49 protein-coding genes (1 of these 49 running past the window's edge) are annotated in these 56765 nt (G+C 74.1%); 12 read left to right on the top strand and 37 right to left on the bottom strand.

Annotated elements, in window-relative coordinates:
* From ACTWQH_RS14435 to ACTWQH_RS14425, 3 genes are all read right to left on the bottom strand, one after another.
* Positions 1-2907 carry the 5' portion of a BTAD domain-containing putative transcriptional regulator gene (locus tag ACTWQH_RS14435; RefSeq protein ID WP_443286910.1) on the bottom strand. The gene continues 399 nt to the left of window position 1, outside the view, so the window shows 2907 of its 3306 coding nt (coding positions 1-2907); its start codon is at positions 2905-2907; its stop codon lies off the left edge, out of view.
* A 131-nt stretch (positions 2908-3038) separates the two neighbouring features.
* Entirely contained in the window at positions 3039-4397 is a 1359-nt protein-coding gene (locus ACTWQH_RS14430) for a class I SAM-dependent RNA methyltransferase (RefSeq protein WP_443286909.1), read from the bottom strand.
* 55 nt (positions 4398-4452) lie between these two features.
* A complete protein-coding gene (locus tag ACTWQH_RS14425) occupies positions 4453-6552 on the bottom strand; it encodes an APC family permease (RefSeq protein WP_443286908.1) in 2100 nt (699 codons plus the stop codon).
* 77 nt (positions 6553-6629) lie between these two features.
* On the opposite strand from ACTWQH_RS14425, the gene ACTWQH_RS14420 reads away from it, so the two are divergent.
* Entirely contained in the window at positions 6630-7316 is a 687-nt protein-coding gene (locus tag ACTWQH_RS14420) for a potassium channel family protein (RefSeq protein ID WP_443286907.1), read from the top strand.
* Positions 7313-7993, top strand: coding sequence for a potassium channel family protein (locus tag ACTWQH_RS14415; protein ID WP_443286906.1), 681 nt, complete (start codon positions 7313-7315; stop codon positions 7991-7993). The genes ACTWQH_RS14420 and ACTWQH_RS14415 overlap by 4 nt, the downstream gene beginning before the upstream one ends.
* Before the next feature lie 19 nt (positions 7994-8012).
* Here ACTWQH_RS14415 and ACTWQH_RS14410 read toward each other — a convergent pair whose 3' ends face one another.
* Genes ACTWQH_RS14410 through kdpF form a run of 8 tightly spaced genes read right to left on the bottom strand, consistent with a single transcriptional unit; the run spans position 8013 to position 17133 of the window.
* Positions 8013-8735 (bottom strand): DUF3159 domain-containing protein, encoded by a 723-nt coding sequence (locus tag ACTWQH_RS14410; RefSeq protein WP_443286905.1) that lies wholly within the window; start codon positions 8733-8735, stop codon positions 8013-8015.
* 8 nt (positions 8736-8743) lie between these two features.
* On the bottom strand, positions 8744-9217 hold the full coding sequence (locus tag ACTWQH_RS14405; protein ID WP_443286904.1) for an OB-fold nucleic acid binding domain-containing protein: 474 nt from the start codon (positions 9215-9217) through the stop codon (positions 8744-8746).
* A gap of 49 nt (positions 9218-9266) precedes the next feature.
* The gene (locus ACTWQH_RS14400; RefSeq protein ID WP_443286903.1) at positions 9267-9947 is read right to left on the bottom strand and encodes a response regulator; all 681 of its coding nucleotides are present in this window, start codon (positions 9945-9947) and stop codon (positions 9267-9269) included.
* On the bottom strand, positions 9925-12507 hold the full coding sequence (locus ACTWQH_RS14395; protein WP_443286902.1) for an ATP-binding protein: 2583 nt from the start codon (positions 12505-12507) through the stop codon (positions 9925-9927). The genes ACTWQH_RS14400 and ACTWQH_RS14395 overlap by 23 nt, the downstream gene beginning before the upstream one ends.
* A 29-nt stretch (positions 12508-12536) precedes the next feature.
* Complete coding sequence (gene kdpC / locus ACTWQH_RS14390) at positions 12537-13163, bottom strand: potassium-transporting ATPase subunit KdpC (protein WP_443286901.1); 627 nt, start codon at positions 13161-13163, stop codon at positions 12537-12539.
* A gap of 5 nt (positions 13164-13168) precedes the next feature.
* Positions 13169-15364 (bottom strand): potassium-transporting ATPase subunit KdpB, encoded by a 2196-nt coding sequence (gene kdpB / locus ACTWQH_RS14385; RefSeq protein WP_443286900.1) that lies wholly within the window; start codon positions 15362-15364, stop codon positions 13169-13171.
* A complete protein-coding gene (gene kdpA, locus ACTWQH_RS14380) occupies positions 15361-17025 on the bottom strand; it encodes a potassium-transporting ATPase subunit KdpA (protein ID WP_443286899.1) in 1665 nt (554 codons plus the stop codon). Before kdpA ends, kdpB begins: the two co-directional genes overlap by 4 nt.
* 9 nt (positions 17026-17034) lie before the next feature.
* A complete protein-coding gene (gene kdpF, locus ACTWQH_RS14375) occupies positions 17035-17133 on the bottom strand; it encodes a K(+)-transporting ATPase subunit F (RefSeq protein WP_443286898.1) in 99 nt (32 codons plus the stop codon).
* Between the two features lie 250 nt (positions 17134-17383).
* On the opposite strand from kdpF, the gene ACTWQH_RS14370 reads away from it, so the two are divergent.
* Positions 17384-17830: an NUDIX hydrolase gene (locus ACTWQH_RS14370; protein WP_443286897.1), complete on the top strand. Its 447-nt coding sequence runs from the start codon at positions 17384-17386 to the stop codon at positions 17828-17830.
* A 64-nt stretch (positions 17831-17894) separates the two neighbouring features.
* Here the strand turns inward: ACTWQH_RS14370 and ACTWQH_RS14365 are convergent, their stop codons facing one another.
* From ACTWQH_RS14365 to dut, 3 genes are read right to left on the bottom strand one after another with little or no spacing between them, the layout of a single operon-like run.
* On the bottom strand, positions 17895-18185 hold the full coding sequence (locus ACTWQH_RS14365; RefSeq protein WP_443286896.1) for a DUF6343 family protein: 291 nt from the start codon (positions 18183-18185) through the stop codon (positions 17895-17897).
* A gap of 56 nt (positions 18186-18241) precedes the next feature.
* A complete protein-coding gene (locus ACTWQH_RS14360) occupies positions 18242-19015 on the bottom strand; it encodes a DUF3710 domain-containing protein (RefSeq protein WP_443286895.1) in 774 nt (257 codons plus the stop codon).
* Position 19016: 1 nt separating this feature from the next.
* Entirely contained in the window at positions 19017-19547 is a 531-nt protein-coding gene (dut, locus tag ACTWQH_RS14355) for a dUTP diphosphatase (protein ID WP_443286960.1), read from the bottom strand.
* Between the two features lie 108 nt (positions 19548-19655).
* On the opposite strand from dut, the gene ACTWQH_RS14350 reads away from it, so the two are divergent.
* Positions 19656-20156 carry a DUF3093 domain-containing protein gene (locus ACTWQH_RS14350; protein WP_443286894.1) on the top strand — a complete coding sequence of 167 codons (501 nt, stop codon included), beginning with the start codon at positions 19656-19658 and terminating at the stop codon, positions 20154-20156.
* A gap of 26 nt (positions 20157-20182) precedes the next feature.
* On the opposite strand, the gene ACTWQH_RS14345 is transcribed toward ACTWQH_RS14350, so the two are convergent.
* From ACTWQH_RS14345 to ACTWQH_RS14335, 3 genes are all read right to left on the bottom strand, one after another.
* Complete coding sequence (locus tag ACTWQH_RS14345; RefSeq protein ID WP_443286893.1) at positions 20183-20482, bottom strand: DUF4193 domain-containing protein; 300 nt, start codon at positions 20480-20482, stop codon at positions 20183-20185.
* 293 nt (positions 20483-20775) lie between these two features.
* On the bottom strand, positions 20776-22074 hold the full coding sequence (locus ACTWQH_RS14340; RefSeq protein ID WP_443286892.1) for a sensor histidine kinase: 1299 nt from the start codon (positions 22072-22074) through the stop codon (positions 20776-20778).
* A 4-nt stretch (positions 22075-22078) separates the two neighbouring features.
* Positions 22079-22732 carry a response regulator transcription factor gene (locus tag ACTWQH_RS14335; protein ID WP_443286891.1) on the bottom strand — a complete coding sequence of 218 codons (654 nt, stop codon included), beginning with the start codon at positions 22730-22732 and terminating at the stop codon, positions 22079-22081.
* Positions 22733-23070: 338 nt separating this feature from the next.
* Here ACTWQH_RS14335 and ACTWQH_RS14330 point away from each other — a divergent pair, with 338 nt between their 5' ends.
* Positions 23071-23253: a hypothetical protein gene (locus ACTWQH_RS14330; protein WP_443286890.1), complete on the top strand. Its 183-nt coding sequence runs from the start codon at positions 23071-23073 to the stop codon at positions 23251-23253.
* A gap of 106 nt (positions 23254-23359) precedes the next feature.
* On the opposite strand, the gene ACTWQH_RS14325 is transcribed toward ACTWQH_RS14330, so the two are convergent.
* Positions 23360-24190 (bottom strand): inositol monophosphatase family protein, encoded by an 831-nt coding sequence (locus tag ACTWQH_RS14325; protein ID WP_443286889.1) that lies wholly within the window; start codon positions 24188-24190, stop codon positions 23360-23362.
* A gap of 42 nt (positions 24191-24232) precedes the next feature.
* Positions 24233-25375, bottom strand: coding sequence for a ferrochelatase (locus ACTWQH_RS14320; protein WP_443286888.1), 1143 nt, complete (start codon positions 25373-25375; stop codon positions 24233-24235).
* 521 nt (positions 25376-25896) lie between these two features.
* On the opposite strand from ACTWQH_RS14320, the gene sepH reads away from it, so the two are divergent.
* Positions 25897-26973 (top strand): septation protein SepH, encoded by a 1077-nt coding sequence (gene sepH, locus ACTWQH_RS14315; RefSeq protein ID WP_443286887.1) that lies wholly within the window; start codon positions 25897-25899, stop codon positions 26971-26973.
* Between the two features lie 57 nt (positions 26974-27030).
* On the opposite strand, the gene ACTWQH_RS14310 is transcribed toward sepH, so the two are convergent.
* The gene (locus ACTWQH_RS14310; RefSeq protein ID WP_443286886.1) at positions 27031-27882 is read right to left on the bottom strand and encodes a sulfurtransferase; all 852 of its coding nucleotides are present in this window, start codon (positions 27880-27882) and stop codon (positions 27031-27033) included.
* A gap of 134 nt (positions 27883-28016) precedes the next feature.
* On the opposite strand from ACTWQH_RS14310, the gene ACTWQH_RS14305 reads away from it, so the two are divergent.
* Positions 28017-28745, top strand: coding sequence for a VOC family protein (locus tag ACTWQH_RS14305; RefSeq protein WP_443286959.1), 729 nt, complete (start codon positions 28017-28019; stop codon positions 28743-28745).
* 10 nt (positions 28746-28755) lie between these two features.
* Here the strand turns inward: ACTWQH_RS14305 and ACTWQH_RS14300 are convergent, their stop codons facing one another.
* The 4 genes from ACTWQH_RS14300 to ACTWQH_RS14285 all read right to left on the bottom strand — a co-directional run bounded on the left by ACTWQH_RS14300 (position 28756) and on the right by ACTWQH_RS14285 (position 34010).
* Entirely contained in the window at positions 28756-29460 is a 705-nt protein-coding gene (locus ACTWQH_RS14300; protein ID WP_443286885.1) for a thymidine kinase, read from the bottom strand.
* Between the two features lie 25 nt (positions 29461-29485).
* A complete protein-coding gene (locus ACTWQH_RS14295; RefSeq protein WP_443286884.1) occupies positions 29486-30763 on the bottom strand; it encodes an alkaline phosphatase family protein in 1278 nt (425 codons plus the stop codon).
* A complete protein-coding gene (locus ACTWQH_RS14290) occupies positions 30760-31359 on the bottom strand; it encodes a DUF5998 family protein (protein WP_443286883.1) in 600 nt (199 codons plus the stop codon). Before ACTWQH_RS14290 ends, ACTWQH_RS14295 begins: the two co-directional genes overlap by 4 nt.
* A gap of 182 nt (positions 31360-31541) precedes the next feature.
* Positions 31542-34010, bottom strand: a complete 2469-nt coding sequence (locus ACTWQH_RS14285; RefSeq protein WP_443286882.1) for a GNAT family N-acetyltransferase — start codon at positions 34008-34010, stop codon at positions 31542-31544.
* Between the two features lie 99 nt (positions 34011-34109).
* Between ACTWQH_RS14285 and ACTWQH_RS14280 the strand changes: the two genes are divergently transcribed.
* Positions 34110-34391 (top strand): HPr family phosphocarrier protein, encoded by a 282-nt coding sequence (locus ACTWQH_RS14280; RefSeq protein ID WP_443286881.1) that lies wholly within the window; start codon positions 34110-34112, stop codon positions 34389-34391.
* A 101-nt stretch (positions 34392-34492) separates the two neighbouring features.
* Here ACTWQH_RS14280 and ACTWQH_RS14275 read toward each other — a convergent pair whose 3' ends face one another.
* From ACTWQH_RS14275 to ACTWQH_RS14265, 3 genes are all read right to left on the bottom strand, one after another.
* Entirely contained in the window at positions 34493-35170 is a 678-nt protein-coding gene (locus ACTWQH_RS14275) for a GntR family transcriptional regulator (RefSeq protein WP_443286880.1), read from the bottom strand.
* A 218-nt stretch (positions 35171-35388) separates the two neighbouring features.
* The gene (locus tag ACTWQH_RS14270) at positions 35389-36756 is read right to left on the bottom strand and encodes a M16 family metallopeptidase (RefSeq protein WP_443286958.1); all 1368 of its coding nucleotides are present in this window, start codon (positions 36754-36756) and stop codon (positions 35389-35391) included.
* Positions 36757-36839: 83 nt separating this feature from the next.
* Complete coding sequence (locus tag ACTWQH_RS14265) at positions 36840-38225, bottom strand: M16 family metallopeptidase (RefSeq protein WP_443286879.1); 1386 nt, start codon at positions 38223-38225, stop codon at positions 36840-36842.
* A gap of 250 nt (positions 38226-38475) precedes the next feature.
* Between ACTWQH_RS14265 and ACTWQH_RS14260 the strand changes: the two genes are divergently transcribed.
* Both ACTWQH_RS14260 and ACTWQH_RS14255 read left to right on the top strand, forming a co-directional pair.
* A complete protein-coding gene (locus tag ACTWQH_RS14260) occupies positions 38476-40923 on the top strand; it encodes a DNA gyrase/topoisomerase IV subunit A (RefSeq protein WP_443286878.1) in 2448 nt (815 codons plus the stop codon).
* A 93-nt stretch (positions 40924-41016) separates the two neighbouring features.
* Positions 41017-41964, top strand: a complete 948-nt coding sequence (locus ACTWQH_RS14255) for a sucrase ferredoxin (RefSeq protein ID WP_443286877.1) — start codon at positions 41017-41019, stop codon at positions 41962-41964.
* A gap of 13 nt (positions 41965-41977) precedes the next feature.
* On the opposite strand, the gene ACTWQH_RS14250 is transcribed toward ACTWQH_RS14255, so the two are convergent.
* Positions 41978-44104, bottom strand: coding sequence for a DNA gyrase/topoisomerase IV subunit B (locus ACTWQH_RS14250; RefSeq protein ID WP_443286876.1), 2127 nt, complete (start codon positions 44102-44104; stop codon positions 41978-41980).
* A gap of 405 nt (positions 44105-44509) precedes the next feature.
* Between ACTWQH_RS14250 and ACTWQH_RS14245 the strand changes: the two genes are divergently transcribed.
* Complete coding sequence (locus tag ACTWQH_RS14245; RefSeq protein WP_443286875.1) at positions 44510-44740, top strand: DUF7455 domain-containing protein; 231 nt, start codon at positions 44510-44512, stop codon at positions 44738-44740.
* 203 nt (positions 44741-44943) lie between these two features.
* Here ACTWQH_RS14245 and ACTWQH_RS14240 read toward each other — a convergent pair whose 3' ends face one another.
* From ACTWQH_RS14240 to ACTWQH_RS14220, 5 genes are all read right to left on the bottom strand, one after another.
* Positions 44944-46554, bottom strand: a complete 1611-nt coding sequence (locus tag ACTWQH_RS14240; RefSeq protein WP_443286874.1) for an RNA polymerase sigma factor — start codon at positions 46552-46554, stop codon at positions 44944-44946.
* A gap of 282 nt (positions 46555-46836) precedes the next feature.
* Entirely contained in the window at positions 46837-47811 is a 975-nt protein-coding gene (locus ACTWQH_RS14235) for a FadR/GntR family transcriptional regulator (RefSeq protein WP_443286873.1), read from the bottom strand.
* Between the two features lie 123 nt (positions 47812-47934).
* Positions 47935-49722: an ATP-binding cassette domain-containing protein gene (locus ACTWQH_RS14230; RefSeq protein ID WP_443286872.1), complete on the bottom strand. Its 1788-nt coding sequence runs from the start codon at positions 49720-49722 to the stop codon at positions 47935-47937.
* An 81-nt stretch (positions 49723-49803) separates the two neighbouring features.
* Positions 49804-50541, bottom strand: coding sequence for an NUDIX hydrolase (locus tag ACTWQH_RS14225; protein ID WP_443286871.1), 738 nt, complete (start codon positions 50539-50541; stop codon positions 49804-49806).
* 30 nt (positions 50542-50571) lie between these two features.
* Positions 50572-51723: a DUF4192 domain-containing protein gene (locus tag ACTWQH_RS14220; RefSeq protein WP_443286870.1), complete on the bottom strand. Its 1152-nt coding sequence runs from the start codon at positions 51721-51723 to the stop codon at positions 50572-50574.
* 141 nt (positions 51724-51864) lie between these two features.
* Here ACTWQH_RS14220 and ACTWQH_RS14215 point away from each other — a divergent pair, with 141 nt between their 5' ends.
* Positions 51865-54063, top strand: a complete 2199-nt coding sequence (locus ACTWQH_RS14215) for a RecQ family ATP-dependent DNA helicase (RefSeq protein ID WP_443286869.1) — start codon at positions 51865-51867, stop codon at positions 54061-54063.
* A 5-nt stretch (positions 54064-54068) separates the two neighbouring features.
* On the opposite strand, the gene ACTWQH_RS14210 is transcribed toward ACTWQH_RS14215, so the two are convergent.
* The 4 genes from ACTWQH_RS14210 to ACTWQH_RS14195 all read right to left on the bottom strand — a co-directional run.
* Entirely contained in the window at positions 54069-54773 is a 705-nt protein-coding gene (locus ACTWQH_RS14210) for a ribonuclease HII (RefSeq protein ID WP_443286868.1), read from the bottom strand.
* Between the two features lie 36 nt (positions 54774-54809).
* Positions 54810-55508 carry a histidine phosphatase family protein gene (locus ACTWQH_RS14205; RefSeq protein WP_443286867.1) on the bottom strand — a complete coding sequence of 233 codons (699 nt, stop codon included), beginning with the start codon at positions 55506-55508 and terminating at the stop codon, positions 54810-54812.
* A gap of 41 nt (positions 55509-55549) precedes the next feature.
* Positions 55550-56158, bottom strand: coding sequence for a YdbC family protein (locus tag ACTWQH_RS14200; protein WP_443286866.1), 609 nt, complete (start codon positions 56156-56158; stop codon positions 55550-55552).
* 48 nt (positions 56159-56206) lie between these two features.
* Positions 56207-56765 (bottom strand): SDR family oxidoreductase (locus ACTWQH_RS14195; protein ID WP_443286865.1); only part of this gene is annotated, 559 nt, incomplete at its 5' end.

The raw sequence follows: 56765 nt of genomic DNA, 5'->3' as shown, positions 1-56765 counted from the left end.
CAGATCGGCCATGCCCGCCTCGCGCGCCTCCTCGAGCGCCGCCTCGGAGACCTCGACCGCCTCGGTCAGCCGCCCGGCCGAACCCAGGCACGGCACCAGCGTCATCGTCAGCGACACCGCCTCCTCCCGCTCTCCGAGGGAGCGGAAGAGCGCGATGCCGCGCCGCAGCATCTCCGCGCCGGCCAGGCCCTCGCCGCGCTGCCCGGCGGCCTTTCCGAGCTGGCCGAGGGCGACGGCCTGGGCGAAGGCGTCGCCGGTGCGCCGGCCGGTCTCCAGCACGATCTCGCACAGGCGGCACTGGGCCGTCCAGCTCAGCCGCATGCCGAAGTAGCTCTCCAGCGCGCGGACGCTCTCCAGGGCGAACGCCGACAGCGGGCGGCCGCACAGCTCGGCGCCGTGGTCGTACTCCGGCGTGGACAGCTGGTGGGCGAGGGAGAGGACGTCGTCGAGCGCCTCGTCGGCCCAGGGCAGCGACTCGGCCACGGAGGTGAACGGCCGCCCCTGCGGGTAGCTGTCGGCGCCCTGCTGGTAGCGCTTGCGGAACCGCTCGGCGAGCGCGAGGGGGGCGTTGACGCGGTAGAGGGAGCCGAGGTACCAGCGGGCCAGCTCGGCGAGCCGCTCCGTGACCCGCTCGCGGGGCAGCCGCGCGGCCTGCCAGGCGGCGGCGGAGCGCACCAGGTCGTGCAGGGTGTAGGCGCCGGGGCGTGGGCTGGAGGTGATGCGGGCGTCGGTCAGGCGGTCCAGGGCGGCTCCGGCCTGCCGCGGGGTGCAGCGGGCGAGGGCGGCGACGGGGCCGGGGCCGTAGGTGACGACGGAGGCCGCGCCGAGGAGCGGGAAGATCCCGGCGGCCAGGCGGTCGGCCGGGTCCGGGCCGGCGGCGAGCTGGTCGATGCTGACGAGGAGGCTGGCGCGGAGGTCGAGGTCGTCGGCGCTGAGCTGGTCCATCCGGCCGTGCTCGTCGCGGAGGAGGGCGTTCCAGTCGGCGATGCGCCAGTCGGGCCGGGCGGCCATGCGGGTGGCGATGATGCGCAGCGCGAGGGGCAGGTGGCCGCAGAGCGCGACGAGCTGCTCCCATTCCTTCGGGCTCCCGCGGTCGGCGGCGGCGCCGACGACGGCCCGCACGAACGCCGTGGCCTCGGCGGTGGTGAGCGTGGCCAGGTGCAGGTAGTGGCCGCCCCGCACACTGGTGAGGGCCGACCGGCTGGTCACGATCGCGGCGGAGCTGGGGTCGGCGGGGAGTAACGGCTCGACGTGGTCGGCGGCGAGGGCGTTGTCGAGCAGCAGCAGGACGCGCCGCCCGCGGAGGCGGTCGCGGTAGAACGCCGCGGCGGCCGCGGGCTCCTGCGGGATCTCCTTGCCGGGCGTGCCGAGCGAGGCGAGCAGCAGCCGCCGCGCCTCCCCCACGTCCAGCGGCGGATTGCGCGGATCGGCGCCGCGCAGGTCGACGTACAGCAGCCCGTCGGGGTACCGGTCGGCGACCTCCCGGGCGGCGCGCACCGCGAGGGTGGACTTGCCGACGCCGCCGGGACCGTCGATCAGGCAGATGGGCGGCGCGGCAGGAGCGCCGAGCGCGCCCGTCAGCCAGCCGCGCAGCCGGGCCAGTTCGGTGGCGCGCGCCACGAAGGTCGCTATGGCGGGCGGGAACGCGGCGCTCGCCGGGGCCCCGTAGGCCCCGGCGGCGAGAGGGGCGGCGGCGCACGGCGCGTCGGGCGCAGCCCCGCCCCCGGGGAGGGGGGCGTCAACGCCGCCGGCTGGCGGGGCACCCGTCGCGGCGGGCGCGGCGCCGCGCGAGGCCGCGGAGACACCCGACGCGGGCAGGGCGCTGCTCGCGCCCGGGGGGGAGGGCGCGGGGGCGCCGCCGGAGGCGCCATCAGCGCCCGGCATGGCGGACGCCTCCGGCGGGGCCGCAGCCTCGGGTGCGGCCCCGGCGGCGGACGCCGCACGGGAACCGGCCGGAGCCTCACCACGGTCGGCAACGGGGGCACCGGACGCGGCGGAAGCCTCAGGTGGGAGGGCCGCGTCGCGCGAAACCGGAGCACCAGGGTCGGCCCGCGTCGCCCCAGCCTTCTGGAGAGACGACGGGGCAACGCGCCCGGCGCCCGTAGCGCCAGGCGCGGGGGCAACGCCGGACGCGCCGTCGGCGCCCGGCGCGGCGGCAGCCTCGGGCGCGGTCCCGGCCGCGGACGCCGCGCGGGAACCGGCCGGAGCGGCCGGGTCGCCGGAGGCAGCGGAGCCGACGCGCGGGCCGGCTGGCGCGCCAGGGGCGCCCGGTGCGCCCGGCGCATCCACCGCGGCGGCAGCCTGGCCCGCGCCGTCCCGCGCGGCAAGGGCGAGGCGGACCAGGCGGTCGCGGTGCGGGTGGGCGCGGGCCGCGTCGGCCAGTTCCCCGGCGAGGGTGGCGTGCTCGCCGAGGGCGAGTCGCAGCTCGAACCAGTCCTCCAGGACGGCCAGGCGCAGCTCGCCCAGCCGCGCCCGCGCCTCCGTACGCAGGGGGGAGTCGCGCTCGCCGTCGAGCGGGGTGCCGCGCCACAGGGACAGGGCGTCCGTCAGGAGGGCCGCGGCGTCGGCGGGCGGGAGGCGGCGGGCGCGCAGCACGGCGGCGTTGAACCGGCCCAGGTCGGTCTCCTCGGGGGCGAGGGCGAGCCGGTAGCCGCCGGGGCGCTCGGTGTGGATGCGGCCGGGGGGCAGGATCCGGCGCAGCCGTGCCACGTGGCCGCGCAGTGCGGCGCGGGCGGCGGCGGGCGGGTGGGCGCCCCACAGCTGGCGGGTCAGCTCCGCCACGCGGACGGCGCGGCCCTCGGCGAGGGCGAGGGCGGTGAGCGTCGCGCGCAGCATGGGCGCGCCCACGGGCAGCGGCGCGCCGTCGTCGGCCAGCGCCTCCAGCGGGCCAAGCAGGCGGATGTCCAAGCGATAACCCCCAACGATGGAGCTCGGCCCACTCTACTTCCTGACGCTCCGTCCCCAAGTTGCACCGGTGCTTCACATCGGTGACCGGCGCGTTGACCGGCGTTTGAACGGGGCGGGGAAGCCGCCGGCCGTCACCGCGGCGCCGGGTGCAGGATCGCCACGCACTCCAGGTGGTGCGTCATGGGGAACAGGTCGAACGCCCGCAGGAAGTGCGGGACGTAGCCGCCCTCGCGGAAGTGCGCCAGGTCGCGGGCGAGGGCGGCGGGGTCGCAGGCGACGTACGCGATGCGGCGCGCGCCGAGCGGCGTCAGCAGCCGCACGACGCGCTCGCCCGCGCCGGAGCGGGGCGGGTCGAGCACGACCAGATCCGCCTCGCCGATGCCGGTGCGCGGCAGCACCCGCTCCACCGTGCCCTGTTCGACGCGGACGCGCGGGAAGGCGGCCAGGTTGTGCCGCGCGTCACGGACCGCCCGCGCGGAGGACTCGACGCCCAGGACCGCGCCGCGCTCCCCGACGCGGTCGGCGAGCGCGCCCGCGAACAGCCCGGCGCCGCAGTACAGGTCGAGCGCGGTGTCACCCTGGCGGGGCGTCAGGCCGCGCATCACGGCGTCGACCAGCAGCTCGGCCGCGCCGGTGTGGACCTGCCAGAAGCCGCCGCCGCTCACCCGCCAGGTGCGGTCGTCGGCGCGCTCGCGCACGTAGGGGCGGCCGTGCACCCGGTGCACCGGAACCTCCCCGTGCCCCGGCTCCGCCCGCATCACCGACACCGGGCGGTCGAGCTCGACGAGCGGCAGCCGCTCGCCGGGCCGGGGGGTGACCACGACCATGCGGTCGCTGGAGCCGGTGGCGGCAACGGCCTCCACGCCCTGGACGCCGGGCCACCGGCGGCGTTCGATGCCCAGCTCGGTGACGCCCTCGGCGGCGATCAGGCAGCGGTCGATCGGCTCCACCTCGTGGGAGCGGTGACGCCGCAGGCCGGGGCGCCCGGCCTCGTCGACGGCGTACTGCACGCGGGTGCGCCACGCCGGCACCTCCCCCGGCGGCACCTTGTCGCCGGGCACGGGCTCGACCGTGCCGTCCCACCCGGCGGCCTCGGGGGTGAGCCCGGCCAGGGTGCGCAGCTGCTCGGCCAGCACCTCGCCCTTCAGCCGCCGCTGGACGCCGGGCTTGACGTGCTGCCAGTCGCAGCCGCCGCAGCGGCCGGGCCCGGAGAACGGGCAGGGCGCGTCGATCCGGTCCCGGGACGCCGACAGGACGGCGACGGCGTCGGCGCGCAGGTAGCGGGAGTCCTCGCGGCCCTCGGTGACGCGGGCGACGACGCGCTCCCCGGGGAGGGTGTGCCGCACGAAGAGGACGCGGCCCTCGGGGGTGCGGGCCACGCAGTGCCCGCCGTGCGCGACGGGGCCGACCTCGACCTCGTACTCCTGGCCCACGAGGGAGGCCGCCTTGGGCGCGCCGGGCGCCTGGGAGGAGTGGTCTGCGGTGGCCATGGCGGCGGGCTCCAGTGAGGGCGTGAGGGAAGAGGGGGACGAGCAGCGGTCCAGTCTACGGCCGCGGCGGGCGCTCCCCCGGCTCCCGCGGCTCCCCCGGCTCACCGGGCTCCCCCGGCCTCCCGGGCCCCGCGGGACGCCGGACCGCGCCGGGCGCCCGCAGCTCGGGCTGGCGGCGCGCCCGCTCCCGCGCGGCCTGGGCCGAGCGCAGCTGCCAGGGCACCGAGGTGACGGTCACGCCGGGCGTCAGCAGCAGCCGGGCCTTCAGGCGCAGCGCGCTCTGGTTGTGCAGCAGCGCCTCGTACCAGCGGCCGACCACGTACTCGGGGAGGATGACGCTCACCACGTCCTGCGGGTGGGCGCGGCGCAGCTCCCTCACGTACGCCACGAAGGGCTGGGTGATCTCCCGGTAGGGCGCGTCGAGGATCTTCAGCGGCACGTCGAGGCGCTGCCTGCGCCACTGCGCCTTCAGGCTGCGCGCCTCGTCGGGGTCGACGGCGATGGTGACGGCGACGAGGCTCTCGGCGCGGAGCAGCTTGGCGTAGGACAGGGCGCGCAGCGTCGGCTTGTGGATCTGGGAGACCAGCACCACGGCGTGGACCTGCGAGGGCCGCACGCCCAGCTCCTCCTCGGGCACGTCGAGCCGCAGCTCCCTGGCCACGGCGTCGTAGTGGCGGCGGATGCCGGTCATCACGGCGTAGAACCCGGCCATGCCGACGACCGAGACCCACGCGCCGTGGGTGAACTTGGTGACCAGCACGATCGCCAGCACCAGCACGCACAGCGCCGCGCCGAAGCCGTTGAGCGCGCGGGCGCGGTGGATGCGGCGGCGGGTGGCCGGGTCGAGCTCCCTGACCAGGCGGCGGTTCCAGTGCCGGACCATGCCGGACTGGCTGAAGGCGAAGGAGACGAAGACGCCGACGATGTAGAGCTGGATGAGCTGGTTGACGTTGGCGTCGAAGACGACGACGAGCAGCCCGGCGAGGAGGGTGAGCAGCACGATGCCGTTGCTGAACGCCAGCCGGTCGCCTCGCGTGTGGAGCTGCCGGGGCAGGAAGCGGTCCTGGGCGAGGATCGAGCCGAGCACCGGGAAGCCGTTGTAGGCGGTGTTGGCGGCGAGGAAGAGGACGAGCGCGGTGGCGGTGGCGAGGTAGACGAACGCCGCCGAGCCGGAGCCGAAGACGGCCGCGCCGACCTGAGCGATGACCGGGTCCTGGTGGTAGCCGGACCCGACGGGCTCGCCGCCCGCCAGCAGGTCGCGCGCCGGGTTCTCCGCCACCCGCACGTCACTGGTGAGCGCCAGGGCCATGATGCCGAGGAACATGGTGACGGCGAGGGCCCCCATGATGGCGAGGGTGGCGGCGGCGTTCCGGCTCTTGGGCTCGCGGAAGGCGGGCACGCCGTTGCTGATGGCCTCCACGCCGGTGAGCGCGGCGCAGCCGGAGGAGAAGGCCCGCAGCAGCAGGAACGCCATGGCGGCGGCGGAGAGGTCGGACTGCTCGGCCACGATGTCGAACTCGGCGGTGGGGGCGCGCGGCTCATCGCCGAGCGCCAGCCCCCGGAAGGCGCCCCAGGCCACGGTGCCGAGCACGCCGACGACGAAGGCGTAGGTGGGGATGGCGAAGAAGGTGCCGGACTCGCGCGTGCCGCGCAGGTTGGACAGCATCAGCAGCGCGATCACGATCAGGGCGCAGGGCACCTCGTTGCGCTCGACGAAGCCGACGGCGGAGCCGAGGTTGTCCACGCCGGCGGCGACGGAGACGGCGACGGTCAGGACGTAGTCCACCAGCAGCGCGCCGGCGACGGTCAGCCCCGCGCGGCGGCCGAAGTTGCCGGAGACCACGGCGTACGCGCCGCCGCCGCCCGGGTAGGCGCGCACGGTCTGCCGGTAGGAGGCGACCACCGTGATCATCAGCGCGACGATGGCGAGGGTGATCCAGACGCTGAGGTGGTAGGCGCTCAGCCCGGCGAGGGAGAGGATCAGCAGCACCTCGCCCGGGGCGTACGCCACCGAGGAGAGCGGGTCGGAGGCGAAGACGGGCAGGGCGACGCGCTTGCGCAGCTGCTCGCGCGCCAGGGCGTCGCTGCGGAGCGCCCGGCCGACGAGCAGCCGCTTGAAGAGCGGCGTGGCCCCTGTCCTGCCATTGCGGGCCATTCGCCCACGGTAGCCCGGATCACCCACCCCCGCCCCAGGACCGGACAGCGCGCGGGTGGGCCGGTAGCGTGGTGGGCGTGCACATCGTGATCATGGGATGCGGCCGGGTGGGAGCGGCCCTTGCCCAGGCGCTGGAGCAGCGCGGGCACTCGGTGGCGGTCATCGACCAGGACCCCACGGCGTTCCGCCGGCTGGGCCCCGGCTTCGGCGGGCGGCGCGTGACCGGCCTCGGCTTCGACCGGGACACCCTGACCGAGGCGGGTGTCGAGGAGGCGGGCGCGTTCGCGGCCGTCAGCAGCGGCGACAACTCCAACATCATCGCGGCCCGGGTGGCGCGGGAGGTGTTCGGGGTGCGGAACGTCACGGCCCGCATCTACGACCCGCGCCGGGCGGAGGTGTACGAGCGCTTCGGCATCCCCACGGTGGCCACGGTCCGCTGGACCGCCGACCAGATGCTGCGGCGGCTGCTGCCGGAGGGCGCCGAGCCGCTGTGGCGCGACCCCAGCGGCGGCGTGCAGCTGTCGGAGGTGCACGTGGCGGCGGCGTGGGTCGGGCACCGGGTCAGTCGCTTCCAGGAGCGCACCGGGGTGCGGGTGGCGTTCCTGACGCGGCTGGGCGAGTCGATGCTGCCGACCTCGCGGACGGTCCTGCAGGAGGGCGACCTGGTGCACGTGATGATGTACGCCGACCAGCAGGCCGAGGTGGAGGCGGCCTGCCTGCTGGGGCCGGAGGGCCCGGAGCTCCCGGAGGAGGGGTCCTCGTGAGGGTCGTGATCGCGGGGGCCGGCGCGGTGGGGCGTTCGATCGCCGCGGAGCTGATGGAGAACGGCCACGAGGTGCTGCTCATCGACAAGTCGCCGCACGCGGTGTCGGTGGTGCGGGTGCCGCGGGCGGAGTGGCTGCTGGCCGACGCGTGCGAGATCTCCACGCTGGACGAGGCGGCGCTGGAGCGCTGCCAGGTGGTGATCGCGGCCAGCGGCGACGACAAGGTGAACCTGGTGGTCTCGCTGCTGGCGAAGACGGAGTACGGGGTGCCGCGCGTGGTGGCGCGGGTGAACAACCCGAAGAACGAGTGGCTGTTCAACGACGCCTGGGGCGTCGATGTGGCGGTCTCCACGCCCCGGCTGATGTCGGCGCTGGTGGAGGAGGCGGTGAGCGTCGGCGACCTGGTGCGGCTGCTGCGCTTCAGCCAGGGCGAGGCGAACCTGGTGGAGCTGACGCTCCCCGAGGGCGCGGCGCTGGTCGGCACGCGCGTCGGCGAGGTGGACTGGCCGCGCGACACGGCGCTGGTGACGATCATCCGCGGCGCGGCGGTGATGGTCCCCGCGCCCGACGTCACGCTCGCCGCGGGCGACGAGCTGCTCTTCGTGGCCACCGCGGCCCAGGAGCCCCGCCTGGGCGCGCTCCTCAGCGCGCGGGACGGCGACCGGGACGGCGACTGAGCGGCCGCGGCCCGGCGCCCTACGTCCCGCGCGCCGTCTCCTCCTCCTCCGCCGCCTCGCGTTCCGCCCGCTCCTCCGCCTCCATCTCGGCGATGACGTCGATCGGCGGCGGCGCCTTCACCAGGATGATCCAGGTGAGGTAGACGGCCAGCAGGAACGGCGGGATGCCCAGCGCGACGCGAAGCCAGCCGAGCTGGGTGGCGTCGCCCCAGAAGTAGATGGGAAAGGTGATCGCCGACTTGGTCAGCAGGATCGCGCCCCAGACGTAGCTGGCCTTGACGTAGGCGCGCTTGCGGCCGGGATTGCGCGTGCGCCAGGAGAGGTTCTCCCGGAAGACGGGGCCGAGGATGAGCCCGAGCAGCGGGAACCCCAGCAGCGAGGAGACCACGTAGCCGACGCCCAGGCTCAGCGTGTAGAGCATGCCGGGCAGGTAGAAGTTCTTCGCGTCGCCGGACATCATCGCGAAGACCGCGCCGAAGGCGACGCCGAAGACGCCGCCGAAGGCGTGCTTGACGGTGCCCCGCTGGATCAGCCGGGCCACCGCCAGCCCGGCGGAGAGGGTGAGCGCGGCGATGGCGGAGGCGTTGATGCTGCGGTTGACGGTGTAGCTGAGCACGAAGACGAGGCCGGGCACGGTGGTCTCCACCATGCCGCGTACCCCGCCGAACGCCTCGAAGAACGCCGCCCGCGTCGCCGCCTCGTCCGCCTGCTGGGGGGCGGTCTGCCTATCGGGTTGGGGCACGCTGTCTCCTACTCCTCTTCGCCGGGTTGCAGCTCGTACCGGGGATTGAACAGCACCGGACGGCCGCGTGTCATCGAGATCCGCCCGGAGGCGACGAGGGCACGGCCGGGCTCGATGCCCGCTATGGCGCGGCGGCCCAGCCAGACCACCGCGAGCGAGGCGGTGCCGTCGTCCAACTCGGCCGTGAGCGCGGGCATCCCGGCCACGCTCCGCTCGCCGACGGCGCGCAGCGTGCCGACGACGCGCACCACCGGGCGGCCCCGGGGACCCGGCTCGCCCACGCAGTCGCGGATCGGGGTGCAGCCGGGCGCCGCCGGCCGGGGCGCGGTCGCGGAGACGGACCCGGGCCCGGGCCCGGGCAGCGGCCCGGGCGGGGCGGTGCGGTCGGTGGGGGCCGTGGAGGGCCCGCCGCGGCCCAGCAGGCGCCAGCGCCGGACGCCACGCCTGCCGGATGGTCCGCCGGAACGCCCGCCCGCTCTCATGCCCTCAGCGTAACGTGGCGGTCCGGGCCGTCAGGCTGCGTCGGGCCGTCTAGCGCTCGAAGCGGTAGCCCATCCCCGGCTCGGTGATGAGGTGGCGCGGCGCCGACGGGTTGGTCTCCAGCTTGCGGCGCAGCTGCGCCATGTAGACCCGCAGGTAGTTCGTCTCCTTGCCGTAGGTGGGTCCCCAGACCTCCTGGAGCAGCTGCCGCTGGCTCACCAGGCGGCCGGCGTTGCGGATGAGGACCTCCAGCAGGTGCCACTCGGTGGGCGTCAGCCGCACGTCGCGCCCGTCGCGGTGGACCTTCTTGGCGGCGAGGTCGACGGTGAAGCCCTCGGTCTCGATGACGGCGTCGTCCTCGGTGACGGCGGGCTCGGCGCGGCGGACGGCGGCCCGCAGCCGGGCCAGCAGCTCGTCCATGCCGAACGGCTTGGTGACGTAGTCGTCGGCGCCCGCGTCGAGGGCCTCGACCTTCTCGTCCGAGGTGTGCCGGGCGGAGAGCACGATGATCGGCACCCGGGTCCAGCCGCGGATGCCGGTGATGACCTCGACCCCGTCCATGTCGGGCAGGCCGAGGTCGAGGATGATCACGTCGGGGTGGCGGTCGGCCGCCAGGCGCAGCGCGGAGGCGCCGTCCGGCGCTGTGTCCACCTCGTACTTGCGCGCCTTGAGGTTGATGACGAGGGCGCGCAGGATCTGCGGCTCGTCGTCAACCACGAGCACCCGGTGCATGGGCCGCCTTCCGTTCCTCTCGCTCCCGGTGGGCCGCCGCCGGGGTGGCGACGGGCAGGGTCAGCACCATCGTCATGCCGCCGCCGGGGGTGTCCTCGGCGTCCAGTGTGCCGCCCATGGCCTCGGCGAAGCCGCGCGCGACGGCCAGGCCCAGGCCGACGCCGTTGCCCTGCGGGGTGTCGCCGTGGCGCTGGAACGGCTCGAAGATGCGGTCCTTGTCGCTGTCGGGCACGCCCCGGCCCCGGTCCACCACGCGCAGCTCGACGCGCCCGCCCAGCGCGCTGGCCCTCACCAGCACGGGCAGGCCCGGCGGGCTGTACTTGACGGCGTTCTCCACGATGTTGGCGACGCTGCGCTCCAGCAGCCCGGGGTCGGCGGCGGCGAACGGCAGCGACTCCGGGATGTCCAGCACGACGCTGCCCTCGGGAACGCCGCCGAGTGCCCGCGGCACCACCTCGTCCAGGTCGATCTCGCGGATGAGCGGCTCCACGGTGCCGGTCTGGAGCCGGGACATGTCCAGCAGGTTGCCCACGAGCTGGTCGAGCCGGTCGGCGCCCTCCTCGATGCTCTCCAGCAGGCCGGCCTCGTCCTCCTCCGACCAGGCCACGTCGTCGGAGCGGAGGCTGGAGACGCTCGCCTTGATGGCGGCCAGCGGGGTGCGCAGGTCGTGGGAGACGGCGGCGAGCAGGGCGGTGCGGATGCGGTTGCCCTCGGCGAGCTTGTGGGCGCGTTCGGCCTCGTCCTTCAGCCGCTCGCGGTCCACGATGGCCGCGGCGTGGGCGGCGAAGGCGCCGAGCACCCGCCGGTCCTCGGCCGGCAGCACCCGGCCGGACATCGCCAGCATGGCGTGGTCGCCGACCGGCACGTCGACGTCGGCGTCGTCCGGCGTACGCAGCGGCCCGGCGTCGCCGCTCACGGAGACCCTGGCGACGCAGGACCAGCGGTGGTCCTCCCGGTCGCGCTCCAGCAGGGCGGCGGTCTCCATGCCGAAGGTCTCCCGGGCCCGCTCCAGCAGCGCGCCGAGGGTGTCATCGCCGCGCAGCACGCTGCCGGCGAGGAGGGTGAGCGTCTCGGACTCCGCCCTGAGACGGGCGGCCTGCTGGGTGCGGCGCGCGGAGCGGTCGACCACGGTGGCGACGGCGACGGCGATGGCGAAGTAGACGACGATGGCGACGATGAGGTGGCGCTCGGCGATGGCCCAGCGGTGGAGCGGGTCGGTGAAGTAGTAGTTCAGCAGCAGCGAGCCGAGCGTGGCCGAGGCGAGCCCGGGGTACAGGCCGCCGACCAGCGCGGCCAGCACGGTGACGGAGAGGAACAGCAGCACGTCGCTGGCGAACTCGGGCCCCGGGGCGGGCGAGCCGGTGGACAGCAGCGCGGCCAGCAGCAGCGGCCCGGCCAGGCCGATGATCCAGCCGGTGAGGGTGCGGGAGCGGCCCAGCCGGGCGCCGCGGGCGACGGGCAGGCCCCGGCCCTTGGCGACCTCGTCGTGGGTGACGATGTGGACGTCGATGTCGGAGCCGGACTCGCGGGCGACGGTGGCGCCGACCCCGGGGCCGAAGACGTACTGCCAGGTCTTGCGGCGGCTGGAGCCGAGGACGATCTGGTTGGCGTTGACACCGCGCGCGAAGTCCAGCAGGGCGCCGGGGATGTCGTCGCCGATGACGTGGTGGAAGGTGCCGCCGAGCTGCTCGACGAGGCGGCGCAGGTCGGCCAGGCGGCGCGGGGAGGCGGAGGTGAGGCCGTCGGAGCGGGAGACGTAGACGGCCATGATCTCCGCGCCCGAGCTCTTGGCGGCCATGCGGGCGGCGCGCCGGATCAGGGTGCTGCCCTCGGGGCCGCCGGTGAGGCCGACGACGATGCGCTCGCGGGCGTGCCAGGTGGAGCGTATGCCGTGCTCGTCGCGGTACCGGCGCAGGTAGGCGTCGACCCGGTCGGCGGTCCACAGCAGGGCGAGCTCGCGCAGCGCGGTCAGGTTGCCGGGGCGGAAGTAGTGCGAGAGGGCGGCGTCGACCTTGTCGGGGGCGTAGATGTTGCCGTGGGCCATGCGGCGGCGCAGCGCCTCGGGGGCCATGTCGACCAGCTCGAACTGGTCGGCCCGGCGCACCACCTCGTCGGGCACGGTCTCGCGCTGCCGCACGCCGGTGATCGACTCCACCACGTCGCCCAGCGACTCCAGGTGCTGGATGTTCACGGTGGAGATGACGTCGATGCCGGCGTCCAGCAGCTCGTCGATGTCCTGCCAGCGCTTCTCGTTGCGCGAGCCGGGGACGTTGGTGTGGGCCAGCTCGTCGACCAGCGCCACCGTCGGGCGGCGCCGCAGCACCGCGTCGGTGTCCATCTCCGTGAAGGTGCTGCCCCGGTAGACGATCTGCCGCCGCGGCACCTGCTCCAGGCCGTGCAGCAGCACCTGGGTGCGGGGCCGCTCATGGTGCTCGACGAGGGCGACCACGATGTCGGTGCCGCGCTCGGCGCGTCGGTGCGCCTCGGAGAGCATGGCGTAGGTCTTGCCCACGCCGGGTGCCGCCCCGAGGTAGATGCGGAGTCTGCCGCGTCGGGCCATGGCTTCATTGTCCTCGCATGCCGGTGGAACTAGGTCACGAGCGCGCGCAGCGCGACGTTGAGCTCCAGGACGTTGACCCGGGGCTCGCCGAGGAAGCCGAGGTCGCGGCCTGACGTGTGCTCCCCGACCAGGCGCGCCACCTCGGCCCGGGGCAGGCCGTTGGCGTCGGCGACGCGGTCGGTCTGGATCGCGGCGTACGCCGGGGAGATGTGGGGGTCGATGGCGGAGGCGGAGCCGGTGACGGCGTCGGGCGGGACCTCGGAGACGGGGACGCCGTTGAACGCCGCGACCTGGCGGCGTGCCTCGCGGACCGTCTCCACCAGGGTGGGGTCGCCGGCGCCGAGCTGGCTGGAGCCGGTGGCGCGCGGGTCGTAGTCGCTGTTCGAGGGGCGCGGCTGGAACCAGTGCGGGTCGGGATCGCCGTTCGGCAGGTTCCAGGTCTGGCCGATCAGCTCGGAGCCGACCGTCCGGCCGTCGGCCTCGACGAGCGAGCCGTTCGCCTGGTGGTGGAACGACGCCTGTGCGATGCCGGTGACGGCCAGCGGGTAGAGCACGCCGGTCAGCAGCGTGAGGGCGAGCAGCGCCCGGCAGGCGGCCCACAGCGGGCGGCCCATGGCGCGGAGGCGGAAGCTGGTCCGGGGGGGTGCGGCGGTCATGAGGTTCACCCGATGCCTGGGATGAGCGTGAGGAGCAGGTCGATGAGCTTGATGCCGACGAAGGGGGCGACGAGGCCGCCGAGGCCGAAGACCCCGAGGTTGCGGGCGAGGAGCCGGTCGGCGCCGAGCGGCCGGTAGGCGACGCCGCGCAGCGCCAGCGGCACGAGGGCGGCGATGATCAGGGCGTTGAAGACGACCGCGGAGAGGATCGCCGACTCGGGGCCGGCCAGGCCCATGATGTTGAGCCTGTCCAGGCTGGGGTGGGCCACGGCGAACATCGCCGGGATGATCGCGAAGTACTTGGCGACGTCGTTGGCGATGGAGAAGGTGGTCAGCGCGCCCCGGGTGATCAGCAGTTGCTTGCCGATCTGCACGATGTCGATCAGCTTGGTCGGGTCGGAGTCCAGGTCCACCATGTTCCCGGCCTCCTTCGCGGCCGAGGTGCCGGTGTTCATGGCCACGCCGACGTCGGCCTGGGCGAGGGCTGGGGCGTCGTTGGTGCCGTCGCCGGTCATGGCGACGAGCCGGCCGCCGGACTGCTCCCGCTTGATCAGCGCCATCTTGTCCTCGGGCGTGGCCTCGGCGAGGACGTCGTCCACGCCCGCCTCATCGGCGATGGCCTTGGCGGTGACGGCATTGTCGCCGGTGATCATGACGGTCTTGATGCCCATCCGGCGCAGCTGCTCGAAGCGCTCCCGCATGCCGGGCTTGACGACGTCCTTCAGGTGGACGGTGCCCAGCACGCGGGCGCCGTCGGCGTCCTCGGCGGCGACGAGCAGCGGCGTTCCGCCCTCGGCGGCGATGGCGTCCACGGCCTCGCGCGTCCCCTCCGGGACGGTGCCGCCGCGCTCGGCGATCCACGCCGTCACGGCGCCGGCCGCGCCCTTGCGTACGCGGTGTACGCGGTGTACGCGGTGTACGCGGCGTACGCGGGGGCCTCCGGCGGCCGAGCCGACGTCTGCGCCGCTCATGCGGGTGGCGGCGGAGAAGGGGATGTGCTCGGCCACCGCGTCGCGCGCGTCGGCGACGCCACCGGCGGGCCCGGCCGCGCCGGCGAGGCGGTCGCAGAGCTCCACGATGCTCCGCCCCTCGGGCGTGGTGTCCGACAGGCTGGAGAGCCGTGCCACGGCGATCAGCTCGGGCAGCGCCGTGCCGCCGAGCGGCACGAGGTGGGCCGCCTGCCGGTTGCCGAAGGTGATCGTGCCGGTCTTGTCGAGCAGCAGCGTCGAGACGTCGCCCGCGGCCTCCACGGCGCGGCCGGAGGTGGCCAGCACGTTGCGCTGTACGAGGCGGTCCATGCCGGCGATGCCGATGGCCGACAGCAGCGCGCCGATGGTGGTGGGGATGAGGCAGACCAGCAGCGCCGTGAGCACGATCAGCGACTGCTCGGCCCCGGCGTAGGCGGCGAACGGCTGGAGGCTCACGACGGCGAGCAGGAAGACGATGGTGAGCGAGGCGAGCAGGATGTTCAGCGCGATCTCGTTCGGGGTCTTCTGCCGGGCCGCGCCCTCGACGAGGGAGATCATCCGGTCCAGGAACGTCTCCCCGGGGCGGGCGGTGACGCGCACCACGATCCGGTCCGACAGCACGCGGGTGCCGCCGGTGACGGCGGAGCGGTCGCCGCCGGACTCGCGGATGACGGGCGCGGACTCGCCCGTGATGGCGGACTCGTCGACCGAGGCAACGCCCTCGACGACGTCGCCGTCGCCGGGGATGACGTCGCCCGCCTCGCAGACCACGAGGTCGCCGACGCGCAGTCGCTGGCCCGGCACCCGTTCCTCGGCGCCGCCGGGCCCGTCGGTCAGCCTGCGGGCCACCGTCTCGGTCCTGGCCCGCCGCAGCGAGTCGGCCTGGGCCTTCCCCCGGCCCTCGGCGACCGCCTCGGCGAGGTTGGCGAACAGCACGGTCAGCCACAGCCAGGCGGCGATGGTCCAGCCGAACCAGTCGCCGGGGTCGGTGAGGGCCAGCACCGTGGTGAGGACCGAGCCGATCTCGACGACGAACATCACCGGCGCCTTGACCATCACCCGCGGGTGCAGCTTGCGGACGGCGTCCGGCAGGGCCGCCACCAGCAGCCCGGGGTCGAACCGGCCGTGTGCCACGCGGCCCTTGGCCGCGGGCTCGCGCCGCCGGCGCGGGCGGGGGCGGGGGCGCGGGGGCTCCGGCGTTCTGGCGGGCGTCGGGGTGGTGGAGGTGGTCATGCCGCGAGTCCTTCCGCGAGCGGGCCGAGCGAGAGCGCCGGGAAGAAGGTGAGGCCGGCGACGATGACGACGACGGCCACCAGCAGGGCGCTGAAGAGTGGCCTGTGGGTGCGGAGGGTGCCCGCGGTGACGGGCACCCGCTGCTGCTCGGCGAGCGAGCCGGCCAGCGCCAGCACGAACACCATCGGCAGGAAGCGGCCGAGCAGCATGCAGAGGCCGAGGGTGGTGTTGAAGAACTCGGTGGTGGCGCCGAGCCCTGCGAAGGCGCTGCCGTTGTTGTTGCCTGCCGAGGCGTAGGCGTAGAGGACCTCGGAGAAGCCGTGGGGCCCGGTGTTGGTCATCGCGTCCTCGCCGTCCGGCAACGCCATGGCCAGCGCGGTCCCGGCCAGCACCAGCGCGGGGGTGACGAGGATGGAGCAGGCGGCCAGCTTCATCTCGCGGGCGCCGAGCTTCTTGCCGAGGTACTCGGGGGTGCGGCCGACCATCAGGCCCGCGACGAAGACGGCGATCAACGCCATGATCAGCATCCCGTACAGGCCGGAGCCGACGCCGCCGGGCGCGATCTCGCCCAGCAGCATGCCGAAGAGCAGCACGCCGCCCGACAGGCCCTGGAAGGAGTCGAGGGAGGAGTTGACCGAGCCGGTCGAGGTCATGGTGGTGGAGACCGCGAAGAGCGAGGAGGGGCCGACGCCGAAGCGCTGCTCCTTGCCCTCCATCGAGCCGCCGGCGAGCTGCGAGGCGGTGCCGGGGGCCTGGTGCTCGACGATGGTGACGGCGACGACGCCGGCCAGCCAGATCGCGGCCATGGCGGCGACGATGGCGTAGCCCTGCTTGACCGAGCCGGTCATCTTCCCGAAGGTGCGCGGCAGCGAGAACGGGATCACCAGCAGCAGGAAGATCTCCAGCAGGTTGCTGATGGCGTCGGGGTTCTCGAAGGGGTGGGCGGAGTTGGCGTTGTACGGGCCGCCGCCGTTGGTGCCCACGTCCTTGATGGCCTCCTGGGAGGCGATGGCGCCGCCGGTGATGTGCTGCGTGCCACCGGAGAGGGTGTGGACCTGCTGGATGTCGGAGAGGTTCTGGACGGCGCCGAGCGCCACCAGCACGATCGCGGCCAGCACGGAGACCGGCAGCAGAATGCGGACCACGCCGCGCACCAGGTCGGCCCAGAAGTTGCCGAGCTCGCCGGTGCGGAAGCGGGCGAAGCCGCGCACCAGGGCGATGGCCACGGCCATGCCGACGGCCACCGACACGAAGTTCTGCACGGCCAGGCCCGCGGTCTGGGTGGTGTAGCTCATCGCGGACTCGCCCGAGTAGGACTGCCAGTTGGTGTTCGACACGAACGAGACGGCCGTGTTGAACGCCTGGTCCGGCGGGATGGGGGCGAAGCCGAGGGAGAGCGGCAGGTGGTTTTGCACGCGCTGGAGGAGGTAGAGCGCCAGCACGCCGGCGAGGGAGAAGGCGAGGACGCCACGCAGGTAGGCGGGCCAGCGCATCTCGGCGTCGGGGTCGGCGCCGATGGCGCGGTAGATCCAGCGCTCGGCGCGCAGGTGGCGCTTCGAGGCGTAGACGGCGGCCATGTAGTCGCCGAAGGGGCCGTGCACCAGGGCGAGGGCCGCGACGAGCACGGAGAGCTGGAGCACGTCGGTGACGGGGGAACTCATGGCGTGGGCTCAGAACCTCTCCGGGAAGAGGAGGGCGAGCACCAGGTAGCCGAGGAGGGCCCCGGCCACGCAGAGGCCGACGATGTTCTCGACGGCGTCGCCGCTCATATGCGTGCGACCCCCCGGGCGACGAGCGCCACCAGGGCGAAGCCCGCGAGGGTGACCAGGACGAAGACCACATCGGCCATCGCAACGCTCCCTGACGATTTCGGTGGTCGGTGAAGCTGACCCGATCAGGGAACATCCGTGCGGACGGCCCGCGGCGTTCGTTGACGGCGCTCTGACGCCCGGGGGCGCTTCGTTGACGCCGCCCATATCCCGTCGCGCCGGCGGCGTGGCGCGTGCCACGATCACGCCCATGGCCGAGGAACCGAAGAACGCCCCGCTGCCGCCGAAGCTGCGGGTCGCCGCCTACGGGGTGTGTCAGGACGACGGAAGGGTGCTGCTCAGCAGGCTGTCCGCACGCACACTCGACCCCGGCTGCTGGACGGTGCCGGGTGGCGGCATCGAGCACGGCGAGGACCCGTACGACGCGGTGATACGGGAGGTTGAGGAGGAGACCGGGCTGGAGATCCGCATCGAGCGGCTGCTGGGCCTGGACAGCGAGCACCTGCCACGCTCGGAGAGCGGCTTCGACTTCCACGGACTTCGGGTGATCTACGCGGCCCGGGTGGTCGGCGGCACGCTGCGCCACGAGGTCGACGGCACGACGGACCGCGCCGCGTGGATCGGCCTCGACGCCGTGGCGGCCCTCCCCCGGGTGTCGCTGGTGGACGTGGCGCTGCGGCTGCGAGACGCCGGGTGACGACGGCGCCCGACCCCGGGTGCTCAGCCGTGGCGTCCGTCACCAACCTCCGCGGCCAGAACAGCTAGGGCCGGCCGCCGGGGCCGGCGTCGCGCAGGCGGCGGCGGACGACGACGAGGTCGATGACGGCGACGACGGAGGCCGCCGCGCAGATCAGGGCGGCGGCGCCGAGGGGGCCCCGGCCCACGGGGTCGTCGGGCTCGGCGTTGAGCCACCAGACGCACAGCAGCACCGTCGCCACCACGAAGACCGGCGTGAAGATGACGGACAGCAGCATGCGCAGCCGCAGGTCGCTGAAGGCGGTGACCGGCTCGGTGCCGGTCCGCCGCAGGCGCCAGCGTCCGGTGCGTCGCACGTCGACGCGGGTACCCCCGTCCCGGCCCGCCACGCACCGGCTGCCGGTTGTCCGCGCTAGCGGACCTCCGTGATCTCCGGGCCCCGGCGCAGCTTGTCCAGGCCGCCCGCGAAGCGGGAGACGGGGGCGCCCTCCTCGGCCGGCGCCTGCTCCTTCTTCACGCCGTCGGGCACCATCTGCGCGTCCTCGGGAAGCTTCAGCGTGATCGGGTCGCGCGGGGCCATCGGGTCGTCGCCGCGGACCACCACGGTGTCCTTGAAGATCTGCTCCAGCAGCCCGGCGGCCTCCGGCTTCACCGCGCCCTGGCCGGAGATCACGCCGCGCAGGAACCAGCGCGGCCCGTCCACCCCGACGAAGCGCACGACCTGCATCCCGCGCTTGCCGTCCGGCAGCTGCACCGGGACCTGGGCCCGCAGCTCCCAGCCGAGGGGGCCCTCGATCTCGTTGATCACGCCGCCCTGCTGGGTGATGCCGCCCGCGATCTCCTCGCGGACCTCGCCCCAGATGCCCTCGCGCTTGGGCGCGGCGAACGCCTGGAGCTGGATGGCGCTGTCCTTGACCACCACGGTGGCGGCGACGATCGCGTCGCCGGCGACCTCGACGCGCAGCTCCATGCCGGAGACGCCGGGGACGAACAGGCCGCCGAGGTCGACCCGGCCCTCGCCGGGCTTGCTGACCTCGCTCAGGTCCCAGGGCCCGTCCGGCCGGGGCGCGGGCTCCAGCTTGACCCGGCGCACCTCTTCCTCGTCCGGGGCCTCCTCGGCGGTGGGCTCGACCGCGGCCCCGGCGTCCCCCCGGTCCGCGTTCCGCTTGCGACGACGTCCGAACACGTCACTGTCCTTTCCGGTCGGCGATCCGGCCAGTGCTCGCGCCGGAACCGACCGCAGCATAGGGGTTCTGCGCGCCGACGTGAGCGTGGCCGCCCGTGGAGCCGAAACCCCCCGCGGCCCTGGCCGACGCCGGCAGCTCCGCGACCTCGTGAAAGCGCACCGTCTCCACCTGCTGCACGACGAGCTGGGCGATCCGGTCCAGCGGCTGGAAACGCACGCTCTCCCGTGGATCCAGATTGATCACGATGACCTTGATCTCTCCACGGTACCCGGCATCGATGGTGCCCGGGGCGTTCACCATCGACACCCCGCAGCGGGCCGCCAGGCCGGAGCGGGGGTGGACGAACGCCGCGTAGCCGTCGGGCAGCGCGATGGAGACGCCCGTGGGCAGCACGGCGCGTTCACCGGGAGCCAGCACGGCCGCCTCGGTGGTGACCAGGTCCACGCCCGCGTCACCGGGATGGGCCCGGGACGGGATGGGGACCGACGGATCCGTCCGCCGGATCTGGACGTCCACCGGGGCCCGGTTCACCGCGTGTTCCCCCTCGTCTCCCGCCTCGTACGAGGCCCGTTCGGCACTCACGATGCAGACCCTACCGCCGACGCACGCCGCCGTCGGCCCGCCTGTCATGCTTGCCCCATGAGCGGCTCCGTCGACAGCTCCGTGAACCACCCCGTGAACGGCCCCGCGCGGGCGTATGACGAACGGCTGACCGTGCCCCGCTCCTGGTGGGCGGTCGCGCTGCTGGGCGTCGCCCTGATCGGCGTGGCACTGCTGCCGCTCGGGCCCGTGGCGCTGCTGGTGGGGCTGGCGGCCGGCGGGGCGCTGTGCGGCGTGGCGCTGAGCGCGTACGGCTCGGCCCGGATCCGCGTGGCGGCCGGGCTGCTCGTCGCCGGTGAGGCCAGGATCCCGCTCAGCGCGCTGGGCGAGGCCCGGGCGCTCGACGCCGAGGAGGCGCGCGCGTGGCGCGCCCATCGTGCGGATGCCCGGGCTCACATGCTGCTGCGGGCCTACATCCCGACGGCGGTGCGGGTCGAGGTGACCGACCCGCGGGACCCGACGCCGTACCTGTACTTGTCGACCCGGCAGCCCGCCCTGCTGGCCGAGGCGCTGACCTCGGCCCGCCCGGACGCGGGCTGACGCTGGGCCCCGGTCCGGGCGGAACCTCACGCCGCGCAGTCGCGGCAGATCGGCTGGCCGTCCTTCTCGTCGGCGAGCTGCGACCGGTGGTGCACCAGGAAGCAGCTCATGCACGTGAACTCGTCGGCCTGCCGGGGCAGCACCCGGACGGACAGCTCCTCGTTGGAAAGGTCCGCGCCGGGCAGCTCGAGCCCTTCCGCCTGCTCGAACTCGTCCACATCGACCGTGGACGCCGACTTGTCCTGCCGCCGGGCCTTCAGCTCCTCGATGCTGTCCTCGTTGACATCATCGTCGGTCTTGCGTGGAGTGTCGTAATCCGTTGCCATTCTGTTCTCCCCCTCCGGGTGTCTGCGATGTCTCCGGCGCAGGTAACGCGCGGGGGCCGGACTTTGTGCCCGACCCGAGGCGGAGATTTTGCCTCACATCAAGTGGTGTTACTCAATCGACACCCAACCGAACGCCTGAAGAGGTGATCATTCCGGCTGCCGATCGGCCCGCATCGGGACTAAATGCCCGGTCACGGCCGCCTCGCGTCCGCAAACCGGGCCGCGACTATGTGATTGATCACACCTGAATCCTTCCATGAATCGTGATGGCCCGGCCGCGGCCACGCACGGGATCAGACCGGAATCGTCACCCGGACGAGAAGGCCGCCGCTCTCGCGCGGCTCGGCCACCACACCTCCGCCATGGGCGCGCGCCACGGACCTGACGATGGACAGGCCGAGGCCCACACCCTTCTCGCTGCCGGTACGCTCCGTGCGCAGCCGGCGAAACGGCTCGAACATATTATCGATCTCATACGCCGGGACGAGCGGCCCGGTGTTCTCCACCACGAGCACGGCCTGTCCCGGCCTGACCTCGGTGTCGATCCGCACCCATCCGTCACGTGCGACGTTGTAGCGTACGGCGTTCTGCACCAGGTTGAGTGCCACGCGCTCCAGCAGTACCCCGTTCCCCTGGACGTACACCGGCGGGCGCACGCCGCGCAGCTCCACGTCCTGGGCCTGGGCCTCGCCCCGCACCTGCTCGATGGCCTGCGCGGCCACCTCGGCCAGGTCCACCGGCTTGCGGTCCACGATCTCGTTCTCGCTGCGGGCCAGCAGCAGCAGGCCTTCCACGAGCTGCTCGCTGCGCTCGTTCGTCGCCAGCAGGGTGTTCCCGAGCTGGACCAGCTCGGGCGGGGCGTTGGGGTCGGAGAGCTGCACCTCGAGCAGGGTGCGGTTGATCGCCAGGGGCGTGCGCAGCTCGTGCGAGGCGTTGGCGACGAAGCGCCGCTGCGCGGTGAACGCCCGATCGAGGCGGTCGAGCATGTCGTCGAAGGTGTCGGCCAGCTCCTTCAGCTCGTCGTCCGGGCCGTCCAGCTCGATGCGGCGGTGCAGGTCGGATCCGGCCACCTGGCGGGCGGTGCGGGTGATGCGGCCCAGCGGCGCCAGCACGCGGCCGGCCATCACGTACCCGAAGGCGAAGGCGGCCACGGCCATGCCGAGGAGGGCCAGCAGCGAGCGGCGCAGCAGGTGGTCGAGGGCGATGGCGCGCTGTTTGTCGGTGCAGTCGGCCAGCCACTCCTTGAACACGTCGCCCGGCACCTCGGCCGGCAGGGGCTGGCAGACGTCGGTGTTGATCCGCACCAGGACCGTGCCCCGGGGCTCGAACGTCGGCTCGTTCCCCTGCTGGAGCGACTGGGCCGCCAGCAGGTAGATGATCGTGAGCAGGACCATGCCGGCGATCAGGAACATCCCGCCGTACAGCAGGGTCAGCCGGATGCGGATGGTCGGGCGCAGCCAGCTGCGGGGCTGCTCGGGCTGCGGGGGCCAGTCCGGCTTGGGCGGCGTCACCGGTGGCCGGGACGGCTGCCGCGCGGGGCGGGGCGGCGCGGCCGGTCTCGGGGGCGGCGTGGGGTGCGTTGCGTCGGCCATCGGCTCAGATGCGGTAGCCCGCGCCGGGCACGGTGGTGATGACCGGCGGGTCCCCGAGCTTGCGGCGCAGCGTCATCACGGTGACGCGGACGACGTTGGTGAAGGGATCGGTGTTCTCGTCCCAGGCCTTCTCCAGGAGCTGCTCGGCCGAGACGACGGTGCCCGCGCCGCGCATCAGCACCTCGAGCACGGCGAACTCCTTGGGCGCCAGATGGACCTGCCGCTCGTCCCGGAAGACCTCGCGGCGGTTGGGGTCCAGGCGGATCCCGGCGCACTCCAGGACGGGCGGCAGCGGGGCGGTGGCGCGGCGCCCCAGGGCGCGCACGCGGGCGACGAGCTCGCTGAAGGCGAAGGGCTTGGGCAGGTAGTCGTCGGCGCCGAGTTCCAGACCCTCCACGCGGTCGCTGACGTCGCCGGAGGCGGTGAGCATCAGGACGCGGGTGGCGCGGCCGAGCTCCACTATGTGGCGGCAGACATCGTCGCCGTGGATGACGGGCAGGTCGCGGTCGAGGACGACGACGTCGTAGTCGTTGAGGTCGACGCGCTCGGTGGCGGCGGCCCCGTCGTAGACGACGTCGACGGCCATCGCCTCGCGGCGCAGCCCGGTGGCGACGGCGTCCGCGAGCAGCTGCTCGTCCTCGACGACGAGTACGCGCACGTCTGGTCCTCTCTCGTGTTCTCGTGTGTGTCGTGTTCTCCTGTGTGTCCGGAGTGACGGTGGGCAGGAGAAACCCCCTCCATCCTGCCCTGCCCGCGGGTAAACCGGCGATAAGCGGCCATGGCCCCCGGAGCAGGGGAGTTTTTCCGCCGGTTTTTCTGTTGCCCGGAGGTTTCCGGGTCCCGGTCCCAGGGGAGGAACCCCTTCACACCCGCGATCACACCTTGTAGGCGGCAAGCCACGAGACGCTGCCGACCAGCTCAGGGTTGCCGTGGTCGCACCCACCACCCACCCCCGGCACCCCCCAGTGCCGCCGACCAACGACGAGGGGGCGCACCTTGGACGCGTTCACCGCTGGGATCCTGCAGCGCATCAAGAACACCGAGTCCGATCTGCACCGCGCTCGTGAAGCCGGCGATGTGTTCACCGCGGACGTGGAGCAGGCCGAGCTGGACGATCTGCGCCGACTCGCCGCCGAACACGGCGTGCACGTCGGCTCCGGAAGCGTCCAGACCGTCTGAGACTCCCCGAAACCCCGCGCCGCCCCCGGGATCCTCTCCCCCGGGGGCGGCTTCTTGTGGCTTCATGTGGCGTCGTGTGGTGCGCCGGGGCGCACAGCGGGCGCGCTCAGTCGTGCCAGGCGCCCAGCTCGTCCAGGAGCGGCTGGAGCACCCCGAAAACGCCGGGGCTGGCCGCGATGGCGAGCTCGCCGTCCGCGGAGCGGCCCGGGCGGCCGCCGGTGCGCGCCCCCGCCTCGCGGGCGATCAGCGCGCCCGCGGCCAGGTCCCAGGCGTTCAGGCCGCGTTCGTAGAAGCCGTCGAGCCGCCCGGCGGCCACGTCGCACAGGTCGACGGCGGCCGAGCCGGAGCGGCGGATGTCCCGCACCTGCGGGATGAGGCGCGCGGCGACGCCGGCCTGGGCGGCGCGGACGGCGGCCACGTAGTTGAACCCGGTGCCGATGAGCGCCTCCGCCAGCGGCGGGGCGGGGCGGCAGCGCAGCGGCTGGGGGGCGGCGCCCGCGGCGGTCAGGTGGGCGCCGCCGCCGCGCACGGCCCGGTAGGTCTCGCCGCGCATCGGCGCCTCGACCACCCCGGCGACCACCTCGCCGTCGAGCTCGGCGGCGATCGACACCGCCCACTGCGGCAGCCCGTAGAGGTAGTTCACGGTGCCGTCGAGGGGGTCGATGATCCAGCGCACGCCGCTGGTGCCGGTGCTGGCGGCGCCTTCCTCGCCCAGCACGCCGTCGTGGGGGCGGCGCTCGGCGAGGAAGCCGGTGATCAGCTTCTCGGCGGCGAGGTCCATCTCGGTGACGACGTCGATGGCGCTGGTCTTGGTGGCGGTCACCGCCAGCTCGGGCGGGCGGCCGTCGCGCAGCAGCCGCCCGGCGCGCTCGGCGGCCTCCAGGGCGATGCCGAGGAGCTGGGCGGGGAGCTGGCCGTCGCGGGGTTCGCGGGGCACGTCGGTCTCCTGTCAGGCGGTGTCTCGGGCTGTCCGGGGGTGTCAGGCGAACGGGCTGTCGGCGCCCGCGGCGGCGGGCCGCGGCGTGCGGGCGGCGCAGCAGCCGGCCGGGCAGACGTCGTGGCTGGGTCCGAGCGCGCCCCGGGCGCGGCGTTCCGGGGACTCGCCGCGCTCGGTGGCGGCCCGCTCCAGCACCAGCTCGCGCAGCGCGGCCACGAAGCGGGGGTCGGCGCCGACGGTGGCCGAGCGGACGGCGGGCAGCCCGATCTCGCGCGCGGTGTCCAGGGCCTCGGTGTCCAGGTCGTAGATCACCTCCATGTGGTCGGAGACGAATCCGATCGGCACCATGACGACGGCGGGGGCCGCCGCGTCGCGCAGCGACCTGAGGTGGTCGCAGATGTCGGGTTCCAGCCACGGGATGTGGGGGGCGCCGCTGCGGGACTGGTAGACCAGCCGCCAGGGGCGTTCGACGCCGGTGGTCCCTCGCACCGCGTCGGCGACGAACGCCGCGGCGTCCAGGTGCTGCGCGACGTACGCCCCTCCCGGGCCGTGACCGGCGGGCGGTCCCGAGGTGTCGGCGGCGGCGGTGGGGATGGAGTGGGTGGTGAACGCCAGGTGCGCCCCGTCGCGCACGCCGGCGGGGAGCTGGGCCAGGGCGGCGGTCACCCCCTCGGCCACCGTGGTGAGGAAGCCGGGGTGGTTGAAGTACACCCGCAGCTTGTCCACGCGCGGCAGCGGCAGCCCCTCGCGCTCCAGCGCGGCAAGGGCGGCCGCGAGGTCCTCGCGGTACTGGCGGCAGCCGGAGTAGGAGGCGTACGCGCTGGTGACCAGGGTGAGGACGCGGCGGCGGCCGTCGGCCACGATCTCGCGGAGGGTGTCGGTGAGGTAGGGGGCCCAGTTGCGGTTGCCCCAGTAGACCGGGAGCGCGACGCCCTGCTCGGCGAGGTCGTCGCGCAGGGCGTCGAGCAGCTTGCGGTTCTGGGCGTTGATCGGGCTCACCCCGCCGAAGAGGTGGTAGTGCGCCCCCACCTCCGCGAGACGCTCGCGCGGGATGCCGCGTCCCCGCGTGACGTTCTCCAGGAACGGCAGCACGTCGTCGGGGCCCTCGGGGCCGCCGAAGGAGAGCAGGAGCAGGGCGTCGTACGGGCGAGGAGAGCGGGCGGCGGGGTGTGTCACGCGGTCCATGCCTGTAGATCCTGCCACCCGCGGTTTCGCCCCGGCGCGCGGCCGAGGCGCCGCGGGCGGGCGCCGGCGCCCGACGAAATCCTCACCCGGCTTTCCACCGTTTGCCGGTATTCGCGCACTTCCCGCACCGCACTCACATAAGCGTCATACGCCACGGCGCGATAGTTCCCGTTTTCGGCGCTTCTGCACCCATTACGGGGTGGCGAGTGGGTGGATCGTGTGGCCAACTCCCTTGTTCCGTGAGAACTTCAACCGGCGGCACCCCACCCCCGAAGGGCCCGATGCAGTAGTGTGACGACTCCTGGCCTTGTCCCCCGTCCGGCCCGCGTGACGTGCGAACGCTCGCGCCGGTCACCTCGCGTGGCAAAGTGGTGACTGTGCCATAACGGCGGTTCAAGTCCATGGCCCGACACGCCGGGCAAGTCAGCAAGGTTGTGGCAGGCTGCACCCGGGCAGGTCACACTCGTCTAGCGGGAGCAGCGACGTAGGTGACGTCGGCAGGCACCATCCGGGAGGTCCTCGTGCCCGAACTGCGTGTCGTGGCCGTGAGCAATGACGGCACACGCCTGGTGCTCAAGGCTGCCGACAACACGGAATACACGCTTCCGATCGACGAACGCCTGCGCGCCGCCGTCCGGAACGACCGGGCGCGCCTGGGGCAGATCGAGATCGAGGTGGAGAACCACCTGCGTCCGCGCGACATCCAGGCGCGCATACGTGCGGGGGCGACCGCCGAGGAGGTCGCCTCCTTCGCCGGCATCCCGGTGGAGCGGGTGCGGCGCTTCGAGGGGCCGGTGCTGGCGGAGCGGGCGTTCATGGCCGAGCGGGCCCGCAAGACGCCGATCCGGCGCCCCGGCGAGAGCGCGGGGCCGCAGCTCGGCGACGCCGTCGCGGAGCGGCTGATGCTGCGCGGCGCCGAGAAGGACGCCGTGCGCTGGGACTCCTGGCGGCGGGACGACGGCACCTGGGAGGTGCTGCTGGTCTACCGGGTCGCGGGCGAGACGCACTCGGCGAGCTGGACCTACGACCCGCCGCGCCGGCTGGTGCAGGCCGTGGACGACGAGGCGCGCGAACTGCTGGGCGAGACGGACGACACGCCCGAGCCCGCCACGCCGTTCGTGCCGCGCATCGCCCGGCTGCCCCGGGAGGGCGAGCGTCCCGAGCCGCCGTCACCCCGCCACGCGGCGGGGCGCGCGGAGCGCGAGGGCCGCGACAACGAGGCCGACTCGCTGACCAGCCTCCTGGAGGCCATGCCCGGCTTCCGTGGGGACCTGGTGGTGCCGGAGCAGTCCCCGCCCGCGGCAGCCTCGGCGGCCTCGGCAGCCCCCGCGTCCAGTGCCTCCGGCGAGGAGACGGCGGAGGCGGAGACGGCCGCCGAGTCCCCGTCCCCGTCCTCGGAGCAGCGGACGGCGGCAGCCAGCGCCGGGTCCACCTACGCCGACGTGCTGATGCCGCGCACGGTCGCCGGCCACCGGGACCGGCTGACGGGCAGCACCGACCGCCAGGCGGAGGCCGACGGCGTACGACCGGGCCGCCGCGCCGCCGTGCCGAGCTGGGACGAGATCGTCTTCGGCACGCGCCGGAAGAAGAAGGAATGAAGCGGGAATGACGCCTCCGGGCCTCCCGGCGCCCGCGCCGGAAGGCCCGGAGGGGGCTCAGCCCGGCTGCTCGCCGGTCGCGACCGGGCGGCCGGGGGTGGCGGTCCACTCGCTCCAGGAGCCGGCGTAGAGGGCGGCGTCGATGCCCGTCGCGGCCAGGGCGAGGATCTCGTGGGACGCGGAGACGCCGGAGCCGCAGTAGACGCCCACCTCGGTGCCGGGCGACACCCCGATCGCCGCGAAGCGGCCGGCCAGGGCCTCGACGGGGCGCAGCAGGCCGCCGGGGCCGAGGTTCTCCGTGGTCGGGGCCGAGACCGCGCCGGGGATGTGGCCGCCGACCGGGTCGATCGGCTCCACCTCGCCCCGGTAGCGCTCTCCCGCCCTCGCGTCCAGCAGCACCCCGCGCCGGGCCAGCGCGGCCGCCCCCTCGGCGTCGAGCACCGGCAGCGCGCCCGGCCGGGGCACGAAGTCGCCCTCGGGCGGCGTGGGCGTCGCCGTTCTCAGCTCGCCGTGCCAGGCCGCGAGCCCGCCGTCGAGCACCCGCACCCGCTCGTGGCCCGCCCAGCGCAGCAGCCACCAGGCGCGCGCCGCGGCCCAGCCGTGGCCGCCGTCGTACGCCACGACCGGGCGGTCACGGCGTACGCCGGCGCGGCGCATGGCGGCGCCGAAGGCCTCCGGATCGGGCAGGGGGTGCCGGCCGGCGGGGCCGGGCGGGGCGGCCAGCTCGCGGTCGAGGTCCACGTAGACCGCGCCGGGCAGGTGCCCCGCGGCGTACGCCGGCTCGCCGGGTGGGCCGCCCAGCTCCCAGCGCACGTCGAGCAGGACGGGCCGGTCCGCGGGCGGGGACGCCGGGCCGAGGAGCGTGGCGAGGTCGGCCGCCGAGATGATCGGGGTGAGGGCGGGAGTCATGCGCACCATTCTCGCCGCCCGGATCCTTCCGGCGGCGCGGGGTCGGGAGGACACTCGGAGGTAGGCACCGGGAGACGAAGATGACCGAGGCAGCGCCTTTGCCCACCGCTGGCACGCCCCGGTGGGTGAGCCTGATGGCGTGCGACCTGGCCGAGAGCCGGCGTTTCTACCAGGGGCTCTTCGGCTGGGAGTACGAGGAGGGCCCGCAGCGGCTGGGTCCGTACGTGCGCGCGCGCTGCCACGGCCGGCAGGTCGCGGGCCTGGGCGAGGTCGCGCCGGGCGCGAGCCGGGTGGTGGCCTGGCTGCCGTACATCGCCACCGACGACGCCGACGACGCCGCAGCCATGATCCGGGACTGCGGCGGCACGCTCGCGGTGGGCCCGCTCGACGTGGAGGGCGTGGGGCGGCTGGCGATCGCGGCCGACGTGTGCGGCGCGGCGTTCGGCCTGTGGCAGGGCGGCCGGGGACGGCGTACGCCGCTGGGGACGGCCCTCGGCGTGCCGCTGTGGAACGAGCTGATCACGGTGGAGACCTCGCTGGTCAGCAAGTTCTACACCATGGTCTTCGGCTACGAGGCGGTGCCGGAGCCCGCGCTGCCCGGGGACGCCGACTACCTGGTGCTGCGCCTCGCCGGGCGGCCCGTCGCCGGGATCCGGGGCGTGGGGGCGGCGTTGCCGCGCGAGCTGGGGCAGCACTGGCTGCCGTACTTCTCGGTGGCGGAGGTGGACGACACGGTGCGGCGGGCCGAGGAGCTGGGCGCGCGGCTGGTCCGGGCGCCGGAGACCACGCCGTTCGGCAGGCTGGCGTGGCTCGCGGACCCGGAGGGCGCGCCCTTCGGCCTGGTCCGCCCGCGCAGGAGCTAGACCGCGGGAGCTAGACCTGGGGCGCGGCGTCCGCCGCCTCGGCCGCGCCCTCGTGCCGCCCCTGGCCGGGAACGCCGTCCGTGGGCAGGACGTCCTGCGACAGCGGGCCGGCGCCCGCCGCCGCGGCGGCGGTCAGGCGGCGCCGGTGGTGGCGGCGGCACAGCACCTCGTACCCGGTCTCGGCCCCGCCGACGTCGCCGACGACGACCTGCGCGCCCTCCACCACCATCCGGCCGCCGACGGTGCGCGCGTTGTGCGTGGCGCGGGCGCCGCACCAGCACAGCGACTCGACCTGGAGGGTCTCCACCCGGTCGGCCAGCTCGATCAGCCGCTGGGAGCCGGGAAAGAGCCGCGTACGGAAGTCGGTGGTGATGCCGAAGGCGAAGACGTCGATGCCCAGGTCGTCCACGACCCGCGCGAGCTGGTCGACCTGGCGCGGCGAGAGGAACTGCGCCTCGTCGGCGATGACGTAGTCCACCCGGCCGCCGGCGGTGAGGTGCTTGACGAGGTGGGCGTGGAAGTCGAAGCGCTCGTCCGCCTCGATGGCCTCGGTGACCAGCCCGAGGCGAGAGGAGAGCCTGCCCTCCCCCGCCCGGTCGTTGCGGGTGAAGATCATGCCCTGCAGGCCGCGCGCCGAGCGGTTGTGCCGGATCTGGAGGGCGAGGGTGCTCTTCCCGCAGTCCATGGTGCCGGAGAAGAAGGCGAGTTCAGCCAAGGGACTTCGCTCCCGGTCAGGTGCGTCAGGTGCGTACTTCGAGGAGCGGCACGAGCTGCTCGGCGGGGGTCACCGAGCCGTGCATGCCGATCAGCGCGGACTCCTTGCGCTCGGTGGTGGTGGCCACGACGCCGGAGACGCCGGTCATCGCCACCACCACGTCGCCTATCCGGCCCCGCACGCGCGGCTCGACGCCCGCGCCCGGCGGCCCGAACCAGCCCAGCTCGACGGCCTCGTCCCGGGTGACCACCCAGGCGTGGCCGGCCAGCACCTCGCGCCACACGGCGTACACGTCCCCAGCGGCGCCGGGGACGGCGTACACGTGGCGGGCGCGGGGCTCGCCGCCGAGGCGCGCGACCCCGGCGCGCAGCTCCCAGTCCTCGTCGAAGTCGAACCGGGCCTCGGGCGTGGCCGGCACGTCGACCATGCCGTGGTCGGCCGTGACGTACAGCGCGGAGCGCGGCGGGAGCTGCTCGGCCAGCCGCCGGGCGAGGCCGTCGACGAACCGCAGTTCGGCGCGCCACGCCTCGGAGTCGACGCCGAAGCGGTGGCCGGCCGAGTCCAGCTCGGCGTAGTACGTGTAGACCAGGGCGCGGTCGGCGGCGGCGAGCTGCCGGGCGGCGGCGTCCATCCGCTCGCCCGCGTCGAGGCGGCCGAGGAAGAGACCACCGGAGAGGGCGGCCTGGGTGAGCGGCGTGTTCTCGAACTGCGGGGCGGAGACGACGCTGGTCGCCACGCCGGCGGCGCGGGCGAGGCGGAAGACCGTGGGGTGGGGCTGCCAGAGGCTCGGCTCGGTCCACGGCTCCCAGCGGAGCTGGTTCATCAGCTCGCCGGTGGCCGGGTCGAGCACGGCGTACCCGGCCAGGCCGTGGGCGGCCGGGGGCAGGCCGGTGCCGACCGAGGCGAGGGAGGTCGCGGTGGTCGAGGGGAAGCCCGCGGTGAGGGGGGCGCCGCTGCCGGCGACGGACGTGGGCAGCAGCGAGGCGAGGAAGGGGGCGGCGTCGGGGTGGGCGCGCAGCGCGTCCCAGCCGAGGCCGTCGACCAGGAAGAGGCAGACCCGGTCGGCCGGCGGGAGAACGAGCCCGGAGGCGGGGCCGGAACCAGGGCCGGAGCCGGCGCCGGGGCCGAGGCCGGGAACGCCGAGCCCGGCGGCGACGGCGGGCAGCAGGTCGGCGAGGGACGCCGAGCCGTAGCGCGGCGCCGGGGCGCCTCGCGGGTCGAGGGCAGCGGGCTCGTGCGCGGATTCGTGCGCCAGGGCCGGAGGCGGGGGCGTCTCCCATCCTCCGGGCTGCGGCACGGTCACAGGCCGGACACCGCCGTCGTCGCCTCGGAGAGCGCCTGGGCGAACGCCAGCGCCTGCCGCACGGTCTCCGGCAGGTCGCCCGCCTCGCTGATGCGCAGGCTGAGGTCGTCGGCGGTGGTGGAGCCGGTGTACCCGTGGTCGGCCTCGCAGTTGGGGTCGCCGCAGCTGAGGGGCTCGATGTCGATGCGGTTGACCGCGCCCCAGCCGACGGTGAGCACCACCTCGCGCGGCAGCGTGCCCGGCTCGTACGTCTGGGGGTCGGCGACGACCCGGCTCAGCATGACCGAGGAGATGCGCGCGAGCTTCACGGACTCGGTCGTCGTCGTGGCGTACGGCACGGGGGAGGAGCCGTCGGCGGCCTGCTCGTCGGTGTGGCTGACGATGAGGCGGGTGCCGGTCAGCACGAGGACCGAGGCGTGCCGCCGCACCTCGCTGCCGTCGATGGTGGTCTCCTGGTGCACCAGGTACGACACGACGGTCTCCTGCCCGATGGCAGCCTCGACCGCCTCGGCGACGAGCGCCGGGTAGTACCCGCTGCGCTCGATCGCCTCCCGCAGTCCCTGGAGCCCCTGAGACGTCGTACCGGTCTTCGCCATCTTCCCTGCTCTGGTAGTTTGTTTCCGCCCCGAATGGGGTCGGTTCGGGCTGGACCGCAACCTCCGGGTTGGAAGCCCCCTTCCTTCAGGTCGGGGAGCGGAGTCACGTGGCCATCCTAAGGGGTGGCCAGTCACCACCGATGCTCAGTTGACGTCGGTCGGGTCCCCGGCCGAGCCCTCGGTCAGTACGCCGGGAGCCGCCGGGGGCCCGGGTCGGTGCGGGGCGGCGGCGCCACCCGCGCCGAGGCGGCCCGCACGCACGCGCCCGAGGGGGCGACGGTCAGGGGCGACAGCTCGACGGCGGCCAGCCCGGGCTGGTCCTCTACCAGCCTGCCGAGGCGCAGCAGCAGTTCTTCGAGGCGGCCGGTGTCCACGGGGCGGGCGCCGCGCCAGCCGAAGAGCATGGGGGCGGCGCGGACGGAGCGCACCAGCTCGGCGGCGTCGCGGTCGGTCAGCGGCAGCAGCCGGTGCGCGATGTCGCCGAGGAGTTCGGAGGGCGGGCCGGCCAGCCCGAAGGAGAGCACGGCGCCGATGGCGGGGTCGACCTCGGCCCGCACCACGGTGTCCACGCCGCCGCTCTCGGCGGGGCCCGGCTCGACGGGGACGCCGTAGGCTGCGAGCAGGGCACGGACCTGCCCGGGGGTGAGGTCGGCCGCGGAGCGCTCCGGCATGGCCTCCTCGATGACGCGGCGGGCGGCGGACTCGTCGATGTCCGCGTACGCCGGGACCCGGCCGGGCTCGGTGGAGCGCGCCAGCCAGTGGGCATGGCGTGCGGCGTGGGCCAGGGCGCGGGCCGCGCGCTCGGCCGACGGGAAGGCGGGGATGCCGCGGGCGGCGAGCTCCTCGGCGAGGCCATCCAGGGCCAGGTGGGCCACGGCCAGGGGCTTGCCGGCTGCCGCGGCGTGGAGCGCCTGCGCGAGGCCACCCGCGCCGGGTGCCCCGCCCGGGCCCTGCCCGGGCACGGCGGTGACGACGGCCGCGTCCACGCGGGGGTCGGCGAGGGCGTCGGCGAGCGCGCGGCCGTACTCCTCCGGCCCGGCCCCGGGGCCGAGTGCGGTCACCGGCAGCGCGTCCAGGCCCTGGGCGCGGCAGGCGTCGTGGGCGACGAGCGCGAGGGCCTCGGCGTTGCCGATGACGGCGACGCGGGGGCCGTCGGGAAGCGGCTGGTGTGCCAGCAGCAGGGCGGCGTCGACGAGTTCGGTGGCGGTGTCGGCCTCGATCACGCCCGCCTGGGCGAGCAGGGCGGAGATGGTGGGCTCGGGCGTGCGCCCGCCGGGCGGCACGGCGTGGCCGTGCGGCGGCGCGCCGCCGCTGTGCCGGCCGCCGCGCACCACGACGACGGGCTTGCCCGCGGCGGCGGCCCGGCGGGCGAGCCGGGTGAACTTCCGCGGGTTGCCGAGGGACTCCAGGTACATCAGGACGACGCGGGTGTCGGGGTCGTCGAACCAGAACTGGAGCACGTCGTTGCCCGAGACGTCGGCGCGGTTGCCGGCCGAGACGAAGGTGGAGAGGCCGGCGCCGCACCGCTCCAGCTCGTCCAGCAGCGCGATGCCGATCGCGGCGGACTGCGTGAACAGCCCGACCGGCCCGCGGCGCGGCATGCGGGGCGCGGGGCTGGCGTTGAGCCGGATTGTGGGCGCGGTGTTGATCAGCCCGAACGCGCCGGGCCCGACGATGCGCATGCCCAGCGAGCGGGCGCGGCGGACCAGGTCGCGCTGCTCGTCGCGGGTGTGGCCGGTGGTCAGCACCACCAGGCCGGTGACGCCCTGGGCGGCGCACTCGGCGAGGAGTGGGCCGACGCGCGGGGCGGGCACGGCCAGCACGGCGAGGTCCACGGGCTGGCCGATCTCCGGCAGCGAGCGGTGGGCGGGGGCACCGCCGAGCGTGGCCCGCCCGGGCGGCAGGGCGCTGTTCACGGCGTGGACCGGGCCGTTGAAGCCGCATTCCAGCAGGGCGGCGAGCACCGCGCGGCCGACGCCGCCCTCCTCGCGGCTCGCGCCGATGACGGCGACGCTGCGGGGCGCCAGCAGCCGCTCGACGGACCGGGCCTCGGCCCGCTGCTCGCGGGCGCGCATCACGGCCAGGGACTCCGCCGTCGGCTCCAGGTCGAGCGTCAGGTGGACGGTGCCGTCGGCGAAGCTGCGCCGCTGCGCGTACCCGGCGTCGGTGAACACCTTGATCATGCGGGCGTTGGCGGGCAGCACCTCGGCGACGAAGCGGCGGATGCCCCGCTCCCGGGCCACGGCGGCGATGTGCTCCAGCAGGGTGGAGGCGATGCCCCGGCCCTGGTGGGCGTCCTGGACGAGGAAGGCGACCTCGGCGTGGTCGGCCGGCGCGGTGGCGGCCCGGCCGCCGGCGTCGATGCGGTCGTAGCGGACGGTGGCCAGGAAGTCGCCGCCGACGGTGGCGGCCAGGCCCACCCGGTCCACGTAGTCGTGGTGGGTGAAGCGGTGGACGTCGCGGTCGGAGAGCCGGGGGTAGGGCGCGAAGAAGCGGTGGTACTTGGACTCGGCGGAGACCCGCTCGAAGAAGCGGACCAGCCGCTCTGCGTCGTCCGGCGTGATGGGCCGGATGTGCGCCGTGCCGCCGTCGCGCAGCACCACGTCGGCCTCCCAGTGCGCCGGATAGGGAGACTCGGCGGTGGTCCGCATGGCTTCAGCGTACGGTTGTGCGTGGCCGGCGCGGGAGGTGCGTGCGCACGCCGCCGCGTGCCGGAGGAACCAGGCAGTGAACGATCGAGGGGCAAGACCATGGCTGAACGCCGCGTGACCATCGGCTGGGCCGAGGGGCTGCACGCCCGGCCCGCGTCCATCTTCGTACGGGCCGCCACGGCCGCCGGCTTCCCGCTGACCATCGCGAAGGGGGACGGCACGCCGGTCAACGCCGCCTCGATGCTCGCGGTGCTCAGCCTGGGCGCCGAGGGCGGTGACGAGGTCGTGCTGTCGACCGAGGCGGAGAACGCCGAGGCGGAGCTCGACCGGCTGGCGAAGCTGGTTTCCGAGGGCCTCGAGGAGCTTCCGGAAACGGTGTGAAATGCGCCGGGAGCGGGCGGGAATTCCGGGCAGCAGAAATTCCCGCACGGAAACCGGCGGTCGAATTCGGGACCCTTTACCTCTGGTGTATACGGTCGCTGTTAAATCTGGCCGCGCCCTGTGTTTACGGCAGGTTTCGGAGTCCTCACAGGAGCTGGGCGGAACTGCCGCCGGGCCAGGGTGGCCCGCTCCAGCTGGGCGGCGGCGAGCGCCCTGGCCCGCTCCGCGTCGCCGCGGGCGATGGCGTCCACGAGCGCGCCTCGCTCCTGCCACAGCTGGGCGGCACGGCTGACCGGCTCGCCGGCGTAGAGCCAGGTGATCTTGCGCCTGATCTGCACCAGCAGGGCGGTCAGCCCGGGGCTGCCGGTGGCCTGCGCCACGGTCTCGTGGAACCAGTCCCCCAGCGAGCGCAGGTCCGCCTCCTGCCCCTGGAGCGCGCGCTGGCGGCCGAGCCTGACCAGGCCGCGCAGCACCTTCAGGTGCGCCTCGGTGCGGCGCTGGGCGGCGCGGGCCGCGCCCAGCGGCTCCAGCAGCGCCCTGATGTCCAGCAGGTCGGCGGCCTCCCGGTCGCCCGGCTGGGCCACGCAGGCGCCGGCGTGGCGGCGGGAGACGACGAAGCCCTCGGACTCCAGGGTCCGCAGCGCCTCGCGCACCGGGACCCGGGAGACGCCGTAGCGCTGGGCGAGCTGCTCCTCGGCGAGCCGGGATCCGGGCGGCAGGACGCCGGCCACAATGTCGTCACGGATCGCCGTGCATACCGTGTGCGCGGAGATACGCATGAACAAAACCCCCACTGCCATAGCCGACGTCAGCCTGCCGCATTACTAGCGGGTCACTGGACGGAACTGTATGGCAAAAACGCGGGAATGCCGATAGCGGCCCTGAAAACAACGGTGTCTTTCAGCCGCCGCCGCGTGAAGCCGTCCCGCGCCGGGCGGGCGGCGGCGGTGCGCGAGGCGTACGCCGGGACGCGGGCGTACGCCGTCGCGCGGCGGTCTCAGCCGCCGATCACCGTCACCTCGCCGATGCCCAGCTCCCTCACCGGGCCCTCGATCGCCGCGGCGTCGCCGACGAGCACGGTCACGAGCCGGTCCTCGGGGAAGGCGCGCACCGCGGCCGCGGACGCCTCGACCGTGCCGGTCTCGGCCAGCCGGGCGTACAGGCGAGCCTGGTAGTCGTCGGGCAGCTCCTCCTCGACCTGGTCGGCGAGGGTGCCGGCGACCGCCGCGGCGGTCTCGAAGCGCAGCGGGGCCACACCCACGAGGTTCTGCACGGCGATGTCGCGCTCGGCGTCGGTCAGGCCCTCGGCCGCGAGGGTGCGCAGCACCTGCCAGGTGTCGGCGAGCGCCGGGCCGGTCACCTCGGTGGCGACCGAGCCGCGGATGCCGAGCAGCGACAGGCCGGTGCCGTCCGCGCTGGAGCGCAGCACCTGGCCGAAGGCCCGCACGCCGTAGGTGTAGCCCTTCTCCTCCCGCAGCACCCGGTCCAGGCGCGAGGTGATGGTGCCGCCCAGGCAGTAGACGCCGAGGGTCTGCGCGGCCCAGACGGGGTCGTGCCGGTCGGGGCCGGTGCGGCCGATCAGCGCCTGCGTCTGCACGGAGCCCGGGCGGTCGACGATGACGACGCGGCCGGTGTCGTCGGCGTCGACCGCCGTCCACGCGGGAGGGGTGGCGGCGGCGCCGGTCCAGGCGCCGAGGGTGTCGGCGAGGACGGCGTCCAGGTCGATGCCGGTCAGGTCGCCGACGACGACCGCGGTGGCGGCGGCGGGCCTGATGTGCGCCTCGTAGAACGCCCGCACCGCCTTGTCGTCGACGCGCTCGACGCTCTCGGCGGTGCCCTGGCGGGGCCGGGACATCCGGGATGCGGCGGGGAAGAGCGCGGCGGACAGCGCCATCGCCGCGCGCCGCGAGGGGTTGGCCAGCTCGTGGGGGATCTCGTCCAGGCGGTTGCGGACCAGCCGGTCGACCTCGCTCTCGGCGAAGGCGGGGGCGCGCAGCGCGTCGGCGAGCAGCCCCAGCGCGCGGGCCAGCCGGGAGGCCGGGACCTCCAGCGAGAGGCGCACGCCCGCGTGGTCGGCGTGGGCGTCGAGGGTGGCGCCGCAGCGCTCCAGCTCGGCGGCGAACTCCTCCGCGCTGTGCCGGTCGGTGCCCTCGGAGAACGCCCTCGCCATGATCGTGGCCACGCCCTCCTGGCTCGCGGGCTCGGCGGCCAGGGGGGCGGTGAGGTGGACCTCGACGGCGATGACGCGCTGGCCGGGGCGGTGGCTGCGCAGCACGGTCAGGCGGTTGGGCAGGACGCCGCGCTGCGGGGAGGGGAACTCCCAGGGGCTGGGGCGGCCGGCGGACGGCTGCGGGTGGAGCACCATGCCGGGCGGCGGCGGCACGGGTCCGGTGGCGGTGGCGGTGGTGGAGGTGGAGGTGGTCATCGAGGTGGTGGAGGTGGTGTCCGTCACTTCTCCGCCCCTTCCGCGTCGAGGGTGGTGGCGTCGTCGGGCTCGTCGGCGTCCTGGGCGGCATCGGCGTCCTCGGACTCCGGCGGCTCGACGGGCTCGTAGACGAGCACCGCGCGGTTGTCCGGGCGCAGCCGGGCGGCGGCGACCTCGCGCACCTCCTCGCGCGTGATGTCCAGGACCCGCCGCACGGCGGACAGCGCGAGTTGCGGATCGCCGAAGAGCACGGCGTACTTGCACAGCTCGTCGGCGCGGCCGCCGACCGTGGCGAGGCGGTCGAGCCACTCCCGCTCCAGCTGGGCCTGGGCGCGCTCCATCTCCTCCGGGCTCGGCCCCTCCTCGGCGAAGCGGGCCAGCTCCTCGTCGACGGCCGCCTCGATCTCCTCGATCCCGGCGTCCCCGGAGGTCTTCACGTCCAGCCAGCCCAGGGAGGGCGCCCCGGCCAGCCGCAGCAGGCCGAAGCCGGCGGCGACGGCGGTGCGGTCGCGGCGCACCAGGCGGTTGTGGAGCCGGGACGACTCGCCGCCGCCCAGCGCCGTGAGTGCCAGGTCGGCGGCGTCGGCCTCGCGGGTGCCGTCGTGGGGCAGGCGGTAGGCGGCCATGAGGGCGCGGGCCGGGACGTCCTCGCGGATGACCTCGCGCAGCTGGGAGCCGATCACCTCGGACAGGGTGCCGTCGCGCGGGGGGCGCTTGCCGTCGTGGGAGGGGATGGAGCCGAAGTAGCGGTCGATCCAGCCGAGGGTCTCCTCGGGGTCGATGTCGCCGACGACGGAGAGCACGGCGTTGTTCGGGGCGTAGTAGGTGCGGAAGAAGTCCTGGGCGTCGGCGAGGGAGGCGGCGTCGAGGTCGGCCATGGAACCGATGGGGATGTGGTGGTAGGGGTGGCCCTCGGGGTAGATCATGGCGGACAGTCGCTCGAAGGCGGTGCCGTAGGGGACGTTGTCGTAGCGCTGGCGGCGTTCGTTCTTCACCACGTCGCGCTGGTTGTCCAGGGACTCCTGGTCCAGGGCGGTCAGCAGGGTGCCCATGCGGTCCGCCTCCAGCCACAGGGCGAGTTCGAGCTGGTGGGCGGGCATGGTCTCGAAGTAGTTGGTGCGTTCGAAGCTGGTGGTGCCGTTGAGGGAGCCGCCCGCACCCTGGACCAGCTCGAAGTGGCCGTTGCCGCTGACCTGGGCGGAGCCCTGGAACATCAGGTGCTCGAAGAGGTGCGCCAGGCCGGTGCGACCGGGGACCTCGTGACGTGAGCCGACGTCGTACCAGAGGCAGACGGCGGCGACGGGCGTCTGATGGTCCTCGGAGAGCACCACGCGGAGGCCGTTGGCCAGCCTGTGTTCGGTAGCGGTGAGCCCGCCGGCGGTATCCTGCGGGACGGCCGTGTGGCCCATGTGCGTGAGGTCCCTTCGCTCGGACGTGGAGATCTTAAGATCTCAGCCACCTTATGCAAGGTGAACCATGGTGAGCGACGTTCCGGTCAGCTCCGTGGCCGGGGTCGGGGGCGGGAGGCGGGCCGGCACTGTCAGCGGGGCGGTCCACAATGGTCACAGCACCAGACCTCACCCCGCACGCATCAGCACACACGCGTCGCGCGCGCCGGACAGGGCGCGGGCACGCACGCAGTGAAGGAGCGCCGCCGCGATGGCCCGCCGCAGCACGAAGACACCGCCGCCGGACGACTTCGAGGAACGCATCCTCGACGTCGACGTCGTCGACGAGATGCAGGGCTCGTTCCTGGAGTACGCCTACTCGGTGATCTACTCCCGCGCACTCCCCGACGCCCGGGACGGCATGAAGCCGGTGCACCGCCGGATCCTGTACCAGATGCACGACATGGGCCTGCGCCCTGACCGTGGGTACGTCAAGTGCGCCCGCGTGGTCGGCGAGGTGATGGGAAAGCTGCACCCGCACGGCGACACGGCGATCTACGACGCCCTGGTGCGCATGGCGCAGCCGTTCTCCATGCGGCTCCCTCTGGTCGACGGCCACGGGAACTTCGGCTCGCTGGGGAACGACGACCCGCCGGCCGCGATGCGGTACACCGAGTGCCGCTCGGCGCCGGCGGCCGGGCTGATGGTGGAGTCGATCGACGAGGACACCGTCGACTTCGCGCCGAACTACGACGGCAGCGAGCGGGAGCCGGTGGCGCTGCCCGCGGCGTACCCGAACCTGCTGGTGAACGGCTCCAGCGGCATCGCCGTCGGCATGGCCACGAACATGCCGCCGCACAACCTGGGCGAGGTGATCGCCGCCGCCCGCCACCTGATCAGGCACCCGGGCGCCGACCTGGCGACGCTGATGCGCTTCGTGCCCGGCCCGGACCTGCCGACGGGCGGGCAGATCGTGGGCCTGGGCGGCATCCGCGAGGCGTACGAGACGGGGCGCGGCACCTTCCGGATGCGGGCGACGGTCTCGGTGGAGAAGGTCACCGCCCGGCGGCAGGGCCTGGTGGTGACCGAGTTGCCGTTCACGGTCGGGCCCGAGAAGGTGATCGCCAAGATCAAGGACCTGGTCAACGCCAAGAGGCTGCAGGGCATCGCGGACGTCAAGGACCTCACCGACCGCGAGCACGGCCTGCGGCTGGTCATCGAGGTGAAGAACGGCTTCAACCCCGAGGCGGTGCTGGCGCAGCTCTACAAGCTGACGCCCATGGAGGAGTCCTTCGGCATCAACAACGTGGCGCTGGTGGACGGCCAGCCGCTGACGATGGGTCTGAAGGAGCTGCTCGAGGTCTACGTCGACCACCGCTTCGAGGTGGTGCGCCGGCGCAGCGAGTTCCGGCGGGCCAGGCGCCGGGACCGGCTGCACCTGGTCGAGGGCCTGCTGGTGGCGTTGCTCGACATCGACGAGGTCATCAGCGTCATCCGCTCCAGCGACAACGCGGCGGCGGCCAAGGAGGCGCTGATCGAGCGGTTCTCGCTGTCGGAGATCCAGACCCAGTACATCCTCGACACCCCGCTGCGGCGGCTGACGCGGTTCGACCGCCTGGAGCTGGAGGCGGAGCGCGAGCGGCTGGAGGCGGAGATCGCCGAGCTGAGCCGGATCCTGGAGTCGGACGCCGAGCTGCGCAAGATGGTCTCCGGCGAGCTGGCGCAGGTCGCGAAGAAGTACGCCACGCCGCGGCGGACGGTGCTGGCGGAGACCGAGGACGCGCCCGTCGAGGCGGTGCCGCTCCAGGTCTCCGACGACCCGTGCCGGGTGCTGCTGTCCTCCACCGGGCTGCTGGCGCGCACGGCGGACGGCCAGGCGGCGTTCGACCAGCAGGCGCGGCGCGTGAAGCACGACGTGGTGGTCTCGGCGGTGCCCTCCACGACCCGGGGCGAGGTCGGCGCGGTGACCTCCACAGGACGGCTGCTGCGGCTCTCCGTGATCGACCTGCCGCAGCTGCCCCCGACGGCCACGGCGCCGAACCTGGCGGGCGGCGCCCAGCTGTCGGAGTTCCTGTCGCTGGAGCCCGGCGAGCGGGTGGTGTGCCTCACGACGCTGGACGAGTCCTCCCCCGGGCTGGCCGTCGGCACCGAGCTTGGCGTGGTCAAGCGGGTGGTGCCGGACTACCGGGCGAACAAGGAGGAGCTGGAGGTCATCACCCTCAAGGAGGGCGACCGGATCGTGGGCGCGGCCGAGCTGCGCACCGGCGAGGAGGACCTGGTCTTCATCACCAGCGACGCCCAGCTGTTGCGGTATCCGGCCTCACAGGTCCGGCCGCAGGGGCGGCAGGCGGGCGGCATGGCGGGGATCAAGCTCGGCGCCGGGGCGCGGGTGATCTCCTTCACGGCCGTCGACCCGGCCGGCGAGGCGCTGGTGTTCACCTGCGCGGGCGGCAGCGGCACGCTGGACGACTCGCTGGGCACCTCCAAGCTGACGCCCTTCGACCAGTTCCCGCGCAAGGGCCGGGCCACCGGCGGCGTGCGGTGCCAGCGGTTCCTGAAGGGTGAGGACCACCTGACGCTGGCCTGGGCCGGGCCCGCGCCGGCCAGGGCGGCGACGCGGACCGGTGCGCCCGTGGAGCTGCCCACCGCCGACCCGCGCCGCGACGGCTCGGGCACGCCGCTGGCCAAGGCGGTGGCGGTGGTCGCCGGCCCGGCGTAACGCCCCGGCGGCCCGCCCTGCCCGCCCCGCCCGGCGCTGGGCGGGGCGGCTCCCGCCGTGCCGGGTGGGACGGGTGAGGTTAGGGTTGCCTTCGTGAGCAGCTGTGCGGCCCTCTCCCTGGCCGGGTCGGAGCCCCTCGCCGGGACGGCGGCGACCGCCCGGACGTGGCTGCTGATCGAGCAGCCGGGGCCGTGGGGACACGAGGCGCTCATGGAGAGCCATCTGGACGGCGCGCTGGGCGAGTCCCTGCGCGCGGCGGCCGACGGCACCGGTGTCCGCGTCGCGCTGATCCGCCGCCCGGGACTCCCCCGGGCCCTCCGGGCCCCGGGAGGTGCCCCCCTACCCGACGACGCCGGGCGGTCCGGCGCGCCCCGGCGGGTCTTCGCCGCCCACACCGCGCCGGGTCGCGCCTGGATCCGCACCGTGGCGCTGGCCGGCCCGGAGGCGTTGCCGGCCCTGCGCGACCTGGACCTCGGGCGGCTGGGCGCCGGGGAGCACGGCGGGCTGTGGGAGCCGTACGCCGGCGAGCCGCTGGCGCTGGTGTGCACCAACGGGCGGCGGGACCGCTGCTGCGCGCTGCGCGGCCGCCCGCTGGCCGCCGAGCTCGCCGCCTCGGGCGGCGCGGAGGTCTGGGAGATCACCCCCCTCGGCGGCCACCGCTTCTCCCCCACCCTGCTGGTGCTGCCGCACGGGTACGCCTACGGCCGGATGACGGCCGTCGCCGTCAAGGGCGTGCTGGAGGAGCTGCGGGACGGCCGCGTCGTCCTGGGCAACTGCCGTGGCCGCTCCTCCTGGGACCGCACGGGCCAGGCGGCGGAGCTGGCGGTGCGCGCGCTCGTGGGCGAGCGGGACGCCGACGCGCTCGCGGTGTCGGCGTTCGACGGCACCACGGGCACCGTCACCGTCGATCACGCCGACGGCCGGCGGTGGCGGGCCGCGGTCGACCGGCGCACCACCGGCGCGGCGCTCCCCGCGAGCTGCGACGCCGCGCCGGAGCCGCAGCCGGTGCTGACCGTCACCGGCATCGACGCGCTGCGGTGAGGCGGGGTCACCCTCAGGTGTCGATGCGGGAGCGGTCCAGCGAGGCGGCCGAGCTGGTGATGAACTCGCGGCGCGGGGCCACCTCGTTCCCCATCAGGAGGCTGAAGACCGTCTCGGCGGCGTCCAGGTCGCTGATGTTGATGCGGCGCAGGGTGCGCTTGCGCGGGTCCATCGTCGTCTCGGCGAGCTGGTCGGCGTCCATCTCGCCCAGGCCCTTGTAGCGCTGGATGGCGTCCTTGTAGCGGACGCCGCGCTGCTTGAGGTCGAGGAGCGTCTCCCGCAGCTCGTTGTCGGAGTACGTGTAGATGTACTTCTCCCGGCCCTTGCCGGGGTTGCTGAGCTCGATGCGGTGCAGCGGCGGGACGGCGGAGAAGACGCGTCCCTGCTCGACCATGGGCCGCATGTAGCGCTGGAAGAGCGTCAGCAGCAGGGTGCGGATGTGGGCCCCGTCGACGTCGGCGTCGGCGAGGAAGATGACCTTGCCGTACCGCGCCTGGTCGATGTCGAAGGTCCGCCCCGAGCCGGCCCCTATCACCTGGATGATCGCGCTGCACTCGGCGTTCTTCAGCATGTCGGAGACGGACGACTTCTGGACGTTGAGGATCTTGCCGCGGATCGGCAGCAACGCCTGGAACTCGGAGTTCCGCGCCAGCTTGGCGGTGCCGAGCGCGCTGTCGCCCTCGACGATGAACAGCTCGCTGCGGTCCACGTCGTCGCTGCGGCAGTCGGCGAGCTTCGCCGGCAGGGCCGAGGACTCCAGGGCGCTCTTGCGGCGCTGGGCCTCCTTGTGCTGCCGGGCCGCGATCCGGGTGCGGGCGGCGGCGACGACCTTCTCCAGGACGGCGCGGGACTGCTGCTTGGCGTCGCGCTTGGTGGAGGTCAGGAACGCCTTGAGCTCGCGGGCCACCACCTGCGAGACGATCCGGGAGGCGGCGGCCGTGCCGAGGACTTCCTTGGTCTGGCCCTCGAACTGCGGCTCGGCCAGCCGGACGGTGACGACGGCGGTGAGGCCCTCAAGTGCGTCGTCCTTGAGGATGTCGTCCTCGGCGACGCGCAGCAGCTTCGTCGAGCGCAGCACCTCGTTGACGGTGGTGCGCAGGGCACGCTCGAAGCCCGCCACGTGCGTGCCGCCCTTGGGGGTGGCGATGATGTTGACGAAGGAGCGCAGCGTCGTGTCGTACCCGGTGCCCCAGCGCAGCGCGATGTCGACGTCGAGGTCGCGCTTGACCTCGGTGGGGATCATGTGGCCCCGGCTGTCGAGGACCGGAACGGTCTCCTTGAACGTGCCCTGGCCGGTGAGCCGCATCACGTCGCAGACGGGCTTGTCGCTCGCCAGGTACTCGCAGAACTCGCTGATGCCGCCGTCGAAGCGGAAGACCTCCTCCACGGGCTTCGCCGCCTCGGCGCCGTCCAGGCCGCGCTCGTCGCGGATGACGAGGGTGAGGCCGGGCACGAGGAAGGCGGTCTGCCGGGCGCGGGCCTGGAGGTGCTCCAGGTTCAGACGGGCGTCCTTGAGGAAGATCTGCCGGTCCGCCCAGAAGCGCACGCGGGTGCCGGTGCGGGTCTTGGGGATCTTCCTGCCCTTGAGCAGGCCGCTGGCGGGGTCGAAGGGGGCGTCCGGGCCGGACTCGGTGAAGATGCCGGGGGTGCCGCGGCGGAAGCTGATGCTGTGGGTGCGGCCGGCCCGGTCGACCTCGACGTCCATGCGAGAGGAGAGGGCGTTGACGACGGAGGCGCCGACGCCGTGGAGGCCGCCGGACGCGGCGTAGGAGCCGCCGCCGAACTTCCCGCCGGCGTGCAGCTTGGTCATGACGACCTCCACGCCGGACAGGCCCGTCTTCGGCTCGACGTCGACGGGGATGCCGCGGCCGTTGTCCCGGACCTCGACGGAGCCGTCGTCGTGGAGGACGACCTCGATGTGGTCGCAGTGGCCGCCCAGCGCCTCGTCGACGGCGTTGTCGATGATCTCCCACAGGCAGTGCATCAGCCCGCGGCTGTCCGTGGACCCGATGTACATGCCGGGGCGCTTGCGGACCGCCTCCAGACCCTCCAGAACCAGAAGGTGCCGCGCGGTGTAGTTGCCCCCGGCGTCGGTTCCTGTGAGCAGTGAGGCGGATGGCACGGACGTGTCGGCGGTCACGCAGTTCGCTCCTCGCTGAATTCTGTTCCGGTGGCGAGCCCGGTGGCAGGGTGCCGCTCAGAGCGTACCGAGGCTGCGTTGAGCGGATGTGCAGCCACCCAGGAGAGTATCCAGCCTAACCCAGGCTCGCTCATGCGTTCGATAATGTACACGCCTGACGCGTACATCACGTTCCCTTCGAGGCATGAACCATTTAAGCTCCGGGCACGTCCTCCTGAACAAAGGCAGGATCGGCAACGACCAACATCACAAACCACTGCAATCGGCTCATTCGCCGCCACCCGGCAGCGACCAGCCACTCCCCGGCGGCAGGTTTTACCGTCGGACGCCGCGAGCGGGAACGTTTTCGGCCTGGTTGGATGTTGTCCCTGGTACGACAGCTCGTCGAGCTAGAGAAGAGGCGACGTGACTACTGTTCTGACCCCCGCGACCCCGCTGACGGCCGGGGACCGCTGCGACCGCTGTGGTGCCCAGGCCTACCTGCGTGTGGTGCTCACCACCGGCGGTGAGCTGCTGTTCTGCGCCCATCACGGCCGCAAGTTCGAACCGGAGCTCAAGAAGATCGCCGCGGAGATACAGGACGAGACGGAGAAGCTCACCGCGACTCCCGCCACCGCGAGCGACGACGAGCGCTGACCCGACGCACCGCGTCTCCCACCACTGACGGGCTGGGCCCGCCTTCACGGGCCTTACGAGCGTCGACGGGCGGCCACCCCCGGACGGGGGCGGCCGCCCGTCCAGTTCCCCCCGTAGCGGGCGCGGCGTAACGGCAGGACGAACGCCCCCGCCCGCGCAGCCGCGGGTGGGGGCGTTCGGTGTGGCCCGGCTCGGTCCAGGGCTCAGTCCAGGTAGTCGCGCAGCACCTGGGACCGGGAGGGGTGACGCAGCTTCGACATGGTCTTCGACTCGATCTGCCGGATGCGCTCGCGGGTCACGCCGTAGACCTTGCCGATCTCGTCCAGCGTCTTGGGCTGGCCGTCGGTCAGGCCGAAGCGCATCGACACCACGCCTGCCTCGCGTTCGCTCAGCGTGTCGAGGACGGAGTGGAGTTGCTCCTGCAGGAGGGTGAAGCTCACCGCGTCGGCGGGCACCACGGCCTCGGAGTCCTCGATGAGGTCGCCGAACTCGCTGTCGCCGTCCTCGCCGAGCGGCGTGTGCAGCGAGATGGGCTCGCGACCGTACTTCTGGACCTCGACGACCTTCTCGGGGGTCATGTCGAGCTCCTTGGCCAGCTCCTCCGGGGTGGGCTCGCGGCCCAGGTCCTGGAGCATCTGGCGCTGGACGCGGGCCAGCTTGTTGATGACCTCGACCATGTGCACCGGGATGCGGATGGTGCGGGCCTGGTCGGCCATGGCGCGGGTGATCGCCTGGCGGATCCACCAGGTCGCGTACGTCGAGAACTTGTAGCCCTTGGTGTAGTCGAACTTCTCGACGGCGCGGATGAGGCCGAGGTTGCCCTCCTGGATCAGGTCCAGGAAGAGCATGCCGCGGCCTGTGTACCGCTTGGCGAGCGAGACCACGAGGCGGAGGTTGGCCTCCAGGAGGTGGTTCTTGGCGCGTCGGCCGTCCTCGGAGATGATCTCCAGCTCGCGGCGGAGCTTGGGGGCGATCTTGTCCGAGCTGGCGAGCTTGTCCTCGGCGAACAGGCCCGCCTCGATCCGCTTGGCGAGCTCGACCTCCTGCTCGGCGTTGAGGAGCGGGACCTTGCCGATCTGCTTGAGGTAGTCCTTGACGGGGTCGGCGGTCGCCCCTGCGGCGGCCACCTGCTGCGCCGGGGCGTCGTCCTCGTCCTCGTCCGACAGGACGAAGCCCTCGTTCTCGGGCTTGCCGTCGGGGCCCTCGGGGCCGGGCTCGCTCCTGGCCGCGCGCCCCGGCTCCTCGGCGCCTTCCTCCGCGCCGTCGAGGAGCTCGTCGACGATCTCCTTCTTCGACTCGGGGGCCTTCTCGGCGTTCTTCTTGGGGGCTGGTCTCTTCGCCGCCGGCTTCTTGGCGGCGGCCTTCTTCGCGGGCGCCTTCTTCGCGGGCGCCTTCCTGGCAGCGGGCTTCTTCGCCGCGGACCTGCTCGGCGTGGCGGCCGCCGTCTCGGTGCCCTCGGGCTCGGCGACCGGCTCGTCCTGGCTGGCGGTGGCCCTCTTGGCGGAGGCGGCCTTGGCCGCGACCGTCTTGGTCGCGGTGCGCTTGGCAGTTGACTTCGCGGCGACACTCTTCCGGGTGCGCTTGGGCGCCTCGGCGGCACTCACCATCAGCGTCACGCCCTCCTCATCGAGGATCTGGTTGAGGCTGCGCAGAACGTTCTTCCACTGGGTTGACGGGATCTGGTCAGCCTCGAAGGCCCGGCGCACATCATCGCCGGCGATCTGCCCCTCGGCCTTTCCCCGTTCGATGAGCGCCATCACAGAATTGGACTCGGCGATCTCCGCAGGGAGAGTACGGGAAGTGCTGGCCGACACGAACAACCTCTCGGAACTCTGGGAACGGCTTAAGGTCCACCCAATGGAAGCGGACCGTGACCGCCGGCGCGGGGTGGGCCAGCGGCGTTGGCGGCGTCGGCGTCGGACTGCTGGTCCGGCCACCACAGCCACCTCTTGAATCATCGCGCTGCTCCCCGAAGCGTTACGCAGCTTTCGCGTGTCCCGAGTCACACCGCACGCTCGACTGTAGCGGGGCCGGAGCCTATGCGTCGCCGGAGCCCTGCCCGGGCGGCTCCGGCGACGCGCTGTCACGTACCGGCTTCAGTGTTCGCGAGGGGCGGGAACCACGTGGTCGGGCCCGCCCGCGGCCGATCCCGTCGGCGGGGTTGTCTCGGTGGGGGCCAGGAGCTGCCGCATCGCGGACTCGGCCGCGGCGGGCTCGCCCGACTCCATGGCGTCGACGATGCGCTGGTGGAGGGCGATCGAGCCCTCGGTGGGCTGCTCGCAGCCGGAGAGGGCGCCGCCCGAGACCTGGAGCGCCGAGGCGACGATGCCGGAGAGGTGTTCGAGCATGCGGTTGCCGGCGGCCTGGAGCAGCAGGGCGTGGAACTCGGCGTCGGCGCGGGAGAAGGTGAGCGCGTCGCCCTGGCCGAGGGCGTGGGTCATGATATCGACCATGTCACCCAGGCGCTGCCTGATCTCCTCGCGGCTGTCGCCGGTGGCCAGCCGGGCGGCCAGCGGCTCGATGGTGAGCCGCAGCTCGCACAGCTCGCGGCGCTGGTCCTCGCGCTGTGGGCCGAAGGCTCGCCATTCGATGATGTCGGGATCCAGCAGGTTCCAGTCGCCCACGGGCCGGACGCGGGTCCCCACGTTGGGCCGGGCGCTGACGAGGCCCTTGGCCTCAAGGACGCGCAGCGACTCGCGGACCACGGTGCGGGAGACCTCGAAGCGCTGGCCGATCTCCTCGGGGACGAGCGGGCGGTCGGCGCCCAGATCGCCGGAGACGATCATCTGGCCGAGCTGCTGCACGAGTTGGCCGTGCAGGCCCCGGCCGCGGTTGCCCGCGGCCCGGCGGCCGACCCGGCCCATCTCGGGGTCGGGCCCGTCCCAGGCGGGGGCATTGGTGGTGCGCGCCGCGCCGGAGGACTCGGCGTAGGAGTAGCGGTCCAGCTCGCCCGGCCCGGCTGGGCCGGACTCGGCGGAGCGTGTGGCGGTCATCATGGAGTGCGCAAGGGTAGTCACGCCTCCTTTGTCGGCGGGGTCCGGAGGCACCTTGAGGTCTTTGGTGAAAAGCACACGAAAGGGTGATCGGCGACTCCCGCATAATTGACGGCTAACCGGACGGAAATGGACTCCCAGCAGGCAGCGCCGTGGAAGCGCTCGGGCACGGCGGGGGCCCGCGGTGCCGGAGTGCCGCCCTCACCGCAGGCCCCCGCGCAGGCTGAGGAGGGCATACCCGCCGAGCAGCACGGCGAGCGACAGGGCGAGCGCCCACCCCACGGGCTGGGACGCCAGCTGCACCGATGCGGACACCCAGCGGTCCACTCCGGACGGGATCGGAAGCGTCGTCAACGAGGGGAGACGCCCCGGCAGCCCGTCGAGGGACCGCCCCGCGGGGGCCTCCAGCAGCGCCCGCAGGGCCGGGGCCAGCGCGAGCGGCACCGCGGCGACGGCGGCGAGCCCCACCAGCGCGGAGCGGAAGAGGCCCGCGGCGAGCAGCCCGGCCCAGGCGCAGCCGACGGAGAGGGCGGCGATGCTGTGCAGGGCCGTGCCCCAGGAGCCGCCCGCCAGCCGCTCCTCGCCGAAGAGCACCGGAAGCACGGCGGCGTTGAGGGCGACGGTCGCGCAGCACAGCAGCAGCGCCGCGGCGGCGGAGACCACGAGCTTCCCGGCCAGCAGTGACAGCCGCCGGGGCACGGGGACCCGGGCGGGGGCCAGTGCTGGATAGCGGAACTCCTGCCCGAAGGAGAGCGCGCCCAGCGTCCCGGCCACCACGGCCACCGGGGGCAGCGGCAGCGGCTGCCACCAGCCGGTGAGCACCCGCGCCACGGGCTGGGAGTCCGAGGCGGCGAGGATGATCCCCACCACCATGCCGCCCAGCAGCGCGGCCGCCTTGAGCCACCAGACCGTGCACACCCCCGTCCAGCGGCGCAGCTCGTACCGGATCGGCCAGCTCGGGGCCGGGGGCGGCAGCGGCGGCAGCCGGGGCGGCAGCGCCGCGACGCCCTCGCGGGGCCGGGGCCGGGCGATCCGGACGGTCGAGCCGGGTGCGGCGCCGCGGCCGTCGGCCCGGTTCAGCGGCCCGACCGGGGACCGGTCGTCCGCGTCGCCGACGACGTCGGCGAGCTGGTGCACCATCACCCGGTGGCGGTAGGCGACCTCGCCCACCGCCGGGCAGTCGCTGCCGTACACCGCCAGGCTGCTGCCGGATTCCCTCACCACCTCGACGGGGGCGTCCGCCCCCGGCTCGCCGGCCCGGCGGCACTCCCGGGCGAGGGCCGCCGCCAGCCGGTCCGCGTGCGGCGTGCGGACGACGACGCGCGGGCGCAGCCGGGTGCGCGCGAAGTCCTCGCCCCGCTGGTCCGCGACGAGCCTGCCGGCGTCGAGGCTGACGACCCGGTCGGCGAGCCGCGCCGCCTCCCTGGGGTCCGCCGAGGTGACCAGGACCGTCCCGCCCTGCTCCGCGTACCCGCGCAGCAGCCCGTGCAGCCAGGCGCTCTCACGGGGGGAGAGCCCTCGGGACGGCTCGTCCAGGACCAGGGTGTGCGGGTCGCCCAGCAGCGCGGCGGCGAGCCCGAGCCTGCGGTCCATGCCGCGCGAGAACGCCCCGAGCCGCTGGTCCGCGAGACCGCTCAGGCCGACGACGTCGAGCACGTCGTCGGCACGGCCGGCGGGCACGCCGACGACGGCGGCGAGCATCCGCAGATGGCCGCGGGCCGTGCGTTCGGGGTGCCCCGGGACATCCCCGAGCAGCGTGCCGATCTCCCGGGTGGGGTGGGGCACCCGTGACAGCTGCCGTCCCCGGAAGAGCGCGACGCCGCGGCCGGGCGCGAGCTGGAGCAGCAGCCGCAGGGCGGCGGACTTGCCGGCTCCGGGAGGGCCCAGCAGCGCGGTGACCTCGCCCGCGCGCGCCTCGAAGCTGAGATCGTCAACGGCCGGCGGCCAGCCGCGCCGGGAAGCGCTGGTGAGTCCGATGGCCTGGATCATCGATTCTCCCGTTGAGGATGCACTCTGGCACGATAACGGGACATATCGGATTTTCCAGGCGAACTTCCGGGTGGCGCGCGCTCATACCTCCGGCCGCAGCATCGGCGGGTTGAGGATGGTGGCGCCTCCCGCCCGGAACAGCTGGGCGGGACGGCCTCCCTGCCGTGTGGTCGTGCCACCCACCGGCACCAGGAAGCCGGGGGTGCCGGTGACCTTGCGGTGGAAGTTCCGCGGATCGAGGGAGACTCCCCACACCGCCTCGTAGACGCGGCGCAGCTCTCCGACGGTGAACTCCGGCGGGCAGAAGGCGGCAGCCAGGGAGGAGTACTCGATCTTCGAGCGGGCCCGCTCGACCCCGTCCGAGAGGATCGTCCTGTGATCGAACGCCAGCCGCTCGGCGGGTGGCTCGTCGGTCCCGCCCAGCAGGCGGCTGACGGGCTTCCACTCGGCGCCTCCCGCGTCGCCTCCCGGGATCGGAGCCGGCAGGTCAGGAGCCAGCACCAGATGCGCCACGCTGACGACGCGCATCCGCGGATCGCGGTGCGGATCCCCGTACGTCGCGAGCTGTTCGAGGTGCGCCCCGGTGCGGCTGCTGTCCCCGTTGACCCGGAGCCCGGTCTCCTCGGCCAGCTCGCGAGCAGCCGCCGACGCCAGGTCCTCGTCCGCCCGCACGAATCCGCCGGGCAGCGCCCACCGGCCCTGGAAGGGCTCCTCGCCGCGACGAACCGTGAGCGCGCACAAGGCGTGTCGCCGGACGGTGAGCACGACCAGATCCACGGTGACGGCGAACGGCGGGAAGTCCGAGGGGTCGTAGGGCATGCCGTGATCATAGGGGCCTCCGCTTGATCATCAGAGCCTGCGGGCGGCCCGCTGCTGCCGCATGCAGCGCCGGAGCGGCTCCGGGCTGATGCCCTCGTTGAGCGCCTGGTACAGCAGGTTGGCGAAGACGTACTCGGAGTCGGTCTCCAATGCCTGGCTGAGCGCCACCCGCGCGCCCGTGTCATCTCCCAGCGACCAGGAGACCCAGCCGGCCAGAGTGAGCGGGGCGGCGGCATGCCCCGCATAGGCGTGGACGCAGCGGCGGGCGAGCGCCCGCCACAGCCGCAGGGCCGGCGGGGCCTCGGCGCCCTCCATCCACTCTGCGGCCCGGTCGCGCGTCTCCCGGTCCTGCAGCCCCAGCACGAGACGGGCGGCGTCCTCGGAGGTGAGCAGGGCGTCGTCCCTGGCGTCGTCGGCGGCCTCGTCCGTCCCGCGCGAGGCGGGCGCCCGGCGGAAGCGGCCCATCAGGCGCTCGACCAGCTCCAGCGTCTCGGCATGCACCGCCGCGCAGTCGGCCTCGGCGCCCAGCATCCTGGGCATCAGCGACGCGGCGGCCTGGTCCAGGGCCCGGAGCTGCCGGGTGGCGGCCGGCTCTCCCACCGGCGCGAGGCGTCGCCGCATGTCGCCGAGCGAACCCTGGACGCGGATGCCGGCATAGGCGGCGGCAGCGGCCATCGGCGAGGTCCCAGCCCGGGGCAGCTCGCTTCCCTCACCTGGGCAGCACTCCGCCTCCGGGCAGGTGTAGGACCAGTACCGGGTGCCGGAGAGGCAGAGGGCCTCGAACACCGGCACGTCCAGCGCGCCGCACGCGGTGCGCAGCAGCTGCGCCAGCGGGCGCAGCCGCTCCATGACGGTCTCGGCCCGTCCGCCGTCGGACGGGCTCTGGCAAAGGTAGACGACGGCCGCGTCGGGACGGCCGCCGCGTGCCTTGCTTCCCTCGACGAGGCATGCGGCGAGCTGCTCGGCGGCCTCGGGCCAGCGGTCGGGGTCCTCCGGAATGCCGGTGCGAATCCGTCCGCCGAGCCGGCCGCGCGTGCCGTGGAGGCCGATCAGCACGATCGAGTCGTCCGGGTGGTATCCCAGCAGGTAGGGCAGGGCGTCGGCGAGGTCGGCCGGGCCGCGCAGGGTGACGCGGCCGTCGGCGAGAGTGAGTTCCTGGGCGGTGTCGCTGTGTCGGGTCATGCCACGACAATGCCGTGCGAGAGCGGAAGTTCGCCGGGACTTATCCACAAGGCCATTGATTAATCTGATAATTCATATCATCACTCTCGTTTTCCACACGCTGCCTGGCAGGGAGCCCCGGCGTCGGGTTGCATGGGGGCCATGAAGCAGTCAGTCGCGGGGCAGCCCCCGCTTGCGGAGCAGGAGGGCCCGGATCTGCGGGCCGACGCCGACGCCGTGCTCGCGCGGCTCGTCGGGGACGCCTCGGGCCGAACGCGGCTTCGTGAGGACCAGTGGCGGGCCGTGCACGCGCTGGTCGCCGAGCGGAGCCGGGCCCTGGTCGTGCAGCGCACCGGCTGGGGCAAGTCGGCCGTGTACTTCGTGGCCACCGCCCTGCTGCGCCGGCGGGACCACGGGCCGACGGTGATCGTCTCGCCGCTGCTGGCGCTGATGCGCAATCAGATCGAGGCGGCGCGCGCGGCCGGGATCCGGGCGCGCACCATCAACTCGGCCAACACCGAGGAGTGGCAGACGGTGCGCGCCGAGGTGGCGGAGGGGGCGGTCGACGTGCTGCTCGTATCACCGGAGCGGCTCAACTCGCCCGACTTCCGTGACGAGGTGCTGCCCCAGCTCGCGGAGACCACCGGGTTGCTGGTGGTCGACGAGGCACACTGCGTCTCCGACTGGGGCCACGACTTCCGGCCGGACTACCGCAGGCTGCGCACCATGCTGGCACGGCTGCCGTCCGGGGTGCCGGTGCTGGCCACCACGGCGACGGCGAACGCCCGGGTGACCGCCGACGTCGCCGAGCAGCTCGGCACGGGAGGGGACGGCGGGCAGACGCTGGTGCTGCGCGGCAGCCTGGACCGCGCCAGCCTGCGGCTTTCGGTGCTCAGCCTGCCGGACGCCGCGCACCGGCTCGCCTGGTTGGACAGCCACCTCGGCCGACTGCCGGGCTCCGGCATCATCTACACCCTCACCGTGGCTGCCGCGGAGGAGGTGAGCGACTTCCTCAGATCACGGGGCCACCGGGTGTCGGCGTACACCGGCCGGACCGAGGGCGCCGACCGGGAGGCGGCGGAGGCCGATCTCCTGGCGAACCGGGTGAAGGCGCTGGTGGCGACCTCGGCGCTGGGCATGGGCTTCGACAAGCCGGACCTCGGGTTCGTCGTGCACCTGGGGTCGCCCTCCTCCCCCATCTCCTACTACCAGCAGATCGGGCGGGCCGGTCGGGGCGTGGACAACGCCGAGGTGCTGCTGTTTCCCGGGCCCGAGGACCAGGCCATCTGGCGGTACTTCGCCTCGCTGGCCTTTCCTTCCGAGGAGCAGGTCCGCCTCACCCTGAAGGCGCTGGCCGCGGCCGGCGGGCCGCTGTCGCTGCCCGCTCTGGAGCCGCTGGTGGAGCTGCGGCGCACCCGGCTGGAGATGATGCTGAAGGTCCTGGACGTGGACGGCGCCGTCCGCCGGGAGCGCGGAGGCTGGCGCGCCACCGGTGAGCCCTGGGAGTACGACCGGCGACGCTACGAGCGCGTGGCGGCGCAGCGGGAGGCGGAGCAGGGCGCAATGCGTGAGTACGCGGCGCTGACCGGCTGCCGCATGGAGTTCCTGCGCCGGCAGCTCGACGACCCGGAGGCGGCGCCGTGCGGCCGGTGCGACAACTGCTCGGGCGTCCGGTTCTCCCTCCAGGTCGCGCCCGAGTCCCTGGCAGCGGCACGCGGCGAGCTGGCCCGCCCCGGCGTGGCGGTGGAGCCGCGCCGGATGTGGCCCACCGGACTGCCGGCGACAGGCGTGGACTTGAAGGGCCGCATCCCGGCGGGGGAACAGGCCGGGCCGGGCAGGGCCGTGGGCCGGCTGTCGGACCTCGGCTGGGGAGACCGGCTCCGACCGCTGCTGAGCGAGACCGCCGACGACGGGCCGGTGCCCGAGGACATAGTGAACGCCCTGGTGACCGTGGTGTCGGACTGGGCCGCCGCGCCGGGCGGCTGGGCGTCCGGGGCGCCGGGCGCGCGGCGGCGGCCGGTCGCCGTGGTCACCGTCGGATCCCGGTCCCGGCCGCGGCTCGTCCACTCCCTCGGCGAACGGATCGCCGCCATCGGCCGGATGCCGCTGCTGGGCGAGGTCACCCATGATCCGGGGAGCCTGCCGTCGGGCCGCAGCAACGGGGCGCAGCGGGTGCGGGCGCTCCATGGGTCGCTGGCGCTCGCCCCGCCGGTGGCGCAGGCGGTGGGCGCGGCCAAGGGTCCGCTGCTGCTGATCGACGACTTCACCGAGTCCGGCTGGACCCTCGCGATGGCAGCCCGTCTGCTGCGGCGGGCGGGGGCGGAGGAGGTGTTGCCGTTGGTGCTGGCCGTGCGGGGCTGATGGCGTCAGAAGATGCCGAGCTGCACGGCGTCCTCCGCCTCGGCGACGTCGGCCGGCGTGCCGACGCGGGGCCGCCGGAGGTGGCGCCAGCGCGGGAGCGCGTCCAGGAAGGCCCAGGACATGCGGTGATGGGGCGTCGGTCCCCACTCGGCCAGCGCGGCCTTGTGCACCGGCGACGGGTAGCCGGCGTTGCTGTCGAAGCCGAAGTCCGGGTGCTCGGAGGCGAGTTCGGCGAGCATCGCGTCGCGCCTGACCTTGGCGAGCACCGAGGCGGCGGCCACCGCCACGCTGGTCTGGTCGCCCTTGATGACCGTTCGCACCCGCCAGGGCTGGCCGAGGTAGTCGTGCTTGCCGTCCAGGATCACCGCGTCGGGCCGCATGGGAAGCGCGGCCAGCGCGCGCGATCCGGCCAGGCGCAACGCGGCTGTCATGCCGAGTTCGTCGATCTCCTGCGACGAGGCGTGGCCCAGCGCGTGGGCCGTGACCCACCCGCTCAGCTCCTGCGCGAGGGTCTCCCGGCGCTGCGGGGTCAGCAGCTTGGAGTCTGTGAGGCCCTCGGGCGGACGACGCAGCCCGGTGATGGCGGCGCACACCGTGACCGGCCCGGCCCAGGCGCCCCGGCCGACCTCGTCGAGCCCGGCGACGACGCGGGCTCCTGTCGTGGCGCGGATCGACCGCTCCACCCGGTGAGTAGGAGGTTCGTACGGCATGGCGGTTCCCAGCCTAGCCGGGGACTCCCGGCCGGCTCACGGGTGGTGGCTCACGGGGCTGCTCGACACGGGAGCCGGCCAGCCCTCGAAGGGGCGCTCGGGGGTGTGCCAGTGGCCGAAGGGCCGGTCGAGGTGGTAGCGGCCGTCGCGGCCGAGCCGCAGCTCGCGCATCTCGCCGTTGCCCGGGTTGGACAGCGACTCGAACTCGGCGACCGTCCAGTGCAGCCAGCGCATGCAGAACAGCCGCATGGTCAGGCCGTGGGTCACCAGCAGGACGTTCGGCGGGTGGTCGGGGTCGGCGAAGCTGCGCCACAGGCTCTCCAGGAAGGCGCCGACCCGGTCGTAGACGTCCGCCCCGGACTCGCCCTGGGCGAAGCGGTAGAAGAAGTGCCCGTAGGCGTCGCGGGCGCGCTTCTGGCGCAGCACGTCCTCGCGGTCCTGCCAGTTCCCCCAGTCCTGCTCCCGCAGCCGGGGCTCCTCCCGCACCCGCACGAGGGCGGGGTCGAGGGCGAGGGCGTGGAAGGTCTGGTGGGTGCGGCGGTAGGGCGAGACGTAGGCCGAGACCCGCTCCTGGCCGAAGAGGGCGCGCAGCCGCTTCCCCGCGGCCTCGGCCTGGCGGCGCCCCTTCTCCGTCAGCTGCAGCGCGTGGTCGGGAATCCGCTCGTACACGGAGTCGTCGTCGTTGCCCTGTGACTCTCCGTGTCGAAGGAGGACGATGCGTCGCGGACGTGCCATGCCGCCAGCCTAGTTCGGCGGTGACGAGGGCCGCGGCTCGCTCACACCGTCCAGGACGGTTCCATGTCGATCACGTCGCCCGTGATGGCGGCGATGTCGGCCTCCGTCTGCGCACGCAACGCGAGCCGCTCCACGCGCTCGGTGCGGTACTTGGCCCGCTCGGCCGCCGAGTTCCACATGGACAGCACCAGGAACTCGCTCTCGGGCTCGGCCTCCGCGAAGACGCCGCGCAGCATGCCCGGCGACCCGGCCATCGCCGGGTTCCACACCTTCTCCTGCATCAGCGCGAAGTGCTCGGCCCGGTCGCGGTGCACCCGGCAGTGCGCCACCCGCAGCAGGTCGGCATCCGTGAACTGCGGCTCGAAGCCCATCTTCACGTCGAAGCGATACTGGAAGAGCCACACCCCCATGTCCCGGTAGGTGCCGGCCTGGGACGCGGCGAGGCGGTCGTGGGAGCGGGCCATGAAGGAGTCGTAGAACGCCCGGCTCTCCCAGAAGCCGAAGAGGTGCACCACCCCCTGCCGCGTCCGGCTCCAGCCCCCGCCCTGCCCCCGGAATCCCGGCTCGCCGAGCAGCCCTGCCCACTTCCGCTGCCCCCGCTCGAAGCCGACTCGGTCGACGACGGTGCACCGCATCCACTTGACCAGCACCGCGCCATCGTACGGCCAACCAGAGAGGCGAACGCGCGGGACGGGCGCTCAGGTGAAGTCGGGCGCCCGGCGCGCCAGGAACTCCTCGAAGGTGACCGTGCCCGTCGCGTGGTCGGGCGCCAGCAACGCCCCGCCCCGGACCGCGCGGAAGGTCCTCCCCGGCAGCCGCAGCGGCACCACGCGGCGCCTGCGCCCGGCGGCCCGCAGGGCGGCCCCGGTCAGCTCGGCGGCGTTCCGGATCTCGGGTCCGGCCATGTCGGCGACCCGCCCGGCGGGCTTGCCGACCGCCAGCTCCGCCAGCCGCTCGCCGACCTCCCGGGCGTCCACCGGCTGCAGCCTGACGCCGCCTCCCAGCATGAACGCCACCGGCAGCCACCGCTGGGCCTCGACGACCCTCACGATCAGCTCGTGGAACTGCGTGGCCCGCAGCGTGGTCCACGGCAGCCCGGACTCCTCCACGATCCGCTCGCACTCCAGCTTCGTGCGGTAGTAGAAGAACCCCGGCGCCTTGTCGATCCCCACGATGGAGACGTAGAGCAGGTGCGGCGCGCCGGCGCGCAGGGCCGCCCGCGTCAGGTTCCGTGTCGGGGAGAAGGAGCCACGCCAA

Source organism: Streptomyces sp. 6N223 (assembly GCF_052246635.1).
Classification (GTDB): domain Bacteria; phylum Actinomycetota; class Actinomycetes; order Streptomycetales; family Streptomycetaceae; genus Streptomyces.
This window is presented reverse-complemented; position numbering and strand designations above follow the sequence as displayed.

What these genes read in the sequence shown, in the direction of transcription:
- ACTWQH_RS14430 (WP_443286909.1), bottom strand. Translation starts at nt 4,397, where the DNA reads ATGGCCACCGCAGACCACTCCTCCCAGGCGCCCGGCGCGCCCAAGGCG.
- ACTWQH_RS14425 (WP_443286908.1), bottom strand. Translation starts at nt 6,552, where the DNA reads ATGGCCCGCAATGGCAGGACAGGGGCCACGCCGCTCTTCAAGCGGCTG.
- ACTWQH_RS14405 (WP_443286904.1), bottom strand. Translation starts at nt 9,217, where the DNA reads ATGAGAGCGGGCGGGCGTTCCGGCGGACCATCCGGCAGGCGTGGCGTC.
- ACTWQH_RS14400 (WP_443286903.1), bottom strand. Translation starts at nt 9,947, where the DNA reads ATGCACCGGGTGCTCGTGGTTGACGACGAGCCGCAGATCCTGCGCGCC.
- ACTWQH_RS14395 (WP_443286902.1), bottom strand. Translation starts at nt 12,507, where the DNA reads ATGGCCCGACGCGGCAGACTCCGCATCTACCTCGGGGCGGCACCCGGC.
- kdpC (WP_443286901.1), bottom strand. Translation starts at nt 13,163, where the DNA reads ATGACCGCCGCACCCCCCCGGACCAGCTTCCGCCTCCGCGCCATGGGC.
- kdpB (WP_443286900.1), bottom strand. Translation starts at nt 15,364, where the DNA reads ATGACCACCTCCACCACCCCGACGCCCGCCAGAACGCCGGAGCCCCCG.
- kdpA (WP_443286899.1), bottom strand. Translation starts at nt 17,025, where the DNA reads ATGAGTTCCCCCGTCACCGACGTGCTCCAGCTCTCCGTGCTCGTCGCG.
- kdpF (WP_443286898.1), bottom strand. Translation starts at nt 17,133, where the DNA reads ATGAGCGGCGACGCCGTCGAGAACATCGTCGGCCTCTGCGTGGCCGGG.
- ACTWQH_RS14370 (WP_443286897.1), top strand. Translation starts at nt 17,384, where the DNA reads ATGGCCGAGGAACCGAAGAACGCCCCGCTGCCGCCGAAGCTGCGGGTC.
- ACTWQH_RS14350 (WP_443286894.1), top strand. Translation starts at nt 19,656, where the DNA reads ATGAGCGGCTCCGTCGACAGCTCCGTGAACCACCCCGTGAACGGCCCC.
- ACTWQH_RS14345 (WP_443286893.1), bottom strand. Translation starts at nt 20,482, where the DNA reads ATGGCAACGGATTACGACACTCCACGCAAGACCGACGATGATGTCAAC.
- ACTWQH_RS14340 (WP_443286892.1), bottom strand. Translation starts at nt 22,074, where the DNA reads ATGGCCGACGCAACGCACCCCACGCCGCCCCCGAGACCGGCCGCGCCG.
- ACTWQH_RS14320 (WP_443286888.1), bottom strand. Translation starts at nt 25,375, where the DNA reads ATGGACCGCGTGACACACCCCGCCGCCCGCTCTCCTCGCCCGTACGAC.
- ACTWQH_RS14310 (WP_443286886.1), bottom strand. Translation starts at nt 27,882, where the DNA reads ATGACTCCCGCCCTCACCCCGATCATCTCGGCGGCCGACCTCGCCACG.
- ACTWQH_RS14305 (WP_443286959.1), top strand. Translation starts at nt 28,017, where the DNA reads ATGGCGTGCGACCTGGCCGAGAGCCGGCGTTTCTACCAGGGGCTCTTC.
- ACTWQH_RS14290 (WP_443286883.1), bottom strand. Translation starts at nt 31,359, where the DNA reads ATGGCGAAGACCGGTACGACGTCTCAGGGGCTCCAGGGACTGCGGGAG.
- ACTWQH_RS14285 (WP_443286882.1), bottom strand. Translation starts at nt 34,010, where the DNA reads ATGCGGACCACCGCCGAGTCTCCCTATCCGGCGCACTGGGAGGCCGAC.
- ACTWQH_RS14280 (WP_443286881.1), top strand. Translation starts at nt 34,110, where the DNA reads ATGGCTGAACGCCGCGTGACCATCGGCTGGGCCGAGGGGCTGCACGCC.
- ACTWQH_RS14275 (WP_443286880.1), bottom strand. Translation starts at nt 35,170, where the DNA reads ATGCGTATCTCCGCGCACACGGTATGCACGGCGATCCGTGACGACATT.
- ACTWQH_RS14270 (WP_443286958.1), bottom strand. Translation starts at nt 36,756, where the DNA reads ATGGTGCTCCACCCGCAGCCGTCCGCCGGCCGCCCCAGCCCCTGGGAG.
- ACTWQH_RS14265 (WP_443286879.1), bottom strand. Translation starts at nt 38,225, where the DNA reads ATGGGCCACACGGCCGTCCCGCAGGATACCGCCGGCGGGCTCACCGCT.
- ACTWQH_RS14260 (WP_443286878.1), top strand. Translation starts at nt 38,476, where the DNA reads ATGGCCCGCCGCAGCACGAAGACACCGCCGCCGGACGACTTCGAGGAA.
- ACTWQH_RS14230 (WP_443286872.1), bottom strand. Translation starts at nt 49,722, where the DNA reads ATGATCCAGGCCATCGGACTCACCAGCGCTTCCCGGCGCGGCTGGCCG.
- ACTWQH_RS14225 (WP_443286871.1), bottom strand. Translation starts at nt 50,541, where the DNA reads ATGCCCTACGACCCCTCGGACTTCCCGCCGTTCGCCGTCACCGTGGAT.
- ACTWQH_RS14220 (WP_443286870.1), bottom strand. Translation starts at nt 51,723, where the DNA reads ATGACCCGACACAGCGACACCGCCCAGGAACTCACTCTCGCCGACGGC.
- ACTWQH_RS14215 (WP_443286869.1), top strand. Translation starts at nt 51,865, where the DNA reads ATGAAGCAGTCAGTCGCGGGGCAGCCCCCGCTTGCGGAGCAGGAGGGC.
- ACTWQH_RS14210 (WP_443286868.1), bottom strand. Translation starts at nt 54,773, where the DNA reads ATGCCGTACGAACCTCCTACTCACCGGGTGGAGCGGTCGATCCGCGCC.
- ACTWQH_RS14205 (WP_443286867.1), bottom strand. Translation starts at nt 55,508, where the DNA reads ATGGCACGTCCGCGACGCATCGTCCTCCTTCGACACGGAGAGTCACAG.